Origin of the sequence: Bacillus sp. Cr_A10 (assembly GCF_029222665.1) — a bacterium.
GTDB lineage: Bacteria > Bacillota > Bacilli > Bacillales_A > Planococcaceae > Psychrobacillus.
Window position 1 is genome coordinate 922,745 of the sequence record NZ_JARHXR010000009.1, and the last position, 50,011, is coordinate 972,755.

52 protein-coding genes, 1 other RNA gene and 1 pseudogene (1 of these 54 only partly in view) are annotated in these 50,011 nt (G+C 35.6%); 4 read left to right on the top strand and 50 right to left on the bottom strand.

The window, feature by feature from the left end; translation table 11 throughout:
* The 7 genes from P2Q73_RS11830 to P2Q73_RS11860 all read right to left on the bottom strand — a co-directional run.
* Positions 1–332, bottom strand: the beginning of a protein-coding gene (locus P2Q73_RS11830; protein ID WP_275787278.1) for a putative bifunctional diguanylate cyclase/phosphodiesterase. The gene continues 1,396 nt to the left of window position 1, outside the view; only the first 332 of its 1,728 coding nucleotides appear in the window; it begins with the start codon at positions 330–332; its stop codon lies beyond the left edge, outside the window.
* Between the two features lie 143 nt (positions 333–475).
* Positions 476–863: RNase P RNA component class B (gene rnpB / locus P2Q73_RS11835), an RNA gene on the bottom strand.
* A gap of 63 nt (positions 864–926) precedes the next feature.
* Positions 927–1,229, bottom strand: coding sequence for a cell division regulator GpsB (gene gpsB / locus P2Q73_RS11840; protein ID WP_275787281.1), 303 nt, complete (start codon positions 1,227–1,229; stop codon positions 927–929).
* 70 nt (positions 1,230–1,299) lie between these two features.
* Positions 1,300–2,595, bottom strand: a complete 1,296-nt coding sequence (locus P2Q73_RS11845; protein WP_275787284.1) for a ribonuclease H-like domain-containing protein — start codon at positions 2,593–2,595, stop codon at positions 1,300–1,302.
* On the bottom strand, positions 2,585–4,864 hold the full coding sequence (locus tag P2Q73_RS11850; RefSeq protein ID WP_275787287.1) for a DEAD/DEAH box helicase: 2,280 nt from the start codon (positions 4,862–4,864) through the stop codon (positions 2,585–2,587). The genes P2Q73_RS11845 and P2Q73_RS11850 overlap by 11 nt, the downstream gene beginning before the upstream one ends.
* Positions 4,857–5,225 (bottom strand): YppE family protein, encoded by a 369-nt coding sequence (locus tag P2Q73_RS11855; protein ID WP_056829524.1) that lies wholly within the window; start codon positions 5,223–5,225, stop codon positions 4,857–4,859. The genes P2Q73_RS11850 and P2Q73_RS11855 overlap by 8 nt, the downstream gene beginning before the upstream one ends.
* 75 nt (positions 5,226–5,300) lie before the next feature.
* Entirely contained in the window at positions 5,301–5,456 is a 156-nt protein-coding gene (locus P2Q73_RS11860; RefSeq protein WP_156350744.1) for a hypothetical protein, read from the bottom strand.
* 194 nt (positions 5,457–5,650) lie between these two features.
* On the opposite strand from P2Q73_RS11860, the gene recU reads away from it, so the two are divergent.
* Complete coding sequence (recU, locus tag P2Q73_RS11865) at positions 5,651–6,250, top strand: Holliday junction resolvase RecU (RefSeq protein WP_053589763.1); 600 nt, start codon at positions 5,651–5,653, stop codon at positions 6,248–6,250.
* A 21-nt stretch (positions 6,251–6,271) separates the two neighbouring features.
* Positions 6,272–8,905 carry a PBP1A family penicillin-binding protein gene (locus P2Q73_RS11870; protein WP_275787293.1) on the top strand — a complete coding sequence of 878 codons (2,634 nt, stop codon included), beginning with the start codon at positions 6,272–6,274 and terminating at the stop codon, positions 8,903–8,905.
* An 81-nt stretch (positions 8,906–8,986) separates the two neighbouring features.
* Here the strand turns inward: P2Q73_RS11870 and P2Q73_RS11875 are convergent, their stop codons facing one another.
* The 16 genes from P2Q73_RS11875 to P2Q73_RS11950 all read right to left on the bottom strand — a co-directional run bounded on the left by P2Q73_RS11875 (position 8,987) and on the right by P2Q73_RS11950 (position 24,232).
* Positions 8,987–9,289, bottom strand: coding sequence for a YpoC family protein (locus P2Q73_RS11875; protein ID WP_056829519.1), 303 nt, complete (start codon positions 9,287–9,289; stop codon positions 8,987–8,989).
* Positions 9,282–9,932 carry an endonuclease III gene (nth, locus tag P2Q73_RS11880; RefSeq protein WP_275787322.1) on the bottom strand — a complete coding sequence of 217 codons (651 nt, stop codon included), beginning with the start codon at positions 9,930–9,932 and terminating at the stop codon, positions 9,282–9,284. Before nth ends, P2Q73_RS11875 begins: the two co-directional genes overlap by 8 nt.
* A gap of 11 nt (positions 9,933–9,943) precedes the next feature.
* Positions 9,944–10,654: a DnaD domain-containing protein gene (locus tag P2Q73_RS11885; protein WP_056829517.1), complete on the bottom strand. Its 711-nt coding sequence runs from the start codon at positions 10,652–10,654 to the stop codon at positions 9,944–9,946.
* 76 nt (positions 10,655–10,730) lie between these two features.
* Entirely contained in the window at positions 10,731–12,026 is a 1,296-nt protein-coding gene (asnS, locus tag P2Q73_RS11890; RefSeq protein WP_275787326.1) for an asparagine--tRNA ligase, read from the bottom strand.
* 28 nt (positions 12,027–12,054) lie between these two features.
* Complete coding sequence (locus P2Q73_RS11895) at positions 12,055–12,546, bottom strand: cell wall elongation regulator TseB-like domain-containing protein (protein ID WP_275787329.1); 492 nt, start codon at positions 12,544–12,546, stop codon at positions 12,055–12,057.
* A gap of 3 nt (positions 12,547–12,549) precedes the next feature.
* Complete coding sequence (locus P2Q73_RS11900; protein WP_082355209.1) at positions 12,550–12,720, bottom strand: YpmA family protein; 171 nt, start codon at positions 12,718–12,720, stop codon at positions 12,550–12,552.
* A gap of 22 nt (positions 12,721–12,742) precedes the next feature.
* A complete protein-coding gene (dinG, locus tag P2Q73_RS11905) occupies positions 12,743–15,499 on the bottom strand; it encodes an ATP-dependent DNA helicase DinG (protein WP_275787332.1) in 2,757 nt (918 codons plus the stop codon).
* A 1,614-nt stretch (positions 15,500–17,113) separates the two neighbouring features.
* A complete protein-coding gene (panD, locus tag P2Q73_RS11910) occupies positions 17,114–17,497 on the bottom strand; it encodes an aspartate 1-decarboxylase (protein WP_053589770.1) in 384 nt (127 codons plus the stop codon).
* Positions 17,498–17,500: 3 nt separating this feature from the next.
* A complete protein-coding gene (gene panC / locus P2Q73_RS11915; protein ID WP_275787335.1) occupies positions 17,501–18,346 on the bottom strand; it encodes a pantoate--beta-alanine ligase in 846 nt (281 codons plus the stop codon).
* Positions 18,324–19,178 (bottom strand): 3-methyl-2-oxobutanoate hydroxymethyltransferase, encoded by an 855-nt coding sequence (gene panB / locus P2Q73_RS11920; protein ID WP_275787338.1) that lies wholly within the window; start codon positions 19,176–19,178, stop codon positions 18,324–18,326. Before panB ends, panC begins: the two co-directional genes overlap by 23 nt.
* Before the next feature lie 225 nt (positions 19,179–19,403).
* On the bottom strand, positions 19,404–20,384 hold the full coding sequence (locus P2Q73_RS11925; protein WP_345798848.1) for a biotin--[acetyl-CoA-carboxylase] ligase: 981 nt from the start codon (positions 20,382–20,384) through the stop codon (positions 19,404–19,406).
* The gene (locus P2Q73_RS11930; protein WP_275787341.1) at positions 20,374–21,582 is read right to left on the bottom strand and encodes a CCA tRNA nucleotidyltransferase; all 1,209 of its coding nucleotides are present in this window, start codon (positions 21,580–21,582) and stop codon (positions 20,374–20,376) included. Before P2Q73_RS11930 ends, P2Q73_RS11925 begins: the two co-directional genes overlap by 11 nt.
* Positions 21,560–22,690, bottom strand: a complete 1,131-nt coding sequence (bshA, locus tag P2Q73_RS11935) for an N-acetyl-alpha-D-glucosaminyl L-malate synthase BshA (RefSeq protein WP_056829502.1) — start codon at positions 22,688–22,690, stop codon at positions 21,560–21,562. Before bshA ends, P2Q73_RS11930 begins: the two co-directional genes overlap by 23 nt.
* A gap of 12 nt (positions 22,691–22,702) precedes the next feature.
* The gene (mgsA, locus tag P2Q73_RS11940) at positions 22,703–23,110 is read right to left on the bottom strand and encodes a methylglyoxal synthase (protein WP_053589775.1); all 408 of its coding nucleotides are present in this window, start codon (positions 23,108–23,110) and stop codon (positions 22,703–22,705) included.
* Between the two features lie 4 nt (positions 23,111–23,114).
* Positions 23,115–23,897: a 4-hydroxy-tetrahydrodipicolinate reductase gene (gene dapB / locus P2Q73_RS11945; RefSeq protein WP_275787347.1), complete on the bottom strand. Its 783-nt coding sequence runs from the start codon at positions 23,895–23,897 to the stop codon at positions 23,115–23,117.
* A 2-nt stretch (positions 23,898–23,899) separates the two neighbouring features.
* Positions 23,900–24,232 carry a nucleotide pyrophosphohydrolase gene (locus P2Q73_RS11950; RefSeq protein WP_056829498.1) on the bottom strand — a complete coding sequence of 111 codons (333 nt, stop codon included), beginning with the start codon at positions 24,230–24,232 and terminating at the stop codon, positions 23,900–23,902.
* 103 nt (positions 24,233–24,335) lie between these two features.
* Here P2Q73_RS11950 and P2Q73_RS11955 point away from each other — a divergent pair, with 103 nt between their 5' ends.
* Positions 24,336–25,205 (top strand): YitT family protein, encoded by an 870-nt coding sequence (locus tag P2Q73_RS11955; RefSeq protein WP_056829496.1) that lies wholly within the window; start codon positions 24,336–24,338, stop codon positions 25,203–25,205.
* 44 nt (positions 25,206–25,249) lie between these two features.
* On the opposite strand, the pseudogene P2Q73_RS11960 reads toward P2Q73_RS11955, so the two are convergent.
* The 27 genes and pseudogenes from P2Q73_RS11960 to der form a co-directional block, all read right to left on the bottom strand.
* Positions 25,250–25,877 (bottom strand): annotated as a pseudogene (locus P2Q73_RS11960) (zinc metallopeptidase).
* A 113-nt stretch (positions 25,878–25,990) separates the two neighbouring features.
* A complete protein-coding gene (gene lhaT / locus P2Q73_RS11965) occupies positions 25,991–26,587 on the bottom strand; it encodes a lipoprotein heptaprenylglyceryl N-acetyltransferase LhaT (protein WP_275787351.1) in 597 nt (198 codons plus the stop codon).
* A gap of 156 nt (positions 26,588–26,743) precedes the next feature.
* Positions 26,744–27,526 carry a menaquinol-cytochrome c reductase cytochrome b/c subunit gene (locus P2Q73_RS11970; protein ID WP_056829492.1) on the bottom strand — a complete coding sequence of 261 codons (783 nt, stop codon included), beginning with the start codon at positions 27,524–27,526 and terminating at the stop codon, positions 26,744–26,746.
* Positions 27,527–27,567: 41 nt separating this feature from the next.
* Complete coding sequence (gene qcrB, locus P2Q73_RS11975) at positions 27,568–28,242, bottom strand: menaquinol-cytochrome c reductase cytochrome b subunit (RefSeq protein ID WP_053589782.1); 675 nt, start codon at positions 28,240–28,242, stop codon at positions 27,568–27,570.
* A gap of 20 nt (positions 28,243–28,262) precedes the next feature.
* A complete protein-coding gene (locus tag P2Q73_RS11980) occupies positions 28,263–28,766 on the bottom strand; it encodes a QcrA and Rieske domain-containing protein (protein WP_056829490.1) in 504 nt (167 codons plus the stop codon).
* 158 nt (positions 28,767–28,924) lie between these two features.
* Entirely contained in the window at positions 28,925–29,371 is a 447-nt protein-coding gene (locus P2Q73_RS11985; RefSeq protein WP_053589784.1) for a DUF2487 family protein, read from the bottom strand.
* 11 nt (positions 29,372–29,382) lie between these two features.
* Positions 29,383–29,934: a ReoY family proteolytic degradation factor gene (locus tag P2Q73_RS11990; RefSeq protein ID WP_053589785.1), complete on the bottom strand. Its 552-nt coding sequence runs from the start codon at positions 29,932–29,934 to the stop codon at positions 29,383–29,385.
* Positions 29,935–29,952: 18 nt separating this feature from the next.
* Positions 29,953–31,197, bottom strand: a complete 1,245-nt coding sequence (locus tag P2Q73_RS11995; RefSeq protein ID WP_275787358.1) for a tetratricopeptide repeat protein — start codon at positions 31,195–31,197, stop codon at positions 29,953–29,955.
* A 787-nt stretch (positions 31,198–31,984) separates the two neighbouring features.
* Entirely contained in the window at positions 31,985–33,277 is a 1,293-nt protein-coding gene (gene aroA, locus P2Q73_RS12000) for a 3-phosphoshikimate 1-carboxyvinyltransferase (RefSeq protein ID WP_275787360.1), read from the bottom strand.
* 9 nt (positions 33,278–33,286) lie between these two features.
* Complete coding sequence (locus P2Q73_RS12005) at positions 33,287–34,387, bottom strand: prephenate dehydrogenase (RefSeq protein WP_056829484.1); 1,101 nt, start codon at positions 34,385–34,387, stop codon at positions 33,287–33,289.
* Entirely contained in the window at positions 34,387–35,484 is a 1,098-nt protein-coding gene (gene hisC, locus P2Q73_RS12010; RefSeq protein ID WP_275787364.1) for a histidinol-phosphate transaminase, read from the bottom strand. Before hisC ends, P2Q73_RS12005 begins: the two co-directional genes overlap by 1 nt.
* A gap of 23 nt (positions 35,485–35,507) precedes the next feature.
* A complete protein-coding gene (gene aroH / locus P2Q73_RS12015) occupies positions 35,508–35,870 on the bottom strand; it encodes a chorismate mutase (protein WP_053589790.1) in 363 nt (120 codons plus the stop codon).
* Positions 35,871–36,959 (bottom strand): 3-dehydroquinate synthase, encoded by a 1,089-nt coding sequence (aroB, locus tag P2Q73_RS12020; RefSeq protein WP_275787367.1) that lies wholly within the window; start codon positions 36,957–36,959, stop codon positions 35,871–35,873.
* 3 nt (positions 36,960–36,962) lie between these two features.
* Entirely contained in the window at positions 36,963–38,144 is a 1,182-nt protein-coding gene (aroC, locus tag P2Q73_RS12025; protein ID WP_275787370.1) for a chorismate synthase, read from the bottom strand.
* 116 nt (positions 38,145–38,260) lie between these two features.
* The gene (locus tag P2Q73_RS12030) at positions 38,261–39,031 is read right to left on the bottom strand and encodes a CheR family methyltransferase (protein WP_275787372.1); all 771 of its coding nucleotides are present in this window, start codon (positions 39,029–39,031) and stop codon (positions 38,261–38,263) included.
* A 434-nt stretch (positions 39,032–39,465) separates the two neighbouring features.
* On the bottom strand, positions 39,466–39,912 hold the full coding sequence (gene ndk, locus P2Q73_RS12035) for a nucleoside-diphosphate kinase (RefSeq protein ID WP_053589794.1): 447 nt from the start codon (positions 39,910–39,912) through the stop codon (positions 39,466–39,468).
* Between the two features lie 166 nt (positions 39,913–40,078).
* Positions 40,079–41,053 carry a heptaprenyl diphosphate synthase component II gene (gene hepT / locus P2Q73_RS12040; RefSeq protein WP_082355211.1) on the bottom strand — a complete coding sequence of 325 codons (975 nt, stop codon included), beginning with the start codon at positions 41,051–41,053 and terminating at the stop codon, positions 40,079–40,081.
* A gap of 20 nt (positions 41,054–41,073) precedes the next feature.
* Complete coding sequence (locus P2Q73_RS12045) at positions 41,074–41,778, bottom strand: demethylmenaquinone methyltransferase (RefSeq protein ID WP_056829476.1); 705 nt, start codon at positions 41,776–41,778, stop codon at positions 41,074–41,076.
* A 3-nt stretch (positions 41,779–41,781) separates the two neighbouring features.
* Complete coding sequence (locus P2Q73_RS12050) at positions 41,782–42,543, bottom strand: heptaprenyl diphosphate synthase component 1 (RefSeq protein WP_275787379.1); 762 nt, start codon at positions 42,541–42,543, stop codon at positions 41,782–41,784.
* A 45-nt stretch (positions 42,544–42,588) separates the two neighbouring features.
* Positions 42,589–42,813, bottom strand: coding sequence for a trp RNA-binding attenuation protein MtrB (mtrB, locus tag P2Q73_RS12055; RefSeq protein ID WP_053589797.1), 225 nt, complete (start codon positions 42,811–42,813; stop codon positions 42,589–42,591).
* A 67-nt stretch (positions 42,814–42,880) separates the two neighbouring features.
* Positions 42,881–43,450, bottom strand: a complete 570-nt coding sequence (gene folE / locus P2Q73_RS12060) for a GTP cyclohydrolase I FolE (protein ID WP_053589798.1) — start codon at positions 43,448–43,450, stop codon at positions 42,881–42,883.
* Positions 43,451–43,646: 196 nt separating this feature from the next.
* The gene (locus P2Q73_RS12065; RefSeq protein ID WP_053589799.1) at positions 43,647–43,919 is read right to left on the bottom strand and encodes an HU family DNA-binding protein; all 273 of its coding nucleotides are present in this window, start codon (positions 43,917–43,919) and stop codon (positions 43,647–43,649) included.
* A gap of 172 nt (positions 43,920–44,091) precedes the next feature.
* The gene (gene spoIVA, locus P2Q73_RS12070) at positions 44,092–45,570 is read right to left on the bottom strand and encodes a stage IV sporulation protein A (protein ID WP_053589800.1); all 1,479 of its coding nucleotides are present in this window, start codon (positions 45,568–45,570) and stop codon (positions 44,092–44,094) included.
* A gap of 78 nt (positions 45,571–45,648) precedes the next feature.
* The gene (locus P2Q73_RS12075) at positions 45,649–46,359 is read right to left on the bottom strand and encodes a hypothetical protein (RefSeq protein WP_056829472.1); all 711 of its coding nucleotides are present in this window, start codon (positions 46,357–46,359) and stop codon (positions 45,649–45,651) included.
* Positions 46,360–46,372: 13 nt separating this feature from the next.
* The gene (locus P2Q73_RS12080) at positions 46,373–46,579 is read right to left on the bottom strand and encodes a DUF2768 domain-containing protein (RefSeq protein ID WP_231687546.1); all 207 of its coding nucleotides are present in this window, start codon (positions 46,577–46,579) and stop codon (positions 46,373–46,375) included.
* An 80-nt stretch (positions 46,580–46,659) separates the two neighbouring features.
* Positions 46,660–47,679 carry an NAD(P)H-dependent glycerol-3-phosphate dehydrogenase gene (locus tag P2Q73_RS12085; protein ID WP_056829469.1) on the bottom strand — a complete coding sequence of 340 codons (1,020 nt, stop codon included), beginning with the start codon at positions 47,677–47,679 and terminating at the stop codon, positions 46,660–46,662.
* Positions 47,680–47,707: 28 nt separating this feature from the next.
* Positions 47,708–49,018 carry a ribosome biogenesis GTPase Der gene (gene der / locus P2Q73_RS12090; protein ID WP_056829467.1) on the bottom strand — a complete coding sequence of 437 codons (1,311 nt, stop codon included), beginning with the start codon at positions 49,016–49,018 and terminating at the stop codon, positions 47,708–47,710.
* A gap of 595 nt (positions 49,019–49,613) precedes the next feature.
* On the opposite strand from der, the gene P2Q73_RS12095 reads away from it, so the two are divergent.
* Positions 49,614–49,796 (top strand): hypothetical protein, encoded by a 183-nt coding sequence (locus tag P2Q73_RS12095; protein WP_275787389.1) that lies wholly within the window; start codon positions 49,614–49,616, stop codon positions 49,794–49,796.
* Positions 49,797–50,011: the final 215 nt, after the last annotated feature.

Below are 50,011 nucleotides of genomic sequence, written 5' to 3' on the forward strand. Positions count from 1 at the left end.
ACTATACTTGCAATTGATAATAGTTCTGGATAAATTTCACCACTTTTTCTTTTATTCCAGATTTCCCCCCGCCAAACACCTTTCGTATTAAGTTCATTCCACATATTTTTATAGAACGAAGCATCTTGCATACCAGATTGTAAAATACGAGGATTTTTACCTCGAACATCATCCATCGAATACCCTGTAACCATTTCAAAAGCAGCATTTACAAGAGAAATGTGCATTTGTCCATCGGTAATCATTATACCTTCAGTTGTAGAATGAAATACTTCCTCTACTAATTTATTTGGGTATAAATAAAATTGTTCAGGTTGTTGTTTTTTCTTCACAATCAAATACCTGCCTTTGTTTACGCTACAAAGTAATAATCAAAAATTTTTACTCCATAATTTTATGAAAAAGGTTATGTAAGATAAGAAAAGCTCTCCTCGAATGGAGAGCTTGTTTATATTATTATTTAGCCACTCATACACTCAATAAGCCATGTTTTGTCTCTACGGTACTCAAACGGTGCTTTACCTCGTACTGTGTAGATGGCAATCATCTATCTACAGAATAACTTCTGTTCTTCTATCCGTTCATTTCCTTCAAGAAGATGCCCCTACCATAATTTGGGTTTCTCACTCGTGGGGTTTACCTCGTTCCACCTGTATAGTTTCCTATACAGCTACGTCACTGTGGCACTTTCAGAGATTGTCAGCCATATCCTAAAAAGGACTTAGGCCTTCATCCCGCCGTCAGCTAAAAATAGCTGCCTTAGTTTATTTTTTCACTAAGCACGAACACTACATTCATCTCAGAATTGTGTGAGCATGGACTTTCCTCTACAATGTCTAGCATTGCAGCGATTGCCCGAATATATAAGTGGTATTCATAGTATACACGAAACTTGTCGACATTTCAACGCATTGAAATTAATATAATTATTCGTATAATTTACTTCCAAATACATGTTTCTCTAAATGTGAAAGTCGTTTCAAAATATCAAAATTCGTTGCACCAGTAGGTGGTGGTGGTGGTGCTTGCTGAGTTCTTTTCGGAGCCTCTGCCAATTCTTCTCTTAATTGCTTATTTTCTAATTGGAGTTGGGAAATTTTCTTTTCAAAAGCCTCGTAATCTTGAATAATATCATCTAAGAATATGTCAACCTCCTCTTGGTTGTACCCTCTTAAGCCTGTTTTAAATTCTTTTTCTAATATATCTGATGGTTTAAACTTCAATTCCATAGTACATCTTCCTTCCATCTACATTTCGCTAAACGTATTATAGCATAATGATGTCGAATAATGGAGTAATTTAAGGCATTTGTACGCGCTTTTTGTTATGTTGTGCGCTTGCCCGGGAAATAATTATTTTCCGGCTTATTCTTTCTCTTCTTTTAACTAGTTCTTTTTCGATGCGTAACTTTGTTTGTGTGGAAATACTATCGCTTAAAGAATCCATATATGCCGCGCTTTTTAAGGTCATTTTTAGCGCTGACTCAAAATCTCTTTGTTGATGCTCATACAATTTAGCTAATTCTATATAAACTTTTAAACGATATTTCCCGCTTATTTCCTTTAAAGATTCCTCAAAAGCTTGGATGCTCTCGATAAATAGCTTTTTGCGTTTCAAATGTAAGCCTAAGAACATATAGGCAACGCAAGCTTCCTCTTTTGGGAAATGATCCACGACAAATTTAAACCAGTCAAAGCTAACTTCGGTTGTTTTCAAATCCTGAAACCATTTTCCGATATTTGTATACGTCACAGAAGATTCAGCTACCTCATCTTTTTTGGTCATTAAATCCACTGTAATTATATATAGCGTTACCAAAGATAAAATATCCCATTCATTATGTTTTAAAACTTTCATCAAATTAACTGGACTACCTGTCTTTACCGCGTCAAAATAAATAATGGGAGCAAGATGACCTGGAATATCTCCGTTTCTATTAAAACCTAACTTTTGTTCTTCGATTTGCTTTAGTTTAAATCTTTCTAAATCACCTTTCCATATTCGTTTGGAAGTATGCATCAAGTCAATATGATCATGCTGTTTTAATTTTGGAAGAAAATTTCTATTCATTGTCCATCTTGTAATTAGTTGTGGCAAATCAAAGCTTTTTCCGTTATAAGTAATAATTGTTTGTGTGTCTTTCCAGAAATCCGAAGCATATAAAAATGCGGTTTCTTGACTTGGATCTGCAAGTACAAATTGTTTCAATAAAAAACCATCATTCGTTTTCGTTAATATTCCATTAAGAAATATAAGTACTCCTGTCCCCTTCAAACCAGTTGTTTCTGTATCATAAAAGGAAAAGCTATTATTTGAAGAAAGTGTTAATGGATGTTCTGGATAATTATTCTGCATAAATTTGATCGCTTGATTTAATTTACTCAATGCAATGTTTCCATGTATATGCTCATTTGAGTAGAAAGATTCTTTTACAAATAAAAAACCATGTTCGTTCTGAATTAGTTTAAGTCCGTGCTGAATCCATTTCTCTGTATAAAAAGGAAGCTGATAAGTAGAAACTTCCTTTTTAATCTGTTCGCTCGAATTCTTTTTTACGAGCCCTTTCATTTGTAATAACTTTTTTTCATAGGACATTTTCTTTTACCTGCAAAAAATGGAATAGTCTTAATACTTCTTTTTTCAAATTCAATTCAGCATCTTGGGCTCCGATACAAGCAGGACAACCATTACTACAAGAACAGCTTGCTACTTGCTCTGTTACTTTAGGAACTAATTCATTCCATAAATCAAACATTCTTTCTGATAATCCGATACCACCTGGATAACTATCATAAATATAAAAAGTTGGTTTTTCCATATTAGTTGATTTCACTTGTGGTACGACATGAATATCTTTTGAATCACAATGAATGAATAATGGAATAAATGCATGAAGCGCATATGCTGCTCCAGTCATTGCATCTGATAGTAGAGCATCCGTCCAATCATCTGGTTTTTCAAAGCTAAACCATGTAGAGGAAGTATGCAATTCTATTGGAGGTAAGTGAATCTTACCTGATCCAATGTTGTCGTGAGTATCAAACTTAATTTTTTTAAAGATAGTTGGTTGCGCTAATACAATGATGTCGCCAAATAACAGTGTTCCAACATTGGCTTCTTTTTCCTTATCCTCACTCAATACTTTTAACTCTACCGCAATGTTAGCATCTGTGAAATAGTCAACGTCTACCTCTCTAACAAATGCTTTTTTCTCTTCCCAGTCCAGTATTTCTACTTGAAATTGAGTTCCTTGATGTAAATATATCGCTTCCTCATGCAGTAAAGTCATCGCACTATATTGATCCATTTCACCAATCACTCTCGTTTTTGTTGGTATAGATTGGTCAATAATAATAACATTTTCTTGAGAAGCAGAACGTAAACTTACATTGCTCGCTGGAAAACTTTCAGACATCCAATGCCATTTCTCAGCTGTTTTTAATAAAACGCCTTCCTCCTCCAAAAATTCAAGTAACTCTTGAATTGAAAATTCGCCGTATGAATCCATCGTTGAAAATGGCAACTCAAATGCTGCACATTTCAAATGATCCATTAAAATTATCATGTTATCAGGATGAATACGTACTTCTTCTGGAGATTGACCTAAAAAGTAAGAAGGATGGTTCACCACATATTGATCAAGTGCAGTGGATTGAGCAACGTATATAATTAGAGCTTCATCCTGCCTTCTTCCTGCTCTTCCTGCCTGTTGCCATGCACTTGCGATATTGCCAGGGTATCCTGTCATTATACATGCTTGTAATTGACCAATATCTACCCCTAACTCTAATGCATTAGTGCTTACTACAGTTCTAATTAATCCGTCTCTTAAGCCTTTTTCAATTGTTCTTCTTTCAGAAGGTAAATAACCTCCTCTATAACCGCGAATTGTTTGGTCATTTATTTTTTTGCTAACTAGCCCTTGTAAATAAGTTACGAGCATTTCGACTCGAACTCTACTTTTTGCAAAAACAATTGTTTGAATCCCATTCACATATAATTCCTGTGCTAAATCTCTAACTTCTAATATTGCACTTCTTCTCACATTAAATACTGGATGAATAATTGGTGGATTGTAAAACACAAAATGTTTCTTACCTGCAGGGGCACCATTTTCATCGATTAATGTATGCGAAGCATTTGTTAAAGATTCCGCAAGCTCTTTTGGATTTTTAATCGTAGCAGATGTACAAATAAACTGCGGATGACTTCCATAAAACGCACAAATTCTCTTTAACCTTCGTATAACATGTGCAACATGACTACCGAAAACACCCTTATATGTATGGATTTCATCTATAACTATAAATTTTAAGTTCTCGAAAAGAGATACCCATTTAGTGTGATGTGGGAGAATTCCAGAATGAAGCATATCAGGATTTGTTAATACTATATGACCTGACTTTCTAATTTTCTGTCTTATACCAGGTTCTGTGTCTCCATCATATGTATAACTTAAAATTTCCTCTTCACTCTCTTGAATTAGTGCGTTTAAATCGCTTTTTTGGTCCTGGGCTAATGCTTTTGTCGGAAACAAGTAAATGGCTCGCGAGGTTGGATCGTCTAATATCGACTGAAGAACTGGTAGGTGGTAGCAAAGTGATTTTCCTGAGGCAGTAGGAGTGATTGTAGTATATGACTTACCAGACATCGCAGTATCAAAAGCTTGTCTTTGATGAATATACAATTGATTTACTCCACGACTGACTAATGCTTTTTGTAAAGAAGGATGCATTTGATCGGGAAATGGTGCATATTTTGCTTGTTTCTCTTCAGTTGTATGAACATGCACTATGCGTGAATTTCTATTTCCATCTAACTTCCAATCATCTAGTAATTGTTGAACGCTCTTTCGTTTATGCATGTTCATCCCCCACTTCCTTGATAGCTTGAATAATTGTTTCCAATGTATATTTTGATGAATGAATTGACTTTAGAAACCTTTTTTTACTCGTACCTTTATAGTACGATTGCACAATAAATTGCTTCATGGACTCAAGTAAAGAGTCAACCTGACTAGGATGGACATACTTAGGTCTCTTTTCTTGAATCCATTTTCGGACTAGTTGTTCCCATTCTTGCAAAAGCTCATCTATTTGATATGCATGTGGTTTTACATCTTGAAAAAAATCAGGATCTTTATCTTCTTTACGATAAGTTTCAAAACGGACGATACAATCATCACATTCTTTCAATAAATGTTTACTAAGATTTAATAGTGACAAAGTTATCCCTCACATTCTAGTAATAGTTTATCAAATAACAAAACTTTTTACTAGTTCTAGGCGAACGTATATTCTTTATAATTTTTTTTCCATTTTTTCAATTTTCGCTAGCAAATGAAAAGAGGACTGACTAAAGTTTTCCTCGAATTTATCTTGTTCATCGTGTAGTCGACTTTCGAGTAAATACTCAAGTAACTCAAGTTGGTCAATTAATCGTTCAATTTTATTCATAATAATTCCTCCTTTTTAGAGTATGTTCCTTGTTTTTCTATAAATACCTTCCCTCTCGACAAACGTTCTTTACAACAGACAAAACTAGTGTGCACTCGACAAAGTAAACTCGCTGTAACAGAAATGAAACTAAATATGAATAGTATTCGTCTAAGTAACTTGTGATAAACTAATAGCATAAAGAGGTGATCTGCTTGGCTATTCATTATCCAAATGGTAGAGTGTATACTCCCAAAAAAGAACCGTTAAAAATTAAGAAAAAGGATTATTCTTTTAGTAATAGGGGTAAGACGTTAGAGGATGAGTTAAATGATGCAAACGAATACTACCTTTTAAGTGGTCTAGCTGTCATATATAAAAAACCAATCCCTATTCAGGTCGTTAAAGTAGAATATCCTAGTCGAAGTAGTGCAGTGATTAGAGAAGCGTATTATCGAACACCTTCTACTACAGACTTTAACGGTGTGTACCAAGGTAAATATATTGACTTTGAAGCAAAAGAAACGGAAAATAGAACAGCGTTTCCCTTGAAAAATGTACACGAACATCAAGTAAATCATATGAGAAAAGTAACTAAACAAAATGGCGTATGTTTTTTACTTGTACGTTTCTCGGCATTTGATCGGTATTTTTATTTGCCTTTTGAACAATTAGAGCTTTTTTGGGAAAGAATGCAAACAGGTGGAAGAAAATCTATTGCTTTTAGTGAATTTGAAGAGCATGCAATAGAGATTATTCCCAAATATGCACCAAGGATTGATTATTTAAAAATAGTTGATAACTTGAACGTATAAAGTGAAAGTGAGGAGACGTTTATGAGTGAGCAAAAAAGAACTCGTGAACAAAGAAGAAAAGAATTACAACAAAAAAAACAACCGAAGAAACCTATAAAACTATGGATAAAACGTATTTTTGTTACTGTACTAGCTTTAGGTATTGTAGGACTTATAGCAGGAGGATCCCTATTCGCTTATTATGCAAGCACTGCTCCAGAATTAGACGAAAAATCTTTAAAAGATCCTATTAGTCCAAAACTTTTAGATGCAAACGGAGAAGTATTTGCTACAGTTGGTTCGGAAAGTAGAGAACATGTTCCCTACGATCAAATACCCCAACAAATGGAAGATGCTATTTTAGCGACGGAAGATGTTCGGTTTTATGATCATATGGGAGTCGATTTCCTACGTTTAGGGAAAGCGGTTTTAGCAAACTTCACAAGCGGTTTTGGTTCTCAAGGTGCCAGTACTTTAACACAACAAGTGATTAAAAACTCGTTTTTAACAAATGAAAAAACATTAAAACGAAAAGCACAAGAGGCCTATCTTGCTATTCAACTAGAACGCAAGTATGAAAAAGAAGAGATATTTGAAATGTACTTTAATAAAATTTTAATGTCTGGAAGAATATATGGATTTGGTACAGCATCCAAATATTTCTATGGTAAGGAATTAAAGGACTTAACTTTAGATCAATACGCAGTACTTGCAGGAATGCCACAAAGTCCGAATAATTATAATCCATTCAAAAATCCTGAGCTTGCTGAAAAAAGACGAAACATTGTACTTCATTTAATGAATTTACATGGCAAAATTACTGAAGAAGAAATGAAAACAGCACAAGCAGTACCTATAGAGGAAGGTTTATTACCTGAAGAGCAACGTGTAGCACGACAAGATTCTAAATATGATGCGTTCATTGATATTGTATTGGATGAATTAGAAAAAAATGGTGATGGGGATGCAATCTCCGAAGGTATTACTATTCATACAACTTTACAACCTGAAGCACAACAGACTGTAGAATCTACACTTAACTCTGATATGTTCCCTTCAGAAAAAATCCAATCAGCTATTGCAGTTATTGATACAAAGACAGGTGCAATCGCTGCAGTTGGTGGTGGTAGAAATTATGGAGCAGAACGTGGATTTAACTTTGCACAAGATATGAATGTTCGCTCTCCCGGTTCTACTATCAAACCTTTAATCGACTATGGTCCAGCAGTAGAGTATTTAAATTGGTCAACTGGTCAGACAATCGTTGATGAAAAAATCAATTACACTGGTACGGATCAAGTTGTTCGAAACTTTGATGGGAAATATAAAGGTGAAATGACAATGCGCGAAGCACTTTATAATTCTCGAAATGTACCTGCTGTTAAAACACTACAAGAGGTTGGCACAAAAAATGCGAAAGAGTTTATTAATCGTTTCGGAATAGATTTAGGAGACGTAACTGAAAGTAGTGCGATTGGTGGTACATCTAAAGCCATGTCCCCTATTCAAATGGCTGGAGCATACGCAGCATTTGGAAATAGCGGTATGCATACTGAACCATATGCGATAAATAAAATTGTTTACCGAGATGGCAAAACAGAAAAAAATTATCGTCCTGAATCTAAACCTGTCATGAAGGATTCTACAGCTTATATAGTGACAGATGTCCTAAGAGATGTGATGACGATAGGTACTGGTAAACGTGCAGCAGTGAGTGGATTAGATATCGCTGGAAAATCTGGTACATCCAACTATGACGCAAATCAAATGAAGGAATGGAATTTACCGGATAGCGCATTTCCTGATGTGTGGTTTGCTGGATACACTACAAATTACTCTATTGCTGTTTGGTCTGGTTATCCTGAATTAAAAACTCCAATGACTACAAACGAGGAGCGTTATTTGCCACAGCATATTTTTAAAGAAGTAATGGCTAATATTTCAGATGGAACAAATACAGAGCGCTTCAAAAAACCAAGTTCAGTAGTAGAAGCGACAATCGAGGTGGGAACTGATCCGTTACAATTAGCAAGCGATTATACACCTGACAATTTAAAATCCACCGAACTGTTTGTTAAAGGAACTGAACCTACTACTGTATCGGAAGAATATAAGCAACTTGAGTTAGATGCTCCTTCTAATTTATCCGTGGATTATGATGAGATAACTTCAACTGCAACATTATCATGGGATTTCAAAAAACCAGAAGAAATGGAAACAGATGTACAATTTGAAGTTTCCGTTGCTATCGATAATGGACCAAGTGAAGTTCTACAAACAACAAATCAACAGGGATTAATCGTTCAAAGTTTGATACCTGGTAGTACTTATGTATTTTCGGTTACTGCAGTTTCAGATGAAATTCGAAGTGAACCAGCTTCTATCTCTCTGACACTCGATGCCGTAGAAGAAGTAAATCCAGAAGATAACCCTTCAGACGATATTGATGAAAATGAAGGTAATGAGAATGGTAACGGTAATGGTAACAATAATGGAAATGGTAATGGCCAGGGTAATGGCCAGGGCAACGGCACTGGCACTGGCGATGGAAATTCTAATGGTGAGGATGGAACTAATACTGGAGAGGACGGTACAAATACAACACCTGAAGATGGTCAGGAAGAAACGAATCCTGATGGTACCACATCTGGAGAGGATTCCAGTACAACTCCATAAAACAAAAAAACGAGTTATCCTAGATGGATAACTCGTTTTTTATTTGTAAATATTAAAAACTTCCCAATATGTCATCTATCACTATTTATCATTCATGATTCTTTTCACTGCAATTTTCTTTTTCGCTTCTTTAAACAACTCATCAAGTTGACGATACGCAGTATAATTTGAACTATTCTTTTGAATAAATTCAAAGCGTTCGGTAAAATTGATTAAATTTACTCCATCAGCAACCTTAATAATATCTTTCAATAGCTGTATCCCATGCTCCATGATGATTTTTCTTGAATCATCATTTTCTTTAAAAAGCTGGACTAAACTATCTTTTAACAGGTCCCATTCTTCAAATTTACTCCGAAAATCGAAAGAATTATCTTTAGACAATTTTACTCATCCTCTTTTTCCCTTCTCGACAAACTGCCAATAAGGGGCATTCTGGGCAATTTGGATTTTGTGCTTTACAATGATAGCGCCCAAAGAATATTAGTTGATGATGTGCTTTTGACCATAGCTCCATCGGAGTTTTCTTCATTAATGTCTCTTCTACTTGCAAGACAGTATCTTTCCATCTACATAAACCTAAGCGTTTTGTTACACGTTCTACATGTGTATCCACCGCAATTGCTGGAATGTCAAAGGCTACTGAAACAACAACATTTGCGGTTTTGCGGCCTACACCCGGAAAAGTAGTCAATAGGTCTCTATTAGCAGGGACTTCGCCACCGTATAATTCAATCAATTGTTTACTTAATGCTTGTATATTTTTCGCCTTATTACGATATAGACCAATTGATCGAATATCTGATTGAAGTTCTTCAATAGAAACCATTAAATAATCTTCAGGCTTTTTATATTTTTGAAATAAAGTTTTTGTCACTTTATTTACTAAAACATCCGTACATTGTGCAGACAATAATGTAGCAACAAGGAGTTCAAATGGATTTTCATGAACGAGCTCACAATGAGCATCAGGGAACATTCGCTCCATCTCTTCAAGGCAATAATGCCATTGTGCTTTCGTAAGCAATTTTCCCCCTCCTACTCTCTTTCTTCTAACCAATTATAAAAAGATACTTTTGTAGAACTAGAAATTTGTTCAACTTGTTTTGGAACAGGTATTTGTTGTCTGAAATTAGACGACTCTTTTTCTGCAGCTTCTACTGTCTTAATATTTTTCTTTTTCCATTCAAATAAAATACGATCTATATAGCGTAAGCTAAGCTTTTGGGCAAGTACTGCCTCTTTAAGTGCTAAACGAATAAGTGAAGGAGAATGTTGATCCTGGTCAAACCACATGCCTATTGTTTCATATTCCATGGGTGATAACAGTCTGCCAAATTCTTGCTCGAATAACTTATAAATATTGCCTTCCTCCACTTTCACTTGTTGATCTTCTTCCTTGTTCTGTTCGTGCTCTGCATAATCCAAAAGTAAGTTCCAGAGACACTGAAAATCATAATATTCATTACGAACACCTTGTTCATCAATTTGCTGTTCAATTTGAACAAAACCTTTTTGCAAAAGTCGTTGTAAAATACTTACTACTTTATTTTCATCAAAATACGTCTTGTCCACTAGATTTTGGGGAGTTGGAAAATGGTTTCCAGCCTCACCATAAGCAATTAAATGAAGAAGAATGATAGCTTCTTCATCTTTCACATCAATCATCTTGTAGTAGCTAAAAAAAAGCTGGGAAATGGTTACATTTCCCTGCTCTGTCCAAATACGGAGTCGATCTCGCTTTTGCATACTCGTCTCCCTTTCTTTTTGATCCAACCGTGATGCCTTGTCCCTTTAAGTAAGAAAATATAGCGGTTGTTTTATCTTATGGATATAATCTGTTTAATAAACGTGGGAATGGAATAGACTCACGTACATGTTCTGCTCCACTTAACCATGCTACTGTTCTTTCTAATCCGAGTCCAAAACCTGAATGTGGCACGGAACCTTGTTTACGAAGCTCTAAATACCATGCATATGCTGCTTCATCTAAACCATGCTCTTCTAATCGTTGTTTTAAAAGATCATAGTCGTGAATACGCTCAGATCCACCAATAATTTCTCCATAACCTTCAGGAGCAATTAAGTCTGCACATAATACAACATCATCTCTATCTGGATGCGGTTGCATATAGAAAGGTTTGATCCCTACTGGATAATGTGTGATAAAAACAGGTTTGTCGTAGCTTTCTGCAATGGCTGTTTCATGAGGAGAACCAAAATCATCCCCCCATTGGATATCATCAAATCCTTTTTCATGTAAAAATTTAATAGCATCATCATAAGAAATACGTGGAAACGGTGCTTTAATATTTTCAAGTTTAGATATATCACGACCTAAACGTTCTAATTCTAATGTACAATTTTTTAATACTGCTTGTGCTATATATTCAACATATTGTTCTTGCACTTCTAAGTTTTCGTCGAATTCTACAAAAGCCATCTCAGGCTCAATCATCCAAAATTCAATTAAATGACGTCGTGTTTTAGATTTTTCTGCACGAAATGTAGGTCCAAAAGAAAATACTTTACCAAGTGCCATTGCAGCAGCTTCCATATACAATTGACCAGATTGAGATAAATAAGCATCCTCATCAAAATATTTTGTATGGAATAATTCGGACGTCCCTTCTGGAGCTGATCCAGTTAAAATAGGTGGGTCCATTTTTACAAATCCATTATTATTAAAAAACTCATATGTAGCACGAATAATTTCATTACGAATTTTCATAATAGCATGTTGTTTTCTAGAACGTAACCATAAATGACGATTGTCCATTAAAAATTCCGTACCATGTTCCTTAGGTGTAATTGGGAAATCCACAGCAGCATGAATCACATCAATTTGTTTTACCTGTAATTCATAACCAAAAGAAGAACGATCGTCTTTAGTTACTTCACCTATTACATACATAGAAGTTTCTTGTGTTAATCCTTTAGCAACTTGAAAAATTTCTTCTCCAACTTCCTCTTTCACTACAACTCCTTGAACAAAACCAGAACCATCACGTAGTTGTAAAAAAGCAATTTTACCACTTGACCGTTTATTTGAAAGCCATGCACCTAATTTTATTGTTTCGCCGACATGGTTCTCCATATCTTTAATCATAATTTTTTTCATGTTACCCTCCAAAAATTCAAAAGTTAAATTATAAGTTTGAAATACGTTTCCACCAATCTCCGTCATTAAATAATAACAAATACACATAACCAAGGTTATTGTCGTTATCTACAAACGTGATTTCCCAAACTGGACCTACTTCTTCTACTCCAAGTTTAGCATGTAATATTTTACTGTCCTTTTCCTCTTTCATAGCTAGTTCAATCGCTTGTTCTTTCGTTATTCCATCCTTTAAATTAACTTCCATTATAGCTTCATCTGTCTTTTTTTCAGGAATGAAAAACGCTTTTTCTTCCCCGTTATCAGTTGTACCTATAACTGTATGGAATGAATCAGAACTATTATATACATAAGAATCATTAATATCAGATAACAACTCATGTTTCATTACATAAGATTCAGCATCTTCGCTAGCAGTTTTGAAAGGATTTTTTGCTTGAAAGTAAATTAGTAAGCTTAGAACAACCGTTAGACTGATTAAAAAAATAACAATAAACAGGATCCATCTTTTTAATGCCATTAGTTAAGTCCTGTAAATTGTAAATACTGCTTTTTCTTGATCTTGCTTATCAAGTGCCAATCCAAACATTAAATCCTGTTCTTTTAATGTACGATTTAAAGCATCAACCACTTTATATAAGTCACCCTGATAATTTACCGTAACGGTTGATAGCACTTCAATTTTTTTTTCCATATTTCTACCCGCTTTCTAAAACTCATACTCCCTTAGTATACCAATTTTCCAGCTCTAAGACCATATTTTCTAGCGATACTTTCTTTACTGGAATATTAGGGATTGCTTGAATAAAATCGATTCCATAGGACTTTGTTTCAATTCTTCTATCTAACACGATAAAAACACCCTTATCGGATGATGAACGGATTAATCGACCAAAACCTTGTCTAAAGCGAAGAACTGCTTCTGGTAAAGAATAAGCAGTAAATGGGTTCTGACCGTTAATTGTTAATAATTCTGCTCTCTTTTTAAATAAAGGGTCCTCTGGAGAGGAAAAAGGAAGTCTCACCATAATAATTACAGATAATGCGTCTCCCGGAACGTCTACACCTTCCCAAAAACTATTTGTGCCAAATAATACTGATTTAGAAAAACGCTGAAATGATTTTAATAAGCGCATTCTACTTCCAGATGACATACCTTGTGCAAACAACATATAATCATCTAACAATTCTGTGTCTTGTATTAAGTCAACTGTTTTTCGAAGCATATCTTGAGAAGTGAACAAGACAAAGCATCTTCCTTCAGTAACCAGCACTGTTTGAACAATTGCTTCCGCGATTGATTCAATATAGTCACTTTGAGATACTTGCTGGATATCTGGCATATCGTCAACAATTAACAATTCTGCTCCTTTATAATAGTCAGCAGAAGCTTTAAATGTAGAAATGCTAATATTATTATCTAATCCTAACTGAGAAGTGATAAAGTGGCGATTTGTAGGAACCGAAAGTGTTCCCGAAGTCCATACAACCGCCCCTTCCTCTCTTAGCGGATCGAGGGCACTTTTAATATCTTGCTGATAGTTTAATGGTCTTTTAATAATAGTCAAGCTACCCGGTATGCTTCTTGTATCCATTTCCAACCACTTTGCTTCAAGTGTGGCATCCTGTAAAAATATTTCATCCCATTCGCTTACTTTTATTTCAAGCTCTCGAATCCAATATTCCCATTCGTTCAATATGATAGATGAATATAATTCTAATTGGTCCGAATATGAATGGATAATCGATTTTGCAGAAAAAATAAAAGTTTGAATGGAGTTTGCTACTCTTCTCAAACTGGATTCATCTATGTTGAATTCTCCAAGAAGAATAGATTTTTTTGTATTTTTATATCGAGTTTTTGTTTGGCTTGCAGAATGGACGATAGCAGAAATAGTATCATCAAAAGTATTTACTACTTCAACAAATTGCTTTTCTAAACGTACACGTAAAGCTAATGGAATATGCAAATCGGACAATTTATAAAGTAAATGTTCCGTATCCAATGTTCCAAATTGACCAAGCACATACTTCCAATTTGTATAAGAAAAAACGCGTTCTTTTCTAGACATACTGGCATGTATAAATTGATGTGCCTCATCAATAATAGTTGCACATCCATTTACCAATAACCTATTTTCTCTTTCCTGATCTGCTAATATCATGGCATGATTGGTAACTAAAATATCACATTTTTCACTTTTTCGAATAGCTTTCTGATAAAAGTCTACCTCTTTCAACTCTTTCATATTAAAACGATCAGTTCTTCTTATTTTATCAATAAAAAGTTGACCTCCACCTGAAACATTTAACTCGGTCAAATCCCCTTCTTCTGTTAGTGTTAACCAAACTAATATTTGCATAATAGTAAAAGTTTCATCATAAGATTCATCTTCTAATTGAAGATGCTGCCAAAATCGATATAAATCGATATAATGATGCATCCCTTTCAATTTTCCTACTTGAATTTGAATACCTAAGAGCTCATTTAATTTAGGTATTTCTTCCAAAATTAACTGATCAATTAAATGAGTTGTATACGTACTAACGATTACTGGTTTCCGTTGCTCCATTGCATAAATGGTAGCAGGAAGTAAGTAACCCAAGGTTTTACCAATCCCAGTCTCCGCCTCACAAACAATTTCTTTTTTATCCTTTAGTGCAGCGTGAATCTTATCCATTAATTCAAATTGACCTGGACGCTCTTCAAATCGTTCCATACTTTCATGGAACAAGCTCAATTTAGAAGATCTCTCTAAAGGATAACATTGCTGAATAGGCTGAAAATCAATCTCATCCTCTACATATTTTAAAGGTATAGAATGATAAGTTGGGTAATCTTTTGAGTCCAACTCTTTTCTTTTAGAAGTTAACACCTCAAAAAAAATTAAGGATAAGTTAGATTTCAAATGAAAAGATCTTTTATGTAATAATTCTATTGTTCGTAGTGGTAATTGAGAAAGTTGCTCTATGCACTTTAATAGCAAATGTGCAGTAGCCAACGCATCATCGTCTGCTCGATGTGCTGAATGCAACTCAATATGTAACTCAGAGGAAATATCCTGTAGCTTATAACTATACAAGTTGGGAAACATTAGTTTTGTAAATTCAACTGTATCCATATTTTTGCAAATTAACTTCGGAAGCCCAACTCTTTTAAGTTCACTTTGTAAAAATGGAAGATCAAAATGAACATTATGTGCTACAAATATATGGTCTTGAAGCATATCTAAAATTTGTGAACCAACTTCTTCAAAAAGAGGAGCATTCACTACATCTTCATCTTTAATTTTCGTTAAATCTTGAATAAAGAAAGGAATTTGTTTTTCCGGATTAATAAATGTTGTATACGTATTTGTGATTTTATAGTCATTTATAAAGACAATTGCTATCTGAATTATGCGGTCACCATTAGAAGATGAATGGCCTGTTGTTTCAATATCTACAACTGCATATTTATGATTTTCCACCATTCCTCAACTCACAATTCTAATTTTTAAAAGTAAGAACATTAAAGACTTTCTCTAAAAAATTGTAACACATTCACTAATAAGAAACGAAAATTTTGATGTAAACAATTGAAAATAAATCTTCATTAAAACAAGCATGAATTTTAATACATATATTTAGAAATGATTTATCAAATTTCAAACCCCTTTTAACACGGACGTGCGCTTGCCACACTCTGTGCATGAGACTCCGCAGGATGAGTCGCTCCTTCGTCGCTCCCACATCCTTTACGGGGTCTCATTCAACTCGCTCCTGCGGCGGGTAAGGCGCACATCCTGGATAATGCCCTTTAAGCATTCCCAATTTATTGAAAGAAGCAAATGTAGGGTCTAATTTCTTAAACATAAAATATGTTTCAAAACCATAGAAAATAGAATCACGGACGTGCGCTTGCCGCACGCTTCACATGAGCCTCCGCAGGATGAGTCGCTCCTTCGTCGCTCCCACATCCTTTACGGGGTCTCATTCTTCGCGGTCCTGCGGCGGGTAAGGCGCACATCCTGGTTACTCCCCTTCAAGTAGTGTCATTTTATTGAAAGAAGTAAATGTAGGGTCTAATTTCATAAACATAAAATATATTTCAAAACCATAGAAAATAGAAATTCGGATGTGCGCTTGCCGCACGCTTCGCATGAGCCTCCGCAGGATGAGTCGCTCCTTCGTCGCTCCCACATCCTTTACGGGGTCTCATTCTTCGCACTTTTGCGGCGGGTAAGTTGCACATCCTGGTTACTCCCCTTTAAGTAATGAAATTTTATTGAAAGAAGTAAATGTGGGGTCTTAAAATATTTAGAAATGATTTATCAGTATAAAACCGCATTTAACATGTAAGTGCGCTTGCGGCTAGTAATGCGCACATCTTAGTCACCACTGTTGATGAAAAATCAGCCAATATTTTGGAGTCCCAATACTATGTAGCTCATTTTAATAGAAAACCTTTTATTTGTAATGGCTGACACTTGCAGTTGCGCCTTCCGAACCGCATGACGTGCCGTATGAGACAGATGGATGCGCCTAGCGCATACAGCGGCTCATGCGGACGTGCGGCCAGCGCGAATGCATATAGATAAGTAGTATTCCATGTAACCTAAAACCTAATTAATTTGCTCTTTTAGGACTCGGGTGTGCGCTTGCCGCACGCTATGTATGAGCCTCCGTAGGATGAGTTGCTCCTTCGTCGTTTGCACATCCTATTTTTGATGAAAAATCATTGATAACAAGTAAAGTATTTTGGTCTTACACTACTATGTAGCTCATTTTAATTGAAAACCTTTTTTTGAAATTGATGATACCTCCAGTCGCGCCTTCCCAGCCGCATGACGTGCCGTATGAGATAGATGTATGAGCCTTAGCGCATACAGCGGCTCATGCGGACGTGCGGCCAGCGCGAATGCATATAGATAAGAAGGGTACCCCTTTATCACCATTTAAAGAATTTCTGTTTTCAAACTATTACTTTGTGCTTTGAACAACTTTTTCTAATTATTACTACAAAAAGATGCGAGGGACGTGATAAAGTCACGTCCCTCGCATTCAAGAATTTTAGTAATCTAATAAGTCTTTGGCCGGATAGTAAATTACATCACTGTAGCTTCAGGTTCGTAATGTATTATCTGTTTAATCGTATTATTATCATTCATAATGGCTACTGTAGGTTGATGTGTTTTGGCTTCATCATTCATCACGTAGGCATAGGAAAGGATAATAACAATATCTCCTCGTTGAACGAGGCGAGCAGCTGCTCCATTTACACAAATAACGCCGCTTCCTCTTTCACCAGAGATAATATACGTTTCAAAACGTGCTCCATTGTTATTATTTACAATATGCACTTTCTCGTTTGGCAGCATCCCGACTGCATCCAAAATATCTTGATCGATTGTGATACTACCTACATAATTTAAATCTGCTTGAGTCACAACTGCGCGGTGTATCTTGCTATTTAACATCATTCGTAACATCAATCACACTTCCTTTACTTCAACTATTATATTATCGATCAAACGGGCATTTTCAAAAAATACAGCTGTTGCAAACAATACTTGTTCCACATTATTCAGATCCGTTCTTAAATTTGGATAGGATAATGCTTGAAAATAATCGATTCGACCTGATGTGTTTTGTTCAATATGAGCCTTACCTTTTGCTAGCGCTTCCTGGATATTCTTTGTTTCCATCCATGTATCGGTCGCAATAGTTAATGCTTTATATAGATGAATGGCTTCTACTCTTTCTTTTTCGCTTAAAAAGACATTTCGTGAACTTTTTGCAAGTCCATCAGCTTCTCGAACAGTTGGCACTCGAACAATTTGAACAGGAAAATTATAAGCTTGAACAAATGTATCAATAATGGCAAGTTGTTGCGCATCCTTTTGGCCAAAATAAGCATTTGTCGGTTCTACTAAATGAAATAACTTAGTAATAACCTTTAATACACCATCAAAATGTCCTGGTCTGCTTTCTCCACAAAGTTTAGTGGAAAGCTCCCCTGCATGAATAGAAATACCGCTTTCAAAAGGGTACATTTCTGAAACAGACGGAACAAAAAGAGCATCTATCCCCGCTCCTATTGCAAGCTCTGTATCATGCTCAATATCTCTTGGATATCGATCTAAATCTTCGTTTGGACCAAACTGAGCAGGATTGACAAAAATACTAGAAACGACAATATCATTTTCCTGTCTTGCTTTGTTTAGTAGAGCGAGATGTCCTTCATGCAAGTATCCCATCGTAGGAACTAATCCAATCGTTTTTCCTTTATTACTATTTAGAAATTCTTGTAATTCATTAATTGTTTTTACTGTTTTCATGTTTTCCTCCATACAATTGTTGAAGTTGATCTTCTTTCATAGTAAATTGATGTTGCTCTGCTGGGAAAGATTTATGTTTAACCTCTTGTACATACTGTGTTATGCCATCTGCAATTGGTCCACCAATATTTGCAAATTCCTTTACAAATTTCGGTATATGATGTGTTCCATATTTAACCATATCATGGAAAACCAACACTTGACCATCCGAAGTAACACCAGCTCCAATTCCTATTGTAGGAATTGTTAAAGCAGTAGAAATGTTTTCAGTTAGCTGATGAGGGATACACTCTAAAACTACTGCACAAGCACCTGCTTGCTCACATTTTATTGCATCCTCTATTAATTTTTCTGCAGCTGCTGCAGTTTTACCTTGCACTTTATATCCACCGAGAACTCCAGCTGACTGTGGAAGTAAACCTAGATGGGCAACAACTGGAATACCTGCAGAAGTTAATCTTTGAATGACAGGAATTACTTCATCTGCACCTTCCACTTTTACTGCTTGTGCACTCGTTTCCTGCATAATTTTTACTGCATTCGAAAGTGTTTGGTCTAATGAACCATGATAAGTTGCAAAAGGCATATCTACTACTAAAAAAGTATTAGGTGCACCTCTTCTAGCAGCTTTTCCATGATGTATCATGTCATCTAGCGTCACAAGAACAGTTGAATCATAGCCAAGCACTACCATACCTAAGGAGTCTCCAACTAGAATCATATCCATTCCTGCATTTTCTGCAAACTTAGCAGTAGGATAATCGTATGCAGTAATCATTGCAATTTTTTCATTGTTTTTTTTCATCTCTACAAAACTACTTGTTGTTTTCATTGTGTATCACTCCTCTTTTTATTGAGAAGAAAACCGATAAAAAGCCCTTCAATCCCAGAAATGGGCAGAAGGGCAGAAAAAGTTAATTGAGGTTTTCTCCGTCCCTGTCGTTACATGATCAAGGCAGACTATTTAATTACAGTAAAATAATAAGCAGGTGCAGTTCAATTAAGATACTACCCTTCGCATACAGAATAACAGAATACTACAAAATAGTCCAAATTATTATTTGTCAATCAAGTTAATATCTGCAGAATAAATTCCTCTAATTTCCCCACTATCTAAACGAAGCTCTAGTACACCATCAGCAGTTATTCCAATAGCTACCCCTTCGAGTGTTTCTCTTAAGAGGCTGGCTCTAATTCTTTTTCCAATTGTACAGCTATAGCTTTCCCATAAAAGTTTTATAGGTTCAAATCCATTTTCTACATAAATGGACGAGTATTTTTCTAAATAAAATAAGATTTTAGCAACTAACTCAGCTCGATCAATCTCTAATCCTGTTTCCATTTTTAATGAAGTAGCAATGGATTGAATGGTCTCATTAAAAGATTCCGTATCTTGGTTTACATTTACCCCAATTCCAATAATGATAGATTGAACACGATCCATATCTGCTTGTAGCTCTGTTAATATTCCAGTTACTTTTTTTCCATTTAACAATAAATCATTCGGCCACTTGATCTCAGGTGCATAACCTGTTAATGATTCTATTGCCTTTGTTATAGCGACAGCAGACACAAGTGTAAATTGCGGTGCTTGATGTGGACTGATCTCTGGTCGAATAATAACACTCATCCATATTCCTTTATTCGCAGTGGAATCCCAAGCTCGTTCTAACCTACCTCTACCAGATGTTTGCTCTTCCGTAATTACTACCGTTCCATGAGAGACACCCTCTCTGGCAGACTCAGCTGCAATGTTTTGGGTGGAATCGCAAACAGGGAAATATAAGATATTATGACCTAATTGCTTTGTTTCTAATAGTGGAGTTATTCTCTCTTTCGATACAATATCCGGGATTGTTTGAAGAATATATCCTTTTTTCTTAACAGCCTCCACGACATACCCCTCTTCTTCTAGCGCTTTCAAGTGCTTCCAAATCATCGTTCGTGAGATAGATAATTCATCTGCAAGCTTTTGGCCTGATATCGGGTTTCCTTTTGCAGCAATCAATTGGGCTAGTATTTTTTCTTTATTCGTCATATTCACGAAAAAACCATTCCTTTATACTTTTTCGATTATTCGCTACTCGTCCATTAACAATAGCTTCCGTCATTTTATCAATAACGTCTTTTAACCAAGGTCCCCTTTTTTGTTGTTTCCATTCCATAATGTCATTTCCGTTTACTACAATTTCTTTCGAAGAAGAGATCGGAATAGCTTTTTTTAATTGTTGAATTGACTCATTTGTATAGGAAACTGAAATTCCAAATAAGAGCGCACCATAGTTAGCTGCCGCTATTAGAACATCTTCTTTAAATTGAAAAATTTCATAGGTAGTCCAATGTCCTTTTTTCAATAATTCTACTGCATCTGATACTTGTTTCACATAGGATTTTTCAGCATTGGAGCACTTATAAAAATTTATTAAAGCATTTATATCATCACTTTTTTGCATAAGTGAAAAAAATGCCCAACCATTTGCGGCATTACCAAAGTAATTAAAGCTATTCCATTTTTCCAAATAAGTATCCCAGTCACCTGGAAAATTTATTGCAAGTTTACTTGATACAAATAATTGCATTCCTCTTCCGACATAAGTACTTGTCCAAATCTTTTCGAGTTCAACCTTTACTCTTTCCATAGATACATGCTCAATCAAAGCATGCAACGAATTAATTGCATCCAATGTACATTCTTGTAAGGAAAAGTTCAGCTGAGCAGAGAAACGAACTGCTCTTAGCATTCGAAGTGCATCCTCTGAAAAACGCTTTTTCGGGTCTCCAACTGCACGTATTAATCTATTTTCAATATCCTTTTGACCACCAAAGTAATCTATTAACTCATCTGATTTTGTTAAAGCCATTGCATTCATTGTAAAATCTCTTCTTTTTAGATCTTCTTGAAGCGATCGAACAAATTCAACGTGATCTGGCCTTCTAAAATCGGAATAGGTTGCATCTGAACGAAAAGTAGTCACTTCGATTGTTTCATCTAATACAACTAGTACTGTTCCATGTTCAATCCCTACATCAATTGTGTGTTTAAATAATTGTTTGACTTCAATCGGTGTCGCGTTAGTAGTTATATCTACATCATTTGCATCGACTTCTCTTATGAAATCGCGGACTGCTCCTCCTACTACATATGCTTCAAATCCAGCTTGCTCTAGCTGTTCAATTACTTGATATGCAATCGGCCACCGATTCTTCATCATGTTATCTTCTCGCCACTCTTTCATATAACGATTCATACTGTTCAACAATACTAGCAGAACTAAAACGTTCTTTTACAATTTTTAGAGATGTTTCACTTAGTTCTTTATGTAATAATGGGTCTTGTAATATATTCAATCCATATTCAGCGACCTTATTTATATCTCCTAGTTCAACAAGATATCCATTTTCACCATGTGAGATGACTTCTGGTATACCACCAATTTTTGTACCAATACAAGGGACTTGACATGCCATTGCTTCCAATAATACTAATCCAAAAGATTCTTTTTGAGATAGCAGTAGCATTAAATCTGATATTGAATATAACTCAGATAAATTATCTTGCTTCCCTAAAAATAATATATCATTTTCGATAGATTTCCCTTTAACATATTCCATAATAGGGTGTTTTTCAGGTCCATCTCCAACTAATAATAATTTTGTAGGAATCTCATTTCGAATTAACTCAAAACTTTTGACTACATCTTGCACACGTTTTACTTTCCTAAAGTTAGAAACATGGATAATTACTTTTTCATCTTCTCTAATTCCTAATAATTCCTTTAAATTTCTATCTTCTTTTTTTGTATATTCATTTTCATCGACAAAATTATAAACAGTTTCTATTTCTTTTTTCGGAGAAATTAACTCCAATGTTTGGCTAACTAAGGAATCCGAAACCGCAGTGACAACATCTGATTTCTCAATACCATAACGAATGGCACCTGATAAGGAAGAATCCTCACCAAGCACAGTTATATCGGTACCATGTAATGTTGTAACAATGCCAATGTCTGAATCCGCCATATCGCGGGCTAAAATAGCACAAACTGCATGAGGAATCGCATAATGTACATGCAAAACATCTAGACCTTCATCTTCAATTACTTCAGCCATTTTGTTCGCTAATGCAATATCATATGGGGCATATTGAAATACAGAATAGCTATTAACGTCTACTTGATGAAACGTTATATTTGGATACATTCTGTTTAAACGGAAAGGCATACTGGAAGTGATAAAGTGAATGTCATGACCTTTTTCAGCAAGCAATTTCCCTAATTCAGTAGCAATAACACCTGATCCGCCAACTGTCGGATAACAGGTTATTCCAATTTTCAATTTGCGCATAAAATCACTTCCTTAACGTGTACGTCTCTCTTCAAGCAACCGCCAATCCAAAAATCCTTCTTCAATTCCCTTTAGTAATATCTCTGCAGTACCCATGTTTGTCGCTAAAGGTATTTGATACACATCACATAATCGGATTAAAGCAGATACATCTGGTTCATGAGGTTGCGCAGTAAGGGGATCTCTGAAAAAAATTACCATATCCATTACATTGTTTGCTATCGCTGAACCAATTTGTTGATCCCCTCCTAGGGGACCTGACTTGTATCTGAATACTGACAGACCTACTTCGTCAATTATTCGTGTACCTGTCGTTCCTGTTGCAAATAATTCATGTTCCTCAAAAATAGTTTTATATGCAGTAACAAATTGAATTAAATCATCCTTTTTTTTGTCATGTGCCACTAATGCTATTCTCATCATGTCACTCCTCTAAAATAATATCTTCTAAGCCGTAAATTAGTGTATTTTGTTTCATTATCTCAGTGATGGATAACACAATCCCAGACATAAAAGAAGTCCGGTCAAACGAATCATGTCGAATAGTCAATAACTGACCTTCTCCACTTAAAAGAACTTGTTGATGTGCAAGTAGACCTGGCATTCGTACGCTATGTATATGCATTCCGGAAAAGTTTGCCCCTCTTGCCCCTTCCATAATTTCTTTTTCATCTGGATGACCTTGCTTAAATGTAGTTCTCGTTTCATTAATCATCTGTGCTGTTTTTGTTGCTGTACCTGAAGGAGCATCCACCTTCTTATCATGATGCATTTCAATTATTTCTACATTCGGTAAGTATTTAGCAGCCATTTGGGAGAATTTCATCATTAGGACGGCTCCAATTGAAAAGTTTGGAGCGATAATGCATCCTATTTCCTTCTCCTCTACTTTGTTCCGAATCTCATCTAATTGTAAATCAGTAAAGCCTGTAGTACCAATCACAGGTCTTACTCCACTATCCAAAGCAATCATTGCATGTTCAAAAACAGAGCTTGGTACTGTTAAATCTACAAGTACATCAGGTTCGGTTTGATATATTAACTCTTTTAAAGAAGTGAATATCGGAATATTATCTCCTAAAAAGTCTTCATTTTTTTTATTGTCTAAAACACTAACTAATAAAAAGTCTGTATTTTTAACTATTGTATCTACTGCTTCTTTTCCCATTCTTCCTCTTGGCCCTGCTACTGCTACTTTTATAACCATAACTAGTCCTCCTTTTTAGTCCAACGATCCTTATCCCTTGTATTGTATTTATTTAATACCTTTTGCAAGGATTCTTGTAAGTCAATTCCTTCTGCATTTGCTAAACAAATTAACACAAAAAAGAAATCTCCCATTTCTTCTGCAAGTTCTTTATCAACTTCCGTACTCTTTTTTTTCTTCGTACCATATTTATGTTGTATCTCTCTGGAAAGCTCCCCTAACTCTTCTGTCAGTCTAGCTAACATTTCCATTGGTGGAAAATAACCTTCTTTAAATTGATTTATGTATATATCTACATCTTTTTGTAAGTCAACTAACGTTTTATTTTCAGACATATTTTCACACTCCCTTACTCATCCTAATAAAAATATACACTGGTTGTCAAAAGCAAACAAATGAATGATAATAATAAGTATACTATTATAGTGAGGTGGATTCATGGGGATTGGTTTAAAACTTAAAAATATTATAGCTATAATAATTGGATCCGCTATTTATAGTTTTGGTTTTGTACATTTTAATATGCAAAACGAACTTGGAGAAGGTGGATTTTCTGGTATTACATTAGTTTTATATTTCGTATTTAACTGGGATCCAGCATTGATGAACCTACTACTAAATATTCCAATGTTTATCATTGGTTGGAAATTGCTCGGCAGAAAAATGTTTGCTTATACTGTAATAGGAACATTCTCTGTTTCAGTATTCTTAAAGATATTTCATGTATACGAATTCCAATTAGGATTAGAGGATGATTTGTTTCTTGTTTCCCTGTTTGCCGGAGTTTTCGTTGGAATTGGTTTAGGTATTATTTTTAGATTCGGTGGAACAACGGGCGGAGTAGACATAATTGCTCGTCTAGTCTATAAATATAAAGGCTGGAGCATGGGAAAAACAATGTTTTTATTTGATGCTTTTGTTATATTACTTTCCTGGTTAACTTTTTTAGACGAAAGATCGATGATGTATACCTTAGTCGCAGTTTTTGTTGGGGCTAGAGTAATTGATTTCGTACAAGAAGGTGCTTATTCTGCAAGAGGTGCTTTTATCATTTCTGATCAGCAAAATGAAATTGCTGACCGCATTTCAGAAATAATGGACCGTGGAGTAACTATTTTTCGCGGACATGGTCATTTTACTAAGAATGAGCGGGAAATTCTCTACTGTGTGGTCGCTAAAAATGAAATTACTGCATTAAAGTCTATAATCACTTCCGTTGACCCACATGCTTTTGTATCTCTTATGGATGTGCATGACGTTATGGGTGAAGGCTTCACCCTCGATGACGAGAAAAAACCAATTGAATAAGAAAGGATTGTCCCATAACGACGAGGGACAATCCTTTTTAAATTCTATTCGTCTCTGTTTGCCATACCTGTGTATATTAAGATTAAACGTACTAACTCAAGAACTGCTACTGCTGCAGCAGCTACATATGTTAATGCAGCGGCGTTAAGTACCTTTTTCGCGTGAGGTTCTTCTTCATTGCGAATAATTCCTAACGACACCATTTGGTTCATCGCACGATTGGAAGCGTTAAACTCCACTGGGAGGGTTACTATTTGGAATACTACGCCCTACTGCAAGCAATACAATACCAAGTAACATTAAACTAGGGAAAGTTGCAAGCATACCTATCATGATGAAAATCCAAGAAGCATTTGAAGAAATGTTAGCGATTGGAACTAGTTTATGTCTAATAGTTAGAAAAGAATATGCTTCTTTATGTTGAATAGCATGTCCAACCTCATGGGCTGCAACTGCTGAACCAGCAACCGAAGACTCATGATAATTTTGCGAAGACAATGCAACAATTTTAGTCATCGGATTGTAATGGTCAGTTAAAAACCCACTACTTTCTACTACTTTAACATCTTGTAATCCATTTGCATCTAAAATTGTTCTAGCTACTTGGGCACCGCTCATTCCAGATGTCGAACGTACTTTTGAATATTTCTTAAACGTACTTTTTACTTTCATTTGTGCATAAATTGGCAATAACAAAATTATTGCAAAATATACAATGTAAGAAACCAACTAATTTTTCCCCCTCTCAATCTATACTACTATTTTAAATGGAATGCTCTCTTCAATCAACTAATTCGCTTTGACCTTTTTTGATAATTTACAATTGCAATTGTAATGCATGCAATTGATAACCAAAATGTAAAATATCCAATTTGATTGGAATAGCTACTTATACTTCTATATATAGGCATTTGGTCAAACACATAATCTATAATGTCATTATGGAGCGTCCATATAGAAGCAATTAAAATATGTACCCATCTAAACTTATAGAATGGCATATATAAGATTGCTTGAAGTGCCATTGCAAAGTGTGAGGCTACTAGCATCCAACCCATCCATCCGATTGATCCTGTTTCTACATAAGTCCAAAGATTCATTACAACTGCCCAAAGTCCGTATTTTACTAAAGTGATTAAGGCTAGAACCTCGATTAACTTCCAATTTTTCTTTAGTAACCAACCTAATAATGCTATCGTGAAAAATAAACTTGCTGTCGGGCTATCTGGGACAAATAAATAAAATTTTGGTTCCGTAATAGAAAGCTGAGATTCATACCAGTAGTAACCGTAAATTGTACCTAATAAGTTTACAAGGAATAATAGCCACATAAATGATTTATTGTAGAGTATTACTTTCAAAACCGTCACTTGATCTTTCATGTAAACGCTCCTCTTATATATAGGTAAAAAAAAAGAGCCAGTTTCCTGACTCTTTAAGACTGTTGACAAACGCTCGCAATCTTCGTTGTTTGCACTTCGTGCGTCACGTCTCGATTGACAAACGTTTTCATGACAGTCCTATAATAATTTAAAATATTATTCTGCTGGTTGAAGAGTTGTAATAAACTCTGCAAGTTTTTGAAGTTCTTCTTCAGAACCTTGGAAGGTACCACCTGGCATTCCGCCTTGACCTTCATGAGCAATTTTAACAATTTCTTCAGCAGTATATTCTAAACCAATTAACGGTTTTCCTAAACCACCTTCGAAGGCGTTACCATGACATCCAATACAGGACGAACCTTGGTAAATTTGATAACCTTCAGAAGTTTCATCAATCTCCACTGCAGCAACCTCTTCTTTAATTTCCCCTTGAGCTTTAGCAGCTTCCCAATCGTGGTTTGCAACTGATTCCCAAGTTAAGAAAATGATTGAAGCAATAGCAAGAAGCATAAATCCAGTTGGAAGTGGTCGTTTCCAAGGACTTCTTTCTTTACTTGTATCTAAGAATGGTACTAATAATAGCGCACCGAAAGCTAGTCCTGGCATAACGATTGATCCAATAACATTAAATGGACCAGAAGCGAACTCATATTTTAATAATTGATATAAAAACAAGAAATACCAGTCTGGTAATGGAATATACGCTGTATCTGTTGGATCCGCTTGACGCTCAAGTGGTGATGGATGCGCAACGGTTAAAACTAAATAACCAACTAAGAAAACTGCACCGACTAACCATTCCTTTAATAAAAAGTCTGGCCAGAAAGCTTCTGTTTTACCAGGATACTCAGAATAATCTTTCGGAGTTTTCTTTGGTCGGCTTGCGGGATCTGTTATTCGAGAGTCACCGACAAATTTCATACCTTTTCCGCGATGCATAATGTCCCCTCCTTTTAAGAATTATCTACTCCACTTACCCATTATAGTGGACCAGAAATACCTTGACGACGAATCATGATAAAGTGAGCTGCAAGTAATGCGAATAATGCAGCTGGTAAGAAGAACACATGAATCGCAAAGAATCTTGTTAAAGTTTGTGCACCGATGATATGTTCATCACCAGCTAATAATGTTTTTATTGCTCCACCAATAAATGGAACAGATGCTGCAATTTCAATACCTACTTTTGTTGCGAACAATGCTTTCATGTCCCAAGGAAGTAGGTAACCCGTAAATCCTAAACCTAACATAACAGCGAAGATTAATACTCCGACCATCCAGTTTAGTTCACGAGGTTTTTTATAAGAACCAGTAAAGAATACACGTAACGTATGTAAGAACATCATAACAATTACTAGTGATGCTCCCCAATGGTGCATCCCACGCACGATTTCACCGAATGCTACTTCATTTTGAAGATAGTAAACAGATTCCCATGCATTTTCAATATCTGGTACATAGTACATAGTTAAAAACATACCTGATAATATTTGAATTACCGTAATAAAGAATGTCAATCCTCCAAAACAATATACAAATGCTGAGAAATGGTGTGCAGGGTTTACGTGTTCTGGTACTTCGTGGTCTGCAATATCACGCCATATAGGTGTAATATCTAGACGTTCATCCACCCAATCATAGATTTTGTTCAGCACTGATGTCGTACCCCCTTACTTTAAACTAATGTGTTAGGCATAGCTTTTCCAATTTCTAAGAAACCGTCATTTTCACGTACTTCATATTGATCCAACGGACCTAGAGGTGGTGTTTTTGGAACATTCTTCCCGTTTTTCTCATAGCGACCTGCGTGACATGGACAGAAGAATTGATTTTTGTGAGCTGGGTCACCTTCCCAGTTCACTGTACAACCTAGATGTTTACATACCGGTGAAAGAGCAATGATTTGATCTCCTTCTTTATAAACCCATGCAGTATTTGTTACATCAGACTTGTACCATGCATCGACTTGTTCAAATGTGAAGTCAACACGTTCAGGAACTTCCGTAATATCAGCAACTTTTTTCTCCGTAAGTACAAAATCTCCGCCTTCTGTTTTTTGCAATACAGGATCAACTGCAAAACGTACCATAGGCATTAGCATACCTGCAGCCATGAATCCGCCAACACCTGTTAATGTATAACTTAGAAATTGACGTCTTGATACTTTATTGTTACTCATCCTTTTCCCCCCTCTAACTTAAAGGTCAGTCCAATGGACATACTTGCTTGAATTAATAATACTAGGACATATCAATGATATATCAATAAAAAAGGAAGGTCAATATTCCTTTGAAACGAATTATATACTTTGTGAACAATTAATGAAAGATATTGTCACTAATTCGCCCATTTTTTTGCGAATGTCGGAATAAGTTGACGAAGCTGATCTTCCAACACGGAATTTCTCAATTTTTGATCCATAGAATCGAGAGGTACAGAAGGTGTCCAAAAAATATTTTTCTCTTCTCCCAGTGAACTCCATTCTTTATCAGAAGTAATGAAAAATACATGTTTGAACTCGGCTTTATTCAACTCTTCTTTCCACTGATTATATAATGTGAGCTTGTCCTGATTTTTTGTGTAAGAGAAGGAAGGAAATAAAACAATCCTTCCTTTGAATTGATTTTCGATTATATTTGCTAAGGATAATGTAAAATCGGCAGCTGATGCTGCAAATTGGAATCCTTGCTCAGAGCCATCAATTAATGTTAATGGGACTACTGCTGTATCTATATATTCTTTTTGTGCTTGAAATACTGCGCTATCTTTACCGTTCCAATGCATCTCTATCTCTCCTAAATATCTTTATCTACTAGTGCTTTCCACATTGCTGATAGTTCTAAAAATTTAGCTTTGTTATTTTGGTCGATTGCTTCATCGATTTGTTTTTGTAAATGTTCTACTTGAAAGGAATACAAACTCTCAGATAAGATATCTTCTACAATTAGTTTATCCTTTTCGCTAATATGCAAATACTTCGGCATATAAGGATTTTCTTCTAGTACTGCTAAGTATTCAGGACTTGGTGGAACCGTTTGAAAATTTAACTGTATATACATTTCTTCTTCTGGGTGTAGCCTCAAATCATGAAATGATTTTTCTGCATCAGCTGTCATAACGCTTCCCTTATAAAATCGGAATGGTATTCCTGATGATGTCGTGACAGACATCACCATTGCTCTTGGGCAATAATGCGCTTCTTCTACAAAATGCACATTATTCAAAAGTGTCTCATGACTGATTAAGTAGTTCAAGATCCAGACGCATTCTCTTCTTTTCATCTGATATTTTTTCAAAAACCAACGGACAAATTCTTTCTTTTCGCCAACTGAAACAGAAGCAGTCACGTAACCTCTCCTTCCTTTTTATTCAACCATTTCAAACCAAGTACTATTTTCAGGTTCTAATTTCTGTAGTAAAGCCACTACTTCTAGTGCTTCTTCTCTTTTTCCGTCTTCCAAAAGGAAGTATACGTATTTCTCTAAAAATTGTGCATCGTCCTTATGGTCAGTATATGCTAACTTATAAAATTCGTATGCTTTTTCGTAAATTTCTAATCGGTCGAATGCTGAAGCTAAAAATGGATACATGGAAGACCATTCAAAGTTCTCTTTTTTAAGATCCTCATATAAACCAACTAATTCCTCGTCACGTTCTTCTGTTGCAAACAGTGAGGTAAGCGTAAATATTGCATCCATATATTCGGGATCTAGTGCAATGGCTTCACGTAAAAATGACTCTGCTTCTTTCACTTTACCCAATTTAAGAGAAATTTTACCGGCAAATAAATAATATTCTTTTTCAAATTCATCTCTAGCAATGCCCTCAGTAATTACTTTTAACGCTTCTTCATTCTTTTCCAGCATGGCATTCGATTCTGCCAGTAACATATAACCAGAAAAATAATCAGGATCTATTTCAAGTAAATTTTCTAAATACTTAATCGCCGTTTCATAATGTCGTACTTGAAAGGAAGCATATGCTGCATGAAATAAAACGTCTGGAGCAACCTCAGCTTTTAAGGCGTCTGCGTAATAAGGAATTGCCTCTTCATATGCGGCTCCTGCACTATAGATTTCCGCAAGCTTCAAAGGCAAGTCGACTCCTTGCAATGTATTCTTCTGTGGCAATAATTCTTCCATTATCCTAGCTGCTTCTAAATATCTCCCAGTTTCAAATAATAGTTCACCTTTAGCGTAAAGCAATAATGGTTCATTTGGTATTAATCCAATTGCCTCATTTATTTTTTGTTCTGCAACTTCATATAAACCTATCATTTGATAGTAGTCGGCTAAAGTAAGCAATGCTTGAGGATATGCTTCACTTGATTTATCAATACTTGTTAACAAGTTTAATGCTTCATCTTCTCGATCCATCTCTAAAAATAGCTGTGCCTGATCTATTTTTAATTGGCTTTCCTCTGGAAATAAATATTGAAGATGCTCTAAAATTTTTATTGCTTCTTCTGTGTAACCGTATTGGGATAATAAATCAGCAAGCTCGTAGTGTTCATCTGGATTTCCTTCGATTAAAAAACGATCCACTATTGCTCCTAGCTTCTCCGTATCCCCTTCCTCCATCGCTTGGATAAAAGGCATCATGTTCTCCATATTATCACCATACTTTCTTTATAACTTTATCGTACAAGAACATTTGCATATGAACAAGAAAAAAACTCTCCATAAATCGGAGAGTTCAAGAAAGTAGACAAAATTCTAATAAACCAGTTATTTACTGTCTTTTTAGGATAAATAGTTTTGGACCCGTTAATTTCCGTTCCAGGCGGACGCGTTCCGCCGGCATGGCTTCAGCCGCTTCCCTTGCTCCTGCGCAAAGCTCGTCGCAAAAAACAATGCTCCTGCGCAAGCTCGTCGCAAAAATTAATTTCACTACGCTCAGTCCAGTGTCTTCACCTCACGCACCTGACGCTTCGCTTTCGGTGCAGAAAACATTTGCTATTCCGGCTGGAGTCGCCGCCTTCCAATCCAACTATTATCCGCTTTACAATTAGAAAACTATCATGTCTTAATAGAGCAAGTTTTTATCACTTACATTATTACAATTAGTATTTATAGAAAATCGTTGAAAAAGGCGAAACTCCTGCGGGAGTAGCGTTAGCCGAAGACCCCGCAGTTGAGGGGAAGGCAATCTAAGTTCGCCGCATCCTGCGGCAACGATTGCATGACCAACATCGTGTTGGCCTAGGAGGCTAAGGCAACGCCCGCGGAAAGGGAGCCGTTTCAACGATTTTCTTATTTATCGGACGACATTATTTAGTAAAGTAGAATTCTATATACTTTTTCATTGCCCACGCTTGAGCGCTTTTTAAAAAAGCGAAATATAATACTAAGCCAACTTGGCAAAAAATAAATAGGAATAAAGAACAAAGCCTATACTTTATCTAATTACACTATTCAATTGCTCAAAAAAGTTAGGATAGCTTACAGAAATACATTCAGCATTATCAATTGTCACTGGGCCAGAAGTAATGAGAGAAGCAATTGCAGCCATCATTCCGATACGATGATCTCCATAAGTTCTTAAGTTTGCTCCATAAAGAGGGGTTGGTCCTTCAATTATCATTCCATCATCTGTAGCAGAAATATTGGCTCCCAATTTTTTTAGTTCATCGACAACAGCATCAATTCGATTCGTTTCCTTCACTTTTAACTCTTCTGCATCCTTAATAATTGTCTTTCCATGTGCTTGGGTAGCAAGAAGAGCAATAATTGGGATTTCATCGATTAGTTTAGGAATAATATCTCCACCGATTTCCGTACATTTTAGAGTAGATGACTCTATTACCAATGTTCCCATCTCTTCATGACTTTTAAAAGAGTTCATCTCCGTCTTAATATTAGCACCCATTTTTTCAAGTACCTCAATAATCCCAATTCGAGTAGGGTTTAATCCAACGTTAAGTAGTGTTAACTCACTATTTGGCACAATCGCTCCAGCAACTAAGAAAAATGCAGCAGAGGAGATGTCCCCTGGCACAACAACGTGTGTGCCAGTAAGATCCTGTCCACCAGTTAGACGAATTGTTTTATCTTCTACTGTTATGTCCGCGCCAAAATGCTGAAGCATTTTTTCTGTATGATCGCGTGAGGTTTCTATTTCTGTTACTACGGTTTCTCCTTCTGCTTGAAGTGCTGCCAATAAGATAGCAGACTTTACTTGTGCGCTAGCTACTGGCATTTTGTATTGAAATGAGTGAAGTTTTGTTCCTTCAACGGCAATAGGTGTATACTGAGCATTTTCTCGTCCAATAAATTTAGCACCCATTTGTTTTAAAGGCTCTGTTACCCGCTTCATTGGGCGCTTTTGAATCGAATCATCACCAATTAGTACAGAAGAGACATTGGAACCAGCTAAAATACCTAGCATTATTCGTGTCGTTGTTCCAGAGTTTCCTGTATATAAAATTTCTTTTGGCTCTTTCCAAGCGTTAATGCCTTCACTTAATATCTTGACGTTTTCACCTTCGATTGATATATCTACGCCTAGTTTAGAAAAACAATCGATTGTTGCTAAACAATCATCACTTTGTAAGAAACCTTCAACAGTTGTTGTTCCTTTCGCTATTGCTCCAAACATAATAGAACGATGGGAAACAGATTTGTCACCGGGTATTCGTAGAGTGCCTTTCAAGGAAGGCTGTCCATAATTTAAAATTCTACTCAAAATCATTTTCCTCCCTTACGCAATATATGTCTCAAATGTTGTATTTTTTGCAATACATTCTACTGCTTTGGCACGGTCTTCCATTGTTTGAAAACTAATAACAAGTATTCCAAAAATATCTTCTCTAGTCTCAACAATACGTAAGTTAGTAATACTAATACTGTCTTTAGCTAGATAGCCAGTGATTTCTGAGATCACCCCTGGATAATCTGGAACATCCACATATAAATCAAATACAGTAAACATGGCACCTTGTGTAGTAATAGGTAAATTGTCGCGGACTTCTTTAGCTCTGGAGAAATAAGCTTCTATTTCATCGGGTTCTGCATGCAATAATAAATTTTGTAGTCTAATCATTTCTTCCGTCCAGCTTTGTAGTTGGTTGCATAGTTCTTGACGATTTTGGACAGTAATATCTCTCCACATAATAGGATTCGAAGAAGCGATTCTTGTCAAATCACGAAATCCACCAGCAGCTAGTTGTTTTGTAAAAGGAAAGGCTTCGTTTTCACCTGCTAGCTGATGTACAAGCGATGCTGCTACTAAGTGAGGAAAGTGACTTACAACCGCAGTCATATGATCATGCTCTTCTGCATCCACTTGTACAATTTTTGCTTTCGTCACTTGCAAGAGATTCAAAAGTGTTTGTATTTGTTCTTCTTTTGTATCTTGAAACGGAGTTAGCATATAGTAGGCATTTTCAAAAAGATGCGCTCTAGCGGCTTCTACACCACTTTTATGAGAGCCAGCCATTGGATGGCCACCAATAAACGTAATACCTGCTTCTTTTAATTCTAAAGCAGCTTTCATAATTACTTTTTTAGTACTTCCAGTGTCTGAAACAATCACATTCTTTTTTAATTGCCAGTTATGCATCTCTTGGATCAAGCGAATAGTTTCATTGACAGGAGTTGCAAAAATAATAACATCCGCTAGCTCTGATGCATCTTTCATATGAACTGCCATTTCATCGATAATACCGATTCTCTTTGCCGTGCGAAGCGTGTGACTATCCGCATCATAACCGATGATAAAAGTTTCAGGATTTCTCTTTAAACCAAGTGCTAGAGAACCTCCAATTAGTCCTAGTCCTATGATGAAAACAGTTTGTTTCATTAAATAACGCCTTCCTCACGTAATACCTCATCAAGTTTTTGTAGGAGCTCTGTATTTTCTTCCTCTGTACCTATCGTTATTCTTAGATATCCAGGCACTCCTAAAGCATTCCCACTTCTGACGATAAATCCTCGTTGCATTAGTCCTTGGAACACTAAATCACTATCCGCTTTTACTTCCATTAAGATAAAGTTTGTATGAGATGGATAAAAATCTAAATTACGAACTTTACAATATTCTTCAAATTGCTTTTTCCCAGCATTATTTTTCATTTTGCATTCTTGAATAAATGATTGATCTTCTAGTCCAATTATTGCTACCTCTTGGCTTAAAACGGTATTGTTAAATGGCTCGCGAGTTGGTTCTAGTTGACTAATAACTTCCTCTGAACCAATGGCATATCCAACTCGGAAGCTTGCTAAACCGTATGCTTTCGAGAATGTACGCATAATTAGCACATTTGGATGCTTGTCTATAAGACCAATAGAGTCTACATACGTTTCATCCGTAATATATTCGGTGTAAGCTTCATCCAATACTATTAATACATCGCTTGGAACTTTTTCAACAAATTCTTTAATTTTTTGGCTAGGTGTTAATGTTCCAGTAGGATTATTGGGATTACAAATCCAAACGATTGCTGTGTTGTCATCGATAGCTTCATACATTTTGTCTAAATCATGTTCTCCATTTTTAAGAGGCACTTCTCTTACCTCAGCACCTTCAACAATTGCATTATGCTTGTATTGTCCGAAAGTGATGTTCGCCATAACCGTATTTAACCCTGGTCTCAAAATTGCTCTCGAAACTATTAAAATATTTTCATCTGAACCATTACCAAATAATAATTGGTTTTCTGAGACATTTAAATGTTTAGATACTGCAGATCGAAGTTTTGTTGCATATCCATCGGGATAAATTGCAAAATTTACTTTTGCGTTATCCAAAAAAGCTTTCACTCTTGGAGATGCTCCGTATGGGTTTTCATTCGATGCAAGTTTTACAACTTTATCTAAATTATATATTCTTTTTACTTCATCTGTTGTCTTTCCAGGTTGGTATGCTTGTAATCCTTTAATTTGTTTTTTAAATTTCATTTAAAGCTCCTCGATTCTTTTATTTACTTGACTAAGTCTGGTCTTAATCGGACTGCTTCATTTAAATAAATATGTTGGATTTCTTTTTGAGTTTTGTCAGTATTAATATGCATCAATAAACGAATACATTTCTCTAATGCACCTGGAACATTCATCTCATGAGTGCACATTACTGGTACATATGTCCATCCTTCAATACTTCTCACAGCTCTTGCAGGAAAAGCAGAGGAGATGTCCGTAGTAGTAGAGATGATTACAGATGCAATTGTTTCAGGGTCAATATTATTAGCTCTTGCCATTTCTGTCGCAAGACGAGCTGTTTCCTGAAGTACTTCTTCATTAGAGTCTTCTGTTACTGTGATTGCACCTCTAACTCCTCTTATCAATTAAATCTCCTCCTTTATCCATTTTCGTAATAGATCATCACATTTTTTCACTTCATCCATAGTAACAATTTGGATAAAAGGATCCCCAATATGGTTAAGTAAAGCAAAATGTAGTTCACCATTTGTCGTTTTTTTATCTTTCAACATAAATGTAGCCAACTGATCAAAGGGACTGTTTAAAACATGTTGAAAATTATATTCAAGCTTTTTAGCAAGTTTATATACATCACGAGCATAACCCGCTTTAACTTCCCCGTATATTTCACTTAACATTAGTGCAGGAATCATACCAATCATAACTGCTTCGCCATGAGTTATCTTTCCATAACCAACTGTAGCTTCAATTGCATGTCCATATGTATGACCAAAGTTTAAATATTTTCGATATGATTTCTCTTTTTCATCTAGCTCCACTATACGTGCTTTTACGCGTATTCCTTTTTCCAACCAAACGAGAAGCTCTTCTTTTTGAATTGCATCGATGCTTTCTAATTTCAAAAAGTCATTGGACCATGTTATATCACTAATTAGTGCATGTTTAATCACTTCTGCTAACCCTGAACGAACTTCTGATTTTGGGAGAGTATTTAAAAAATGAAAATCATATAAAACTTCTTTTGGCTGATAAAAAGCACCAATCATATTCTTTCCATTGGGATGGTTAATAGCAGTTTTTCCTCCAACTGCACTATCATGGGCAAGTATCGTTGTTGGGATTTGAATAAAAGGAATTCCACGCATAAAAGTTGATGCTACAAATCCAGTTAAATCTCCTACAGCCCCTCCCCCAAGGGCTAACAAAATACTATTTCTTGAACAATTTTCTTGTAGTAGGAATGTTTGTACATTGAAATAAGAGTCAAATGTTTTACAAGCTTCTCCGTTTGGTACAAGATGTACCTGATAGGTAAAGGAGAAGTTATCGTCAAAGTAATCTCGATGTAATCCCCAAACATTTTCATCGGTAATCACAACTATTTTATCTGCTTTTTCAAAACCCTCTGTATTTCTATCACAGAACGCTTTTAATATATTTTCGCCTAAATGAACTTCATAGGTGGAATCTTTCGTTCTTACCGGGATAATCATTCATTAAAACCCCTTTGTGTATGCATGGTGTCTTTCAATATCGGCCTTTAAAATGTCTATTTGATCACTATTAAAAGTATCTAGAACAGCAGTTGCTATTTCCCATGCAATTACTGCCTCTGCTACTACAGATGCTGCAGGGACAGCACAACTATCAGATCGTTCGATACTTGCTTTAAACGGTTCTTTCGTATCAATATCTACACTTTGAAGCGGTTTGTATAAAGTAGGAATAGGTTTCATAACCCCTCTTATAACGATTGGCATTCCAGTAGACATTCCACCTTCTAAACCACCTAAACGATTTGTATCACGAGTATAACCAACTTCTTCACTCCAAGATATTTGATCATGGACTTGGCTTCCAAATAAATTTGCCATTTCAAATCCGAGACCAACCTCTACCCCTTTAAAAGCATTAATACTCATCATAGCCATTGCTAGTTTGCCATCTAGTTTTCGATCATAGTGCACATAACTGCCAACCCCAGCTGGCATACCATCCACAATCACTTCTACTACACCACCAATGGTATCACCGGCTTTTTTGGCCTGATCAATTGCCTCTACCATTTTTGCTGAGGCTACCGGATCCAGACAGTAAACAGGATCAGATTCAACAACTTCACGAATTTCCTCAATCGTTTTTCCAGTAGCTAAAGTAAGGTCTGCTTCAATACCACCAATCTTTGTAACATGAGCAACTATTGAAATCCCTAATTGTTTTAGCAATTGCTTCGCAACAGCCCCTACTGCAACCCGAACTGTAGTTTCTCTTGCAGAAGATCTTTCTAGAACATTACGTAAATCTCGATGACCATATTTCATGCCACCAACTAAATCTGCGTGCCCAGGACGTGGTCTAGTAATTTGTCTTTTAATATCTTCTGGATCAATTTCTTCACCAAGTGGTTCAATTCCCATTATATTCGTCCAATGCTTCCAGTCATCATTATTTACAACTAGACAAACAGGAGAACCTAATGACTTTCCATGGCGTACACCAGAAGTAATAGCTACTGTATCTTTTTCAATTTGCATTCTTCTTCCACGACCATGACCACCTTGACGTCGCTTGAGTTCCTTATTAATATGTTCACTCGTAATTTCTAATTGGGCTGGTAACCCTTCAATGATTGCTGTTAGTTGTGGTCCATGTGACTCACCTGCTGTTAAATAACGCACAACACTTTCCCCCTTCAACTCGCTAAAGTATTTGTTTTCAACTATATCATAATTTTAGTTTCAAAGTATAGAAGAAAACTGCCCGATTTGGTATTTTTCTTCGGACAGTTTACTATTTATTTTTTCCGATAAAAAAATGTGTCTTCTGTTTCAAACCCGTATTTACCTGGATTGAAAATTTGTTCTGTACTACCAACAAAGAGTATCCCCCCTGATCGAAGAGAATTACTAAAGTTTTGATAGATTTGGTCTTTTGCTTCTTCCGTAAAATAAATCATGACATTTCGGCAAATAATTAAGTCATAATTTTTTTCGTATGTATCTTTTAATAAATTATGTTTTTTAAAGGTAACTGTTCTTTTTATCGCATCTTCAACTTTATAAAACTGCCCTTGTTTTTCAAAATATTTCATTATCATATCGCTTGGAACTTCTGCAAGTGATCGTTCAGGATAGATACCGACTTTTGCACGTTGTATTGCATTTTCATCTAAATCAGTCGCCTCAATTGAAATCTGTGATAAAGGTAGATAATTTGATAGCACCATTGCAGTTGTATAAGGTTCTTCTCCGGTAGAGCATGCAGCACTCCAAACCTTCAAACGCTTATTAACTGCTAATAATTTTGGAAATATTTTATTTTGCAAAACTTCCCAACGCTTCCCATTACGGTAAAACTCGGATACATTAATTGTCATTCTATCTAAAAACTCATTCATTAAATCCCTGTCTTTATCTAGAGCATTAAAAAAATCGACAAAATTTTTATATCCTTTTTTTTCATATAACGAAGTAAGTCGTCGTTTCATCTGCGCTTCTTTATAGGCTGCAAGATCGATTCCTGTTTTTCGTTTGATAGAATCCACAAATTTAACGTAGTCTGACAAAGTACATCGTTCCTTTCAAAAGGCCTATATCTAGTATATCGTATTCTAAAGATTATGGACATAATAAAAAGACAGTCAATTTAAGTTTAATTTGACTGTCTTTCATGTTATTTTATACGATTACTTATCGGAGTTTAATGTGGAACTTCTTCGTTCCACAAGTTAACTTACGAGATTCCGCATTTCATTGTCCAGCTACTTCGCCTTGCCCCTCGAGGTCAAATGAGTAATTACTGCGGTGGCTGAAAAACTGCCTCCTCATAATTTCTCATTTGCTTGTCGGGGCAGAAACAGGCGATTTCGCATTTCGTGTCCAGCTACTTCGCCTTGCCCCTCGAGGTCAAATGAGTAATTACTGCGGTGGCTGAAAAACTGCCTCCTCGTAATTTCTCATTTGCTTGTCGGGGCAGAAATAGGCGATTTCGCATTTCGTATTAGTTAATCCAGTTGTTAGCGTCTTTTGAGTAAGCAACTAATTCTTCTTGTTTGAAGAATAAACCAATTTCACGCTCAGCGCTTTCAGGTGAGTCAGAACCATGAATAATATTTTTTCCAACAGTTACTGCGAAGTCACCACGGATTGTTCCTGGAGCTGATTCTTTTGGATTAGTTGCACCCATCATAAGACGAGCTGTTGAAATAACGTTTTCACCTTCCCAAACCATTGCAAAAACTGGTCCAGAAGTGATGAAATCTACTAACTCACCAAAGAATGGGCGTTCTTTATGTTCGCCATAGTGTTGTTCTGCTAACTCAGTAGGAATCTGCATTAATTTTGCTCCAACTAATTGGTATCCTTTTTTCTCAAAACGACTTACGATTTCACCGATTAAGTTACGTTGTACGCCATCAGGTTTTACCATTAAAAATGTTTTTTCCATGTTTAACACTCCTTCAAATATGAAATGGGATATTATCTCCACCGTTACAAATAATATCATTATGATGTATTATTTTCAAATTAATTTCGTTCAAGATGCATTTTAGAGTTAGCGTTATCAATAAATCTTAATAGGTATCCTTAATCTAATCTATGTATTATACCAATCAAAACTTTCGTTTACTCATAAACAATGCAATGTTTTGTAAGGATTTTTTTGCCTGGATGGGAGGTAACTGTTTTACTTCGTTCAAAGCTTTTTGCAAGTACATATTACTTATTTGCTTCGCTTTATTAATAGCATCTGAGTTTCTTACTTCAGTTAATAGTCTTTGTTTATTTTCTTCTGAAATATTTCCATCTAATAATTCTTTTAATAATGGAGCGATTACAGGATCATTTTTTGCATAAAGTATAGGCAAAGTAATATTCCCCTGCAACAGATCACTTCCAGCTGGTTTTCCGAGTTGTTCATCTGTTGAGGTAATGTCTAAAATATCATCTATAATCTGAAACGACATTCCGACATAATAACCAAATTGTTTAAGATTTCTTGTCGTCTTACTATCTGCACCAGAGGCAATTGCCCCTAATTCACAACTCGCAGAGATTAAGATTGCCGTTTTCCGCTTTATTCTTCTTAGATAGTCTCGAACTGTTTGATCTAAAAAATGTTTATCCTCTATTTGAATAATCTCCCCAATACAAAGTTCTACCATTGTATGAGATAACACTTCATGTGCATATGTATTTTCTAGTACTGTTATGTATTCAATTGCCCTTGCAAAGAGAAAATCACCTGTATACATGGCAACTCTGTTATTCCACTGAGCCTTTACCGTTTCTCTTCCTCTACGTGTTTCAGCATCGTCTATTACGTCATCATGAACAAGTGAAGCCATATGGATTAACTCAATCGAAACTGCTACGTTTTTTATAGTGTCAATTGAATAATTGCCAAACTTAGCTGACAGTAAGGCAAAAACTGGTCGTATTCTTTTACCTCCAGCAAGTAGTAAATGAAGAGAAGCTTCATTCAATAAGTGAGATGAAGAATTCACCGCTGTTGCTAGTTCTTTTTCGATGACATCTAAATCCGATTTTAAATCGGAATAAAGTAATTTCAACTTCATCTTATCCACAAATAAAAACCTTCTCCCACTTAAATATCTTTTTTGAAACCAATATGTCTTGCTGCAGCACCACCACTATATGGCTTACTCGTAACATTCTTCATACCAACTTCTTCAAATAGTTTTGTTAAAGCTGCTCGATTTGGAAAGTCTTTTGCAGATTCCTGGAGCCAAGAATATTCTTTGTAACTTTTTGCAAATAGTTTACCAAACAGTGGCATGATATATCGGAAATAAAATCTAAAACCAGTGTTAAATAACTTAGAATCTGGTTGTGAAGTCTCTAAACAAACAATCATTCCACCAGGCTTTGCAACACGTTTCATTTCTTTTAATACTTGCTCATAGTCAGGAACATTTCTTAATCCAAAACCTATCGTTACATAATCAAAAGAATTATCTTCAAACGGTAATTCCATTGCATTACCTTGAACTAACTGTATTTGAGAAATATCTTTCACTTTCTCTTTCCCAACATTCAGCATGTTTTGACTAAAGTCTAACCCAATCACTTCTCCAGTAGGACCTATTGCATCGGCTAATGCAATAGTCCAATCTGCTGTACCACAGCAAACGTCTAGAGCTTTACTTCCTTTTTTAACTTGCATTTCTTTCATCGTATCCGTACGCCATTTTATATGTTGCTTAAAACTAATTACTGAATTCATAGAATCATAATTATCTGATATCTTTTCAAAAACTTCATGTACATATTGTTCTTTTGATTTACCCATTCTTTAACCTTCTCTCAACTGCTGTTCAAGCGAATGCTCACAAACCCGCTCTAAAATGGCATGTTTTAAGGACTCGTTTAATAATTCTGAGGAACGGACGTCAAGTACTAGTGCATGTTCTATTTTATCTATCTCTCGACGTAGTGCGTCCAAATTTCTTTGAAATAATTTCGATTTACTTATATAAAAAGTTTTTTCACTTTTTTCGTAAGCAACTAACTCTTTTTTTAATGTTGCTAGCAATAAAGCTTCTTTCATGATAAACACATATTCATGATAGGAGTAATATTCAAAGAATTGTTCAATTGGTTTGCTTTCTACTAGTTGAATGGATTGAATTAATTCTTCAAATGAGTAATCCTCTAAATCGTAAAATCTAGTTTTGTGCTCTGTTATTTTAGCAACACTATCAGATAGCTGTTGAATTAAAACAATCAGATTCTCTTTTGCTAATAACTGATAATAGCGGCCACTATAATAATCTCCGGCAAGCACCTGCAATTGTTGTGACTTAGCGGTAGCATTATCTTCTTTAACTAAATCATGCGCAGCAAGTGCAGCAAATATAATAGAAACAGAAATAGCAGACATTTTAACCGATTGATCCCAGTTTTCTCCATTTAGTAGTGGTAAAAGTGTAAAAAATAAACGTTTATCATCTACATCAGGTATACCTGTGTATTTTTGCAAAGTGTTTTGTTGAATTTGCATGAGAATATTCTTTTTATAAGTTTCGACATATTGTGTCAACAATGCCTCGTTCATACACTTTACTCCATTTCTCAATCGCAATTGATCTTTTAAAGTTTCTTACATTTTTTTCGTATCACTTTGAACAATACCATTCGCAGTGTGAATAGATGCTTTACCACGGATTTTCATAGCAGATGTGTGTTCAGTAAATTGAGCAATCATTACTTCCCCATCATCCAGTTTCTCCGAATGGTGGAATTTTGTATCAGTACCTCTTGTCAATCCAATAACATGCACGCCATCTTCTTCTGCTTTTATAACAATAAAATCTGAACTAGACATTTTAAAGTCTCCTTTGTTCACAGTCTTTTTCCATCATAACATATTCTTATCCATTCATCCAAAGCTGTTACTTCATCTGTATAAAAGACAATATTTCCGATCTTTTCACTTCATCTTTTTCTAAGATACCTTTTGCTACTGCAGTAATTGTTTTAGCACCAGGTTTCTTTATACCTCGCATTGTCATACACATATGTTCAGCTTCGATTACAACATAAACACCGTGGGGATTTAGCATATCCATTATGCTTTCCGCTATAGTGGATGTAATCCTTTCTTGAAGCTGTGGGCGTCTTGCAGTAGTTTCTACTGCCCTAGCTAATTTACTTAGTCCTGTTACTACTCCATCTCTAGGAATATACGCAACATGTGCTTTCCCATAAAAAGGAACTAAATGGTGTTCACACATTGAATAGAACGGTATGTCTTTGACTAATACTAGTTCTTCATGGTCCTCGTTAAAAACAGTTTTAAAATATTCTTTTGGATCTTGATGTAATCCTTCGAACATTTCAGCGTACATTTTTGAAACTCTTTTTGGTGTGTCTAGTAACCCTTCCCTAGAAGGATCCTCGCCAACAGCTTCTAAAATCATTGTAACTGCTTTTTCTATTTTTTTCAGATCGACATTTGTCATCTGTTAACCCCCTAGATACAATTCATCTAAAAAACGCATTGATATATACCATTAGCATCTTAGCATACGAATCGAATATAATAAATAACTTTCCCAATGGATAATTATGTTTTCTTCAAGATATGTTTATTTAAAGAAAAGAACGGCTACCCAGAAGCTAGCTTCAAGGCAACCGTTCTATGTACTACAACATCGATTATTTTACTGCGTCTTTAAGCGCTTTACCTGGTTTAAAAGCAGGCACCTTGCTTGCTGCGATGTCGATTTCTTTACCTGTTTGTGGGTTACGTCCTTTACGTGCAGCACGTTCACGAACTTCAAAGTTACCAAAACCGATTAATTGAACTTTTTCACCACTTGCAAGTGCAGTTTGAATTGATTCAAATACAGCTTCAACTGCTTTAGATGCGTCTTTTTTAGAAAGATCCGCAGCTTCAGCAACAGAGTTCACTAATTCTGTTTTATTCATACCATTCACCTCCTCTCAAAGGAAGATAGCTTCAACCTGTAAAAAGAGTATCACAACCAAAAAGGCTTAGCAACACTATTTGCACCTCTTTTGGGAACTTTAAGCAAAAATAATGGAATTTAATGAAATAACGGGACTTTTCGCATAGTCGCGAAAAGCCCCGTTATAAATTTTATAAAATAAATGTTACTAAACCTCTATCTCCTTCATTTACCATTCTTTCAATTGTTTCACGCATTCTCTTCTTTGCAATTTCCGAAACATTCTCTGTTTTATATCGCAAACTTTCTTTCATAACTTCTACAAGTGAAGTACCAAAGACTTGTGTTTGCCATAATGCATCTCGATCATGTAAATAGCCATGCTTTAAATCTTTTAACAGTTGTTGGCTATGGAATTCTGATCCTATCAGCGGCGCAAATTCAGCCTCCATGTCAACACGGATTATATGAAGCGAAGCTGCCTTAGCCTTTAAGCTAACACCGTAGAAATTATTTTGCTTTATAATTTCAGGTGCAGACGGTTGGAAGTCTTGGATAGTTGGTAGTGAAACCCCGTAACCATGTGTTTTGGCAGCCTCTAAAGCCTCTGAAAATTTGTTATATGCCTTTCTAGCTGTTGAAGCTTCTTTCACAAACAGGAGCCAGTCTTTTTTAGTTTGAATAGGTTCTTCTAACCATTCGTCACACACTTCTTGAAATACCTCAGGTTTTAAGCCAATTTGGATACATGCTGATCCACGCCCAGGATTAGCTTCCACAACATCTGCAGATTGAATGAAAGGAACTTGTTTAAATCGTGAAGCCAGCTCTTTCACGTCTCTCATTTTAGATACAATTTGAAGCCATTCCTGCAAGGAGGATGTAATTGCATTATTTACGAAATGATCTGGTTCTAATACATCAGTCCAATCAGGTTTAACTAGTTCAATATCCGTAATCGGAAATTCATATAGTGCTTGTTGGAGTATGTATTGAATTTCCTCCGCAGTCATTCGATCGACAGCAACCGCAATAACCGGCACTTCATGCTCTTTCTGTAAGTCTTCACATAATTGAATAGTATCAACATGACCAGGCAATTTACTATTTAATACAATAACAAAAGGTTTACCGATTTCTTTCAGTTGAGCAATGATTTCTCTTTCCGCACTTTCAGCAGCTTTTCTTGGAATATTATTAACCGAGCCATCTGTTGTTACTACTATACCGATTGTTGAATGATCTCGAATTACTTTATCTGTTCCAATTCTTGCAGCCTCTTCAAATGGGATGGCTTCACTATGCCAAGGTGTATGCACTAATTTTTGACCATCTTCGCCTGAATGCGTTTTTATACCATCAATCATATAACCTACACAATCTACTAATCTAATTTGTAAGCGTAACTGCTCTTCGCCCAGATAGATATTCGTTCCATGTGCAGGAACAAATTTGGGCTCTGCTGTCATAATTACATTACCTGGAGAACTTTGTGGAAGTTCATCCTGTGCACGTATTCTTTCCGATTCCTCTTTTATATTTGGAATAACTACAAGCTCCATTACACGCTTTACAAATGTAGATTTTCCAACACGAACTGGTCCTACAACACCAATATACACATCTCCATTAGTACGCTCTGCTATTTGTTCATAAAGTTTATTTGTCATGGATATTCTCCTTTCTTCGCAGTTTAATATATGCACAAAAAAAACGTTTCATGCATAATGCACGAAACGTTGGAGAGCTTATTTTGATAACATAAAAACTGGTTCATTATTCTCATTTACGGTATACGGTAAAGAGTAGGCAGGAACAATTGCAAAATTATCTGTTAATAGATGACGAATGTCCTCGCCTGGTTGAATTTTAGTTTCATTCTCTTGAAGTAAACGATTCAATTCAATTGAGTAATCCACGTATACTTTGCCATCGCCAGTTGCCACTAAAGGTAATTGAGTGTCTGAATAAGGGCTCTGTACGGATAATTCACTTTTATATCCCATCTTCTTGTAATCTAATTTGTAGACACCTTCCGTAATGATTTCAGCAACGGGTCCGTATCCATTAATACCTTTTCGATAGTTTATATCTCGTATAGTATCTGCAATTCGTAAATCTACTAATTTTACAGTCGGATTATCTTCTACATCCATTAACACGTATTGATAAATACCACCAACTTCATAAGAATTGGCTGGCGCCTTCCCTAAGTATGAAGGTACAATTTTTTTAAAGTCAATCGGATACTTAATATACAAGTCTGTTTCCATATCACGGGTTTTAATCGGTAATAATCCAGCCGAATCTTCTTTAAAGCTATCAACGGCTTTTTGGACAGCTTCTAACTGATCTTCATACGGTAATAGATTTTCAGCTTCTTGTCCGTTTTTAAAGCCACATCCAGCTAATACAAGAATAGCTATCATGAGCATACCAAGTAGTTTAATATTTCTCATCCTAATCTCCTTACTAAGCTTTTGTTGGATTAAAGATAATATATACCATTGTGATAAATCCAATAAATAATAATATGTATGCAATCAAACCAAATATAGCTTTTAGAAATTTGTTTTGTAGTTTCGTCTTAACAAAGAACATAAACAACATAGCTAAAAACATACTACCCATTGAACCAAATGAAATCCACATCTTATCCATAGATGATATCAATAACATGTGCTTACCCACCTTTCTACAACTAAAAAGTATATCACATCAAAAAAGAGTTGTAATTTGTACAACTCTTTTTGTATAAATTAGAAAGTTTTATAATCCTCTAACTCATGTTTCTTCGTTCTATGCATTAGTATATCTACTGCCTCTTTAGGACTTATATTTTCAAATAAAACAGAATAAAGCGCTTCAGTAATAGGCATATCTACCTGTTGTTTTTGAGCTAGTTGATAAGCAGCTTTCGTAGTTCGAACGCCCTCTACTACCATACCTATCTCATTTAGTACTTTTTCAAGCGATGCACCCTTGCCAAGCATATTTCCAGCTCTCCAGTTTCTAGAATGGACGCTTGTACACGTGGCAATCAAGTCTCCCATCCCAGTTAAACCTGAAAATGTATAAGGTTGTGCGCCTAAACTAATACCTAACCTTGTAATTTCTGCTAGGCCTCTTGTTATAAGCGCAGCCTTTGCATTATCACCATAGCCTAATCCATCAACAATACCTGCAGCTAAAGCAATTACATTTTTAAGGGCAGCCCCTATTTCTACACCAATCACGTCATCATTCGTATATACTCGAAAAGAATTGTTCATAAATAAGTCTTGAACCTGTTTAGCAGCTTCCATATTCACACTCGCAGCAGTAATAGTAGTAGGATGGTTTAAGACAACCTCTTCTGCATGGCTAGGACCAGATAATACAACAATTGCTTCCACATTATTAGTAGGTATTTCATCTACAATCATTTCAGAAATACGTTTGAATGAATCAGGTTCTATACCCTTCGATACATGTACAAACAGTTTTTTCCCATTTAAATGCTCTTTCATATCCCGACAAACATCTCGAATCGCCTTCGTAGGAACCGCAATTACAATGGTATTTGCATGTTTGATAGCTGTTTCAAAGTTACTAGTTGCTTTTAGGTTCCTCGGTAAAACAGTTTCTGGTAGATACTTTTTATTTGTATGATCAGTATTTATTTCAGCTGCTTGGTTTTCTCTATGTGACCAAAGGAGACAATCATGATTGTTATTAGCTAGAACCATTGCTAGAGCTGTACCCCAGCTACCAGCTCCTAATACAGTTATCTTCTCCATTACTATACGCCCCTTTAAAACAATTTAATCAAGTTCTTGCACGAGTAATGATTCGGATAGGAGTTCCCTCAAAATCAAATGATTCTCTAATACGATTTTCTAAAAATCGTTCGTATGAGAAGTGCATTAACTCAGGTTCATTTACAAACACAACAAATGTTGGTGGCTTAATAGCCACTTGCGTTGCATAGTAAATACGCAATCTTTTGCCTTTATCAGTAGGGGCCGGATTACGAGCTACAGAATCCTCAATCACTTCATTCAATATAGAAGATTGTACACGAAGTGAATGATTTTCACTTACTTTATTAATAATAGGTAAAATTGCATGCACACGTTGTTTTGTTTTTGCTGATACAAATACTATTGGTGCATAGTCTAAGAATTGAAAATGTTCACGAATAGATTTTGTCATTTCATTCATCGTTTTATCATTTTTCTCAATTGCATCCCATTTATTGACTACGATAATAACCGCTTTTCCGCCCTCATGTGCATATCCAGCAATTTTTTTATCCTGCTCCTGAATACCTTCTTCTGCATTTATAACAACTAAAACAACATCTGAGCGTTCTATCGCTTTTAGAGCACGCAACACACTGTATTTCTCCGTTGTTTCGTAAACTTTACCTTTTTTTCGCATTCCTGCTGTATCGATCATGACATAATCTTGTCCATCAAAGGAGTACTCAGTGTCTATAGCATCTCTCGTAGTACCAGCTATATCACTTACGATTACACGTTCATGTCCTAAAAATGCATTGATTAATGATGACTTCCCTACATTAGGTCTTCCGATTAATGAGAATTTAATAACATCCTCACCGTACTCTTGGTCCTCCAAATCAGGGAAATTTTTCGCAACTTCATCTAATAAATCCCCAAGTCCGAGTCCATGTGATCCAGAAATTGGATATGGTTCGCCCATACCTAATGCATAAAAGTCATAGATCATTTCACGCATATCAGGATTGTCGATTTTATTCACCGCTAAAACTACAGGCTTTTTCGTTTTGTATAAAATTTTTGCAACATATTCGTCAGCTGAAGTTACACCTTCTCGCCCATTTGTTAAGAAAACAATTACGTCAGCTTCGTCCATTGCAATTTCTGCTTGTTGTTTAATCTGCTCTAAGAATGGTTCATCACTAAGCTCAATACCACCTGTGTCAATAATGTTAAACTCATGTGTTAACCAATCTGCCGAGCTATATATACGATCACGTGTAACACCTGGAATATCTTCCACAATAGATACACGCTCTCCTACAATTCGATTAAATATGGTTGATTTGCCGACATTTGGCCTACCAACGATTGCTACTACTGGTTTTGTCATTGCTAATTCATCCTTCCAACTTCATCTATTCTGTATTATACAACATAGTGACACACAAATGCACATTCCCTATATATTAAACGAAATCCTAGACGTATCATTGTTTAGAAATTGTTAAAACTTACACAAAGCAAATTAATTGCCTACCACGTCTTGGGGCTAACAAATAAATTAACATAAAAGTCATAGGAGACATTATGTATAAGTTAAGAAAGCTAACTAACGGATATTACAAGCATTACTAATAAACATACTACAAATTATTGTTATCTTTATCTTTATTTGTATAACTATTCAGCTACACCCTCGGTGGGAATCGATTTGAGCACTCAATACTATTGATTCAAGGTCTTTTAGATTATAATCTGTGTAAAAAAATAATTGTTTTCACCAATTAGATATAATATGTTTACTCCGTTTCCATTTACAAGTAAGTTATAATAAATACCAAAATGGGATGGAGAGAATCATTTGAAAGTTTTTGCTTTGCTTTTAACCACTAGAAGTTGTTACTCATGAAAAACCTACCGAAAATGAAACAACTAATGAAGAAGAAACAACAAAAACAGAGGGAACTGAAGATATAACAGCACCTTTGGTAGAAATAGATAATACATTAACACGTGAAAACATAGATGCATTATTTTCAGTAGATCCAGTGGAAACGCAATATGAAAATGGTCAACTGGAATTTAAACAAGGTGAAATTGTACAAGTTGATTATATTTCTTATTTAGGAACAGATGGAATTGATTATGTAAGTGCTATGTTTTTTTAAGATGAATTAGTAAATATTCAATTAGATACTACATTATCAGATGAAGAATTAGAAAAACGGTTAGGTATAGATATTAATGAAGATTTAATGATTGAAGACATGCGAGAAAGAGGAGTTTACGAGATCACTTTTAATGATAAATTCAATGAAAGTGAAATAGCAAGATACCCTTTTGAAATGGATTAAATAACAAAAGCCCTTCCACTTTTTTTGTG

Coding starts and splice junctions, on each gene's coding strand:
- P2Q73_RS12065 (WP_053589799.1), bottom strand. CDS start 43,919: ATGAATAAAACAGAATTAGTGAACTCTGTTGCTGAAGCTGCGGATCTT.
- dinG (WP_275787332.1), bottom strand. CDS start 15,499: ATGGTGGAAAATCATAAATATGCAGTTGTAGATATTGAAACAACAGGC.
- P2Q73_RS11955 (WP_056829496.1), top strand. CDS start 24,336: ATGGGGATTGGTTTAAAACTTAAAAATATTATAGCTATAATAATTGGA.
- P2Q73_RS11895 (WP_275787329.1), bottom strand. CDS start 12,546: ATGGCATTAAAAAGATGGATCCTGTTTATTGTTATTTTTTTAATCAGT.
- P2Q73_RS11845 (WP_275787284.1), bottom strand. CDS start 2,595: ATGTCCTATGAAAAAAAGTTATTACAAATGAAAGGGCTCGTAAAAAAG.
- asnS (WP_275787326.1), bottom strand. CDS start 12,026: ATGAAAAAAATTATGATTAAAGATATGGAGAACCATGTCGGCGAAACA.
- gpsB (WP_275787281.1), bottom strand. CDS start 1,229: ATGGAATTGAAGTTTAAACCATCAGATATATTAGAAAAAGAATTTAAA.
- P2Q73_RS11970 (WP_056829492.1), bottom strand. CDS start 27,526: ATGCATCGCGGAAAAGGTATGAAATTTGTCGGTGACTCTCGAATAACA.
- P2Q73_RS11930 (WP_275787341.1), bottom strand. CDS start 21,582: ATGAAAGAGTGGCGAGAAGATAACATGATGAAGAATCGGTGGCCGATT.
- aroB (WP_275787367.1), bottom strand. CDS start 36,959: ATGATTATCCCGGTAAGAACGAAAGATTCCACCTATGAAGTTCATTTA.
- P2Q73_RS11870 (WP_275787293.1), top strand. CDS start 6,272: ATGAGTGAGCAAAAAAGAACTCGTGAACAAAGAAGAAAAGAATTACAA.
- P2Q73_RS11860 (WP_156350744.1), bottom strand. CDS start 5,456: ATGAATAAAATTGAACGATTAATTGACCAACTTGAGTTACTTGAGTAT.
- folE (WP_053589798.1), bottom strand. CDS start 43,450: ATGACAAATGTCGATCTGAAAAAAATAGAAAAAGCAGTTACAATGATT.
- der (WP_056829467.1), bottom strand. CDS start 49,018: ATGACAAAACCAGTAGTAGCAATCGTTGGTAGGCCAAATGTCGGCAAA.
- dapB (WP_275787347.1), bottom strand. CDS start 23,897: ATGGTTATAAAAGTAGCAGTAGCAGGGCCAAGAGGAAGAATGGGAAAA.
- mgsA (WP_053589775.1), bottom strand. CDS start 23,110: ATGAGAATAGCATTAGTGGCACATGACAAAAAAAAGGATGATTTAATT.
- lhaT (WP_275787351.1), bottom strand. CDS start 26,587: ATGAAAGATCAAGTGACGGTTTTGAAAGTAATACTCTACAATAAATCA.
- P2Q73_RS11980 (WP_056829490.1), bottom strand. CDS start 28,766: ATGAGTAACAATAAAGTATCAAGACGTCAATTTCTAAGTTATACATTA.
- P2Q73_RS12080 (WP_231687546.1), bottom strand. CDS start 46,579: ATGTTATTGATATCATCTATGGATAAGATGTGGATTTCATTTGGTTCA.
- P2Q73_RS12005 (WP_056829484.1), bottom strand. CDS start 34,387: ATGAAACAAACTGTTTTCATCATAGGACTAGGACTAATTGGAGGTTCT.
- ndk (WP_053589794.1), bottom strand. CDS start 39,912: ATGGAAAAAACATTTTTAATGGTAAAACCTGATGGCGTACAACGTAAC.
- P2Q73_RS11950 (WP_056829498.1), bottom strand. CDS start 24,232: ATGTCTGAAAATAAAACGTTAGTTGACTTACAAAAAGATGTAGATATA.
- P2Q73_RS11925 (WP_345798848.1), bottom strand. CDS start 20,384: ATGACGAATAAAGAAAAAATACTAGCCCAATTGATTGCTGCAAAAGGA.
- panB (WP_275787338.1), bottom strand. CDS start 19,178: ATGAAAACAACAAGTAGTTTTGTAGAGATGAAAAAAAACAATGAAAAA.
- P2Q73_RS11985 (WP_053589784.1), bottom strand. CDS start 29,371: ATGCATTGGAACGGTAAAGATAGCGCAGTATTTCAAGCACAAAAAGAA.
- P2Q73_RS11850 (WP_275787287.1), bottom strand. CDS start 4,864: ATGCATAAACGAAAGAGCGTTCAACAATTACTAGATGATTGGAAGTTA.
- panD (WP_053589770.1), bottom strand. CDS start 17,497: ATGTTACGAATGATGTTAAATAGCAAGATACACCGCGCAGTTGTGACT.
- aroA (WP_275787360.1), bottom strand. CDS start 33,277: ATGATTTTGAGTAGAATTTTAAATTATGGACAGCCTTCCTTGAAAGGC.
- spoIVA (WP_053589800.1), bottom strand. CDS start 45,570: ATGACAAATAAACTTTATGAACAAATAGCAGAGCGTACTAATGGAGAT.
- mtrB (WP_053589797.1), bottom strand. CDS start 42,813: ATGTCTAGTTCAGATTTTATTGTTATAAAAGCAGAAGAAGATGGCGTG.
- P2Q73_RS12075 (WP_056829472.1), bottom strand. CDS start 46,359: ATGAGAAATATTAAACTACTTGGTATGCTCATGATAGCTATTCTTGTA.
- P2Q73_RS11900 (WP_082355209.1), bottom strand. CDS start 12,720: ATGGAAAAAAAAATTGAAGTGCTATCAACCGTTACGGTAAATTATCAG.
- bshA (WP_056829502.1), bottom strand. CDS start 22,690: ATGCGCAAATTGAAAATTGGAATAACCTGTTATCCGACAGTTGGCGGA.
- P2Q73_RS12050 (WP_275787379.1), bottom strand. CDS start 42,543: ATGAACGAGGCATTGTTGACACAATATGTCGAAACTTATAAAAAGAAT.
- P2Q73_RS11995 (WP_275787358.1), bottom strand. CDS start 31,197: ATGGAGAACATGATGCCTTTTATCCAAGCGATGGAGGAAGGGGATACG.
- hisC (WP_275787364.1), bottom strand. CDS start 35,484: ATGAAATTTAAAAAACAAATTAAAGGATTACAAGCATACCAACCTGGA.
- P2Q73_RS12045 (WP_056829476.1), bottom strand. CDS start 41,778: ATGGGTAAATCAAAAGAACAATATGTACATGAAGTTTTTGAAAAGATA.
- panC (WP_275787335.1), bottom strand. CDS start 18,346: ATGAAAACAGTAAAAACAATTAATGAATTACAAGAATTTCTAAATAGT.
- P2Q73_RS12085 (WP_056829469.1), bottom strand. CDS start 47,679: ATGGAGAAGATAACTGTATTAGGAGCTGGTAGCTGGGGTACAGCTCTA.
- P2Q73_RS11885 (WP_056829517.1), bottom strand. CDS start 10,654: ATGCAAAAGCGAGATCGACTCCGTATTTGGACAGAGCAGGGAAATGTA.